Origin of the sequence: Lunatimonas sp., from assembly GCF_020832325.1 — a bacterium.
Classification (GTDB): Bacteria; Bacteroidota; Bacteroidia; order Cytophagales; family Cyclobacteriaceae; genus Lunatimonas.
In genome coordinates this window covers 1-48,155 of record NZ_JAFIEU010000033.1, presented here as the reverse complement: position 1 = coordinate 48,155, position 48,155 = coordinate 1, and the positions used below count along the sequence as shown (strand labels likewise).

Genomic DNA, 48,155 nt, shown 5'->3' with positions numbered 1-48,155 from the left:
GCAGAGTTTTGCCGCCTGCTTCCTTCAGATTCCACCTCACGATGGACACCCTTGCTATTGGCTAGTGGTTGGCGATTACAAACCCCCACAGTGGACTTTCACCACCTAGTTAGTTACCATGCACGGCACACTAAAAAAAGCCAATCCCTAACCGGGACTGGCTTCTATTGTCGGGGTGGCAAGATTCGAACTTGCGACCTCCTGCTCCCAAAGCAGGCGCGATGACCGGGCTACGCTACACCCCGAGATATTCTATTTTTTTGATGGTCTTTACCACCTTTGGCTGATTTCTACAAGGCGACCTTCCTGACATAGTCAGGACGCGATGACCGGGCTACGCTACACCCCGAGATGCTTTCCGGAATTGCTTCCGTTAAGCGATGACAAAGGTAGAAAATCATTTTTCTAAAACAAAAAAGCGCTATCGTTAATTTTTAATTTTTTTATGCCAGCAATTCCCGAACCACGTGTCCATGCACGTCCGTTAGTCGATACCTGCGTCCTTGGTGTTTGAAAATCAGCTGCTCATGATCTACACCAAATAGATGCATCAGCGTAGCGTGGAAATCATGGATATGCACTGGATCCTTGACCACGTTGTAGCCAAGTTCATCGGTTTCACCGTAGGAAAATCCAGGCTTCACTCCTGCCCCCGCCATCCACATGGTAAAACACCTAGGGTGATGGTCCCTACCGTAGTTGTCCTTCGTCAGCGTACCTTGGCTATACACGGTGCGGCCAAACTCCCCACCCCAGACTACGAGCGTATCTTCGAGCAGCCCACGCTGCTTCAGATCCTTAATCAATGCGGCCGTAGCTTGGTCGGTTTTTTGGCATTGATTCCGAATACTCCCCGGCAGATTCCCATGCTGATCCCATCCCTGATGGTACAGCTGTACAAACTTCACATCTTTTTCAATCAACCTTCTTGCCATCAAACAATTGGCCGCATAGGTACCCGGATCCCTGCTTTCCTCCCCATACAGCTCAAAGATATGGTCCGGTTCGTCTGAGAGGTCGCTAATCTCCGGCACACTGGTCTGCATGCGGAAGGCCATCTCGTACTGGGCGATTCTTGCCGCAATCTCCGGATCTCCATACAGATCCTGCTGCACCTCGTTGAGGGCCTTCAGGTGATCCATCATTTCACGCCGGTCCTTGCCCTCGTAGTTCTCCGGATTACTTAGATACAGCACAGGGTCTTTACCGGACCGGAATTGCACCCCCTGATGTTGCGAGGGCAGAAATCCATTTCCCCAAAGCCGGGCATACAAGGGCTGATCCAATACGGCATTTTTTGAAACCATCACCACAAAGGCCGGCAGGTTCTTGTTTTCGGAGCCCAAGCCATACGAAAGCCAAGCACCGATAGATGGCCTACCTGCCAATTGATGACCGGATTGCATAAAGGTAATGGCCGGGTCGTGGTTGATCTGCTCGGTGACCATGGATTTGATGAAACATAGTTCGTCTACCACCTGAGCGGTGTGCGGCATCAATTCACTCACCCATGCGCGGCATTTCCCGTATTGCTGGAAGGAAAATGCAGATTGGGTCACGGGAAAGATCGCCTGATTTGCACTCATCCCGGTGAGTCGCTGCTCGCCCCGCACAGAGGGCGGGAGATCCTCCCCGTGCATATCCGCCAACTTGGGCTTGTAGTCGTACAAATCCAATTGGGAAGGCCCACCACTCTGAAACAGGTAGATGATGCGTTTTGCCTTGGCCGCGTGGTGGGGCAGACCGGGAAGGCCTCCGTTACCCGGATCAAAGCGCCTAGGCTGTGCCAACAAGTTCTCTGCTCCAAATAGGGATCCCAAGGCTAGGGAACCCATCCCCATGGCGGTTTTGGTCAGGAAATGCCTGCGGTCCATTTTCAGTTCCAACGAATGCATATCCGGATGATGCGGAAATTTGGGCAGTTTATGGTGTTTGCACATGGGAAAGGTATCTTGCGTTATCGTTTGGTAATTGCGGCGTCAGAGTTCATTACCGCACTGGCCACCACGGCATGCGAAGCCAGCTTGGGAAGGTCCACCGTACTGGATAAGGCATAGGACCCGGTTTCCACCCATCCTTTGGCTTTTTCCGGGGATTGCTGAAACTTACGGTACTCCTGCGAAAGCAACGCGTCGAGTATTTCCAGCTCCTTGTCGGTTGCAGCCCTTCCGGTTAGTTTCCGGAACGCTCGGTTGATGGCTTCTCTGGACTCTGACTGAGTGGCCATCTCGGCCCCAAGCACCCTTGCCGCTTCCACAAAGGTAGGATCGTTTAGGAGCACCAAGGCCTGAAGGGGTGTATTGGTTTCCTGACGTACTGCGATCGATTCGCTGCGGTCGGGCACGTCGAAGATGTGGGTAGTAGGATGGGGCACAGAGCGCTTCCAAAAAGTATATAGGCTTCTCCGGTACAGATTTTCGCCATTTTCTTCCACATACGTACCCCCATTCACCCGCCACAAGCCTTCTGGCTGATAAGGCTTTACACTGGGACCACCGATTTTCTTGCTGAGCAGCCCGGATGCCATCAGTGCGTTGTCCCGAATCATCTCTCCCGGCAACCTGCCTGAAGGCCCTCGCGCCAAATAAATGTTTTGGGGGTCCCGCTCTCTCAGGTCATCGGAAGTAAAGGAACTTTGCCGGTAGGTCGATGAGAGCAATATCTTTTTCTGAAGCGCCTTTACGTCCCAGCCGGATTCCATAAAGTCCAGACTGAGCCAGTCCAACAGTTCGGGGTGGGAGGGCATTTCTCCCTGATTGCCAAAATCACCAGCAGAAGCCACTAATCCCCTTCCAAAATAGTACATCCAGAGACGATTTACCGCCACCCTGGCGGTAAGCGGGTGCCTACGGTCTGTCAGCCATTGGGCAAGTCCCAAGCGATTTTTGGGCAGGTTCTCCGGTAGCTCCAACACGCTCTCCGGAGTATTGGGAAAAACCTCCTCTCCATGCGACTGGTATTCTCCCCGTACCAACAGATAGGTAGGTCGCCTAGGTTCCATGTCCTGCATCACCATGACTTCCTGAATCGGCTCCACTTCCTGTGCATGGTGCTTTCGGGCTTGGGTGAGGATTTGGAGTTGCTTGTCAAACGGTGGAAAATGGTTGTGGATAAAATAACTTTTCAGCAGCTCCTTTTCTTGTTGCACCAACGCCTCCGGACGTTTCGCAAGCAATGCACTGAATGCCGCCTTATCCCCCAACTGTAGCGCCTCCAAATGGGTCAGCTCGCGATCAAAGACCATGAGGTCATCCACCATGGCATTTTTTAGGCCACGCCCACGCCAGACGGCACCCACCTGGATTCCCGGCTGACCGGAGCCCCTAAAAACGATGTCTTTGTACAGATTATCCTTGACCACGCTGGTCTCCAGCTTCTTGCCATTTTGGTACACCTGTAGCCCCGATGCCTTGGACGAACCGTCGTAGGTCATCACCAGATTGACCCACTGCTCCTTGGGCACCTCTGCAATAGTTTCCTTGATGATGGCATTATAGGGGGCCGTATGGGCCAAAACCAGTTCCAATCGGTTATTTTTCAGATAAAGGTGGTACCCTCGGCGGTTGTAGAGCACTGCTCCTGTACCCGTGTGAAAAATGGCCCCATTTTCTCGTTCCTTGGGTATGTTCACCCAGATGCTTACGCTAAAGGGTTCACTTTTTGTAAATACCCCGGATTTCTCCATCCGAATCCAAAAATCCCCATTGAGCTTTACCCCGTTGCCCCGTATACCTGCGGCCAATTCCGGGGTCTGATTTTTGACCTCGCTGCTTTCCATCAGGGCCTTTTCGGTCCGGTTCAATGCGTTGCTAAGCGGCAGTACGTCAAAATCCAAGTGGGCACGCAGGTTTCTGGGCAGCTCTCGTTGCGCATCCTGCTGGTATCCGGCACGGCCCATCCACTGCTCAAACGGAGACGCCGCAGTCTCCACCGTTGCTGCCAGGTTACTCTGCTCCCGTTGAATATCAGATTCCAGCATCTTTAGCACCTTGTCCTTTTCCTCATCGGTCCACAACATAGTTGGAACGGGCATCGCATCGTCCCAAGAAATCTGGCCGGCCTCATCTACTTGGTTAAAAAAGCTGCTGAGCTCAAAGTAGTTCTTCTGCGAGATGGGATCGTATTTGTGGTCGTGGCAACGGGCACACTCCAGCGTAAGTGCCATAAAGGCTTTGCCCAAGGTATTGGTACGGTCGGCCACGTATTCGACCCGAAACTCCTCGTCCACAATGCCTCCCTCCATGTTTTGGGGATGGATCCGGTTAAAGGCCGTCGCCAAAAGCTGCTCTTTGGTAGGGCTGGGAAGCAAATCCCCGGCAAGCTGCTGGGTAATAAAGGTATCATACGGCATGTTTTGGTTGAATGCCTTGATTACCCAATCCCGAAACAACGACATGTCCCGGTATCTGTCCACGGTGTAGCCATGTGTGTCTGCATAGCGCGCCACATCCAACCAATGCATGGCCATTTTTTCCCCGTAATGCGGCGAGTTTAACAGGCGGTCAATCTGCCGCTCGTAGGCCTCCGGGGAGGAATCGGCCAAAAAGGCGTCTATCTCCTCTTCGGTGGGAGGCAGCCCAGTGATATCCAAACTAATTCGCCTCAATAGCGTTTCTTTGTCGGCTTCGACACTGGGCTTCAACCCTTGAATTTCCAATGCTGCCAGGACAAACCTATCTATCTCATTAGAACCCCAGCCCTGATTTTTCGTTGCGGGAACTGCCACTGTCTCCAATGGAATGAACGACCAGTGTTTCTTATAGACCGCTCCCTGCTGAATCCAACGGATCAAAAGGGCCTTTTCCCGGTCCGTCAGGCTAAGGTGCGACTCCGGAGTGGGCATGCGAAACTCCGGGTCCTCAGACAGAATTCGCTTTACCAGTTCGCTTTTAAAGGGTCGCTTGGGCTTGATGGCCACCTTGCCGGGATTTTCGGGTAAACTCGCGAACGCAGCCTCCGCCTCGTCCAGCCGCAGACCGGCATGTCGGGTGTTTTCATCCGGGCCATGGCAGGCGAAACATTTATCCGAGAGAATGGGCTTCACGTGTACATTGTAATCCAGCGCTTCCGGCAAATCTTCCATGGCTTCCTTCACAGGTGCAGGAACCTCGGGGCCACAGGAAAACAGGCCAGCAGCCATCCCGAAAAAGAAAACAAAAGAAAGAAGTCTCATAGAGGTGACGGACAATTATTAGGGATAAAGTTAGTGTTTTACGCATTCAATTGGTACACATGCCCTAGAAAATTACGTGAATGGTCCTCATGTTCCCCGTTTCGCTTAAAACTCTGAAAACAACTGCCATACCCACTTCACCTACCCAACCTTCTCTACCAGGGGTCCAACAATCTCCCTATCTCTGCTTTCTAAAAAAAGCGAACACCCCTCCTACCCCAATCGGTTTCCAGTCATAATTTTTGTATTTTTGCCCCATGCGGCAAATATATAACCTGGGCATAGGGCTACTGGCTTTCGGCTTGCAAGTGGGAAGTTGGAAGTCTGCCAAGCTCAGGCAGATGGTGCAGGGAAGAAAGGGAGTGTTTGAACGCCTACAGGCCTTTCGGCTAACGGCCCCCGGGCCAATCGCTTGGTTTCATGTAGCCTCTTTGGGAGAATACGAGCAGGCCAAGCCGGTCATTCGGGCATTTTGTGAATCCCGGCCGGAATGGCGCGTGGTGGTCTCCTTTTTCAGTCCCTCAGGATATGAACACGTGATCAAACGGTCGCAGCCGTACGTGGATTTCATCACCTACCTACCGATAGACAGCCCTGGTAATGCCCGAAAGTTTCTCCAAATCCTTTCCCCAAACATCTCCTTTTTTGTCAAATACGACCTTTGGGCAAACCATATCCTGGCCGCTAAATCACTGGGCGTCCCCCTGTTCCTGATTGCAGCAGCGTTTCGGGAGCAACAAGTGTATTTCCACAAGACCTATGGCGGATTTTTCCGGCGCATCCTGGGCCAGTTTGACCACGTGTTTACGCAACAGCCATTAGATGAAACCCTTATCGAAAGGCTTGGTCTAGCTTCGGTTTCTGTAGCAGGAGATCCGCGGTATGACAATGTGGATGCCATACGGCAATCTCCCAAGCCTTTTCCGGAAGTCGCAAAAGGTATTTCCAAACCTGTTTTGGTGGGTGGTTCGGTGTGGCAGGAAGACATGGACCGGATCATCCCTTTTATCCGCAGGCACCCAGAATACCAATACATCCTGGCCCCTCATGACATCCACGCCAAGGCAATCGAAGCGTGGATCTCGGCCCTACCCGGAAAAACCCTGCGGTACACAAACCTAAACCCACAAAACCCGCAACCCTGGGATACCCTGATAGTGGACAACATCGGCATGCTTTCCTCTCTGTATCAATACGCTCGGATCGCCTATGTGGGAGGAGCATTCGGAAAGGGACTGCACAATATATTGGAGCCCTTAGCATTCCGCATACCGGTAATTTTTGGTTGGCTGAAACAAGGAGGGAAATTTCCCGAATGGGAGATCAGCCAAAACTACGGCTGTGGTTTTGCCATACATTCTGCCGAAGATCTTGAGTCCATCATGGCACAACTAATCGAAGGTACCGCCTATGATCGTGCCAGCTTGGGCGCCGATCGTCTGTTAAAAGATAACCTGGGCAGTGCCCGAAAAATTATGGAAATCGTCAATCAAAAGCTAACAGAAAGATGAAGGGACGCGTGATGAAATCTACCGGGTCCTGGTATACCCTTCAATCTGAGAAAGGAAGCGTCAACGCCCGGCTTAGGGGGAAGTTTAAACAAGATGACCTCAAACTCACCAACCCCATTTCCGTGGGCGATTGGGTGGACTGGGACTTCGAAGATCAGCAGGAAACGGCTGTGATCCGAGATATCCTGCCGCGGGAAAACTACATTATCCGAAAGTCCACACGGAAGCAGCAGTTTTCACATATCCTTGCGTCCAATATAGACCAAGCATTTTTGGTGGTGACGGTAAGAGACCCTCGGACCTCCTTGGGGTTCATAGACCGCTTTTTGGTCAGCACGGAAAGTTTCCGGATTCCCGCCTATATCATCGTGAACAAAGCCGATGCACTTAGTAAGGAAAAAGACTTCGAATACCTTTCCTTGCTGAAGGAAATTTACGACCCGTTGGGCTATCCGGTGCTGGAGGTCTCCGCACTGAATCAGGAAAACCTGATCGAAGTGATGGCTCCCTTTCTTCATGGAAAAACCACCCTGTTGGCCGGCCATTCCGGAGTGGGCAAATCAACCCTACTGAACAGACTGATTCCACAAGCAAACCAAGCCACCAGGTCTGTCTCCAAATTCACCTCCAAAGGCGTGCACACCACCACCTTTGCCGAGATGTTTGCCTTTGGCGACGAAGGATACCTTATTGACACCCCAGGTATCAAGGAATTTGGCATCCTAGAGATCGAAGATCAGGAGCTCTCCCATTACTTTGTGGACCTGAGACGCTACCTCGGGCAATGCCGCTACAACAACTGCAAACACGTAAACGAACCCGGATGCGCTGTAATGGAGGCCTTGGAAAAAGGTGAAATACACCCCTACCGGTACGAAAGCTACGTGAATATACTCTACGAAGAAGACAGCCACCGCTAATTCAGAAAACGGCTTACCAGAGCCAAATAATGCGCGGTTCTTTGAAACTAACGTCTTTTGGTTTAATTTTCCCTTTCAATCAATCAACGGCAACCGGATGAGTGAGCACAAAACCCTGGTACTGAACCACAAGCAAATACAGCAAAAGATCACCCGTATCGCATATGAGATTTACGAACGCAATGTCCAAGAGCAGGAGTTGGTTTTTGCCGGCCTCACCGGGATGGGCTATGTATTGGCAGAGCTCATCGCCGATAAGCTGCGCGAGATCGCCCCGATCCAAGTAGGACTGATCCAGGTAAACCTAGACAAGGCCAATCCCCGGGTAGACGAAATCACCTGCTCGGAAGCAGGTCCCTTTACGGGCAAATGCATCGTTTTGGTGGATGACGTCCTCAATACGGGCAAAACCCTTGCCTATGCGCTGTTTCCATTTCTGGAGGATAAGGTCAAGAAGATCGAAGTAGCGGTGTTGGTCAACCGAAGCCACAAGCTCTTCCCTGTCACTCCCGATTACACCGGCTACGAACTAGCCACCACGCTAAGCGAACACATTACGGTAAAGTTAGATCCCGAAAACGCTACTGTACACCTGCACTAAAAGATCCGTCCCATGTCTGTACACCAATCGGCCAACATCAAACGCATCACCACCCACATCCTCCAAGAGATGAAGCAACGGGGGGAAAAGATTTCCATGCTTACCGCGTACGATTACTCCATGGCAGGCATTGTAGATGCGGCGGGAATCGACATGATTTTGGTGGGTGATTCAGCCTCCAATGTGATGGCCGGACACGAGACCACCCTGCCCATCACCCTAGACCAGATGATCTACCATGCCGCTTCGGTGGTAAGGGCCGTCAGCAGGGCATTGGTGGTGGTGGATATACCCTTTGGCTCCTACCAAGGCAATAGTTCCGAAGCGCTACGCTCCGCCATCCGCATTATGAAAGAAGCCGGCGCTCACGCCGTAAAAGTAGAAGGTGGCGCAGAGATCAAGGAATCCGTGGTGCGGATCCTCAGCGCCGGAGTACCGGTAATGGGACACCTCGGGTTAACCCCACAGTCTATCTATAAATTTGGCACATACTCCGTCAGAGCCAAGGAAGAAACAGAAGCCCAAAAGTTACTGGACGACGCAAAGATTCTCGAAGACTGCGGCTGCTTCGCCTTGGTGTTAGAGAAAATCCCTGCCAGCCTGGCAAAAAGGGTTTCGGAGGCAGTACGGATTCCCGTAATTGGCATCGGTGCCGGACCGCACGTGGATGGGCAGGTCTTGGTGCTGCACGATATGTTGGGTATCACCCAGGAGTTTCAGCCCCGTTTTTTACGGCAATATGCGGATCTCCGCGGAGTGATGCTGGATGCGGTAGGTAAGTACATCCAAGACGTCAAGTCCCGCGACTTCCCCAACAAGGGAGAAAGTTATTGACACCGCTGCATGGAGGCTACCCATTCTTTTCACTTTCCAAAAACGCCAATAGATCCATGATATCCTGATCGGTCAGCTGATCCAAGAGCCCCTCCGGCATAAGGGACTGATCCACCAGTCCGTAGTCAAGCACTTCACTTTTGAGGACACTGATAAAACCCGCATGTTGGGTGTATAACTTGATGTCACTATCTCCCACGTCAATTTGCCGCCCTTCGTACCGCTTTCCATCTTTCGTGGTGATAAACCATCCCTGCCACTCCGGGCTTACCTCCTGAGACGGCAAGAGCAACGAACTGAGCAGCCCACGTCGGTCTTTGGACTGGCCTACATGACTTAAGTCGGGGCCCAGATCCCCACCCAGTCCTGCATAAGCGTGACAGCCCGCACAGGTTGCGGCAGCGGAATAGAAGACACGGCGGCCCCGGAATACATCCCCTTGCCCGTCCAGCAGTGCCTGCCAAGCGGCTAAATCTGATGACTCCGGCCGCTTGCCCCGGTCCTGGTACAGGGACAGCATCAACTGCTGCCTCAGCCCTTCGCTATCGCAGGAGCTTCCGTCTTCCAATACACGAACCATGGCCTGCTTGGTCGCGGGGTCGTTTGACCGAAACCGCAAAAAGCGGGCAGCTTCGATTGCTATGGCTTCCTCGCTCGACTGCAAAAGAGAGATCACGTTCTGCCACTCCGTATAAGATTGCCTGCCCAGTGCCCACAGGGCTTCCGCCCGCACCTCGGTATCCATCCCCGGATCAAATGCCAAATCAGCAAAGACATCGGCGACCACAGGATCTGTTGATCGTGCCAAGGTTCGTATCAGGTCTATCATCCGGGCAGCATCTTCCTCCTCACTAAGAAGACGAACCAATACATCCCGGTGGTCTAAAGGGTTTTCCAATAACGCCAGTGCAGCCGACTTCCATTCGGTAGGTGTATCGGCATCGGCAATTAAATCCGAAAGAAATCCCTGCGGCAAGGCACGGGGCAACTGCTTGGCATTCGGCTTGGATATTTGTTGATAGGCCTGTAAAAACGCCGGCTGTAGCATCTTGACCGTTTCCAAGTAGGTTTCAAACAAGTCCACCGAAAACCCTGGCCCCGAAAGAGCGCGGGCTATATCTGCTGATAGACCAGAAAACCCTTCCTCACCGACCCATATCAATGCCGCTGTGCGAATGTCCGGGTCAGGATCCGAAAGGAAGCTCCTCGCCAAGGTCACCCCATCTTCCGAAGGCATCCGTCGCTTTGCCAACAACGCCCCTAGGCGTTCCAAAGCGTTGGGACTGGTAAGCGCTGCCTGAAGGTGGGTTTGGAATTTGGTCATTCCCAATGCAAGTACCGCCGCATGCCGCTCAAAGGCATCCCAAGAGCGCAATGCGGCTTCGAGCACCGAAGGAGAAACATCTCCTTCCCGCAGCGCCATCCACTTAGCCTGGCTTGGATGTGCACGGGGAGCTTGGTAGGCTTCTTCCGGCACGAGCGGATGGGAATGATCGTTCGCCGAAAGCTTCCATACCCTTCCTTTGCCGTGGTTGGGGTAATAGCGCATCACCCAATCGGTGAAGTATACATTTCCCTTGCTATCCGCAGCAAAAGCAACGGGCCGAAAGTCCACCCCGCCTTCCAAGACCACCTCCACTTCACCCCTGACCGACATCCCGTGGTCAGCGAGATTAATCCGCACAACCCGGCTTTCCTCCCAGATGCTGCAAAGCAATTGGTCTTTGAAATCATCCGGGAAAGCGGTTAGATTGGTATTTAGCAAACCCGAAGGGGCCTCTCCCAAGGCTACGGCATAGGGCAAGGTACCGGGCAGCTCACCGTTCCATGAGAGGTAGGGATGAATGCCACTTCCGCCAAACAACGATTTATACCCAAAATCGGAGCCCTCTACCGCATGTACTAGCCGGTTTGGCCCACGGCTATCCGGGTCGTTATCGGCCACCATGAGCCTTCCATAGCTATCAAACTTCAGATCAAAAGGATTCCAATAACCTGTAGAGAAAATTTCCAGGTTAGACCCATCCGCATCCGCACGTACTATATTGCCGCCATCCCCATAGCCAGAAACCTTGCTACCGTCGGATCCTGCCAATACCCAATGGGCAGATCCGGTATTGCCCCTGCCCAGATACATGTGTCCCGATGCGTCAAAAGCAATGCTAAGCATGGCCGCGTGGGCATAAACCTGCTCGGGCCTCTCCAGACCGACGAGCAACCTGCGCTCCTCACTGATTCCGTCACCATCCCGGTCGTAGAGTACCCATACTTCCCGGGAAGTAATGACGTGAAGTTCTCCTGCTGGCGAGATGGCAAGATTTAATCCCTCCGTGATGCTGTCTGCAAAAACCAGCAACTCGTCCCATTGGCCGTCTCCATTGGTATCTGCAAATCGCTTGATCCGGTCGAAGGAAGGGCCAGCATAATCGTTGGGTGGCAAGTGGGTATGGGACTCCAAGACATACACCCTGTCTTCGGCATCCACGGCGATTCCGATGGGCGTCACTATATCCGGATCTTCGAGCATCCGCGAAAGCGATAGCCTCGAGTCCAATACCCGGACACCATGTATCTCCTGGATCGGTGTCACAGGCTCTTCTTGGGTGCAGGACCAAACGATGGCCGCAAAAAACAGCCATCCACAACCAACTCCTTTGGCGATGAACTTTAGGTTTCTGTCAAAATCCATAGCAACTAACGTTGGTATTTTTCGAAAAGCCCGTAGGCGCGGCTTAGATCCTGGACCAAGGTTTCTTCATTGCGGGGCGGTGCCATTTCGACCACCAAATACCCCTTATAGCCGTAACCAAGTAGCTTTTGTATTACCCCCTCGTTATCAGTCACCCCGTCACCAAAATTGACAACCTTGTGAATGCCCTTCCGCTCGGTATCCTTCAGGTCCACATGCATGATTTTGGAATGAAATCGGTCCACCACTTCCATCAGGTCAATAGATGACCCGTCGAAGTGCCCATTGTCCATGCACATGCCCACGTGGGTGGAATCCACCGCTTCAAAAATCCGCTCGTAATCTTCAATTGTTTCAATATTGTTGTTGGCGTGATTTTCAACCGTGACCAACACATCCATTTCCTCCGCAGCGGGGGCAATCTCCTTCAAAACCGCAATTACTGTATCCAATCCCCCTTCTTTGCCCCTACCTGCACCGGTAAACTTCACCCTCCTGCACCCCAATGCCTTTGCAGCCTGCATGTTCCATAGCTTATGGGCCACATCTTTGATGATATTGCCCTCTGCACCAAAGGCACTTCCCTGCACACTTATCGGCGTGAGGCCGTGTTGATAACAGCGCTGCTGTATGCTGTGAATGCCGGCTGGGGTTAGGTTTCTGCCATACCAACAGTTGAACTCCACATTTTTGAAGGGAAGCTGCGGGATGACTTCAAACGCCCTTTCAAAGTCACGGTCGCCAAAGCCATCACAGGTGATGGTGGCTATAGCAAGGGCTACCTGCTTGAACGGCTGGGCTGACGGGGTAGGAATGGATTCCTTCCGTGTCGGGTTGGCAAGGCTTAAGCCAGCCACGCCCAGGCTGGCCTTTTTGAGAAAATCTCTTCGGGGGTTGAATAGGTTCATTTTGGGATCATCATAGATTAACAGCCTCAATATAATTTAAATAGATTGGAAACCTCAAAAAAACCAATCCCCAATTGTCATTTTTAAGGAGGCATGCTACTCCTATTCCTCCAATTCCCCAAACCACACCACCGCATACCCCTGGAAAATTCCCACGCCCATGGCCCTCCAGTTGGCATCTTTAAATACTCCCAGGTTGGCTATTACAGCATGGTGGCCGGGACTTTTCTTCCACACTTCCAGCGCCACGGCAGGTTCTGCCGCCTGAGAGTGCCAATAGGCAATCTCGTACCCCGGGCTGTCATACCCTGCAATCTCACTGGGCTTATCCCACATGCACCCGGGGTTCTTGTGGTTTTCCCGGTAGCAGCACCCTTTCCAAGGCCCCTTATTGGACCATGAATGCATATTGCATCGCCCTCCTGGGGTGTGGTTTTCCATCAGGTCCCTCGCATGGGTTTGGGCTACTTGGGTCAAAGCCGAGGAAAAAGGCACTTCGGAAAGGCCTCGACTGATCCGATACTCGTTGATCAGGTCAAATAGCTGCTGCTCCGCGGGAGAAAGGGAAACGGGCTCAAAGTGAAAGCTTTGGGGCAGCCAAAGGGTTCCCAAGGTGAATAGTACGGAAAATAAGTTGATAAGCATCAATAATCAGGGGTTAGATCCGATTTATAACGCAGAATGGATGCATTTAGTCCCCGCTTAAAATCCACCTATTACTCCGTTACACCTTTGAATACGCATTTTTTTGCGTATTTTAGCCGGCAATTTATCGGATTTACGATATTTTTAATACTAATCAAAAAAACAGATGGATTTATGAGTGACAAGACCCCTAAAATACTTTATACGCTTACCGATGAGGCCCCTGCGTTGGCCACTTATTCCTTGCTTCCGATTATCAAGGCTTTTACCGATTCGGCTGGTGTGGTAGTGGAAACCAGGGATATTTCCCTTTCCGGGAGGATCATCGCCTCCTTTCCCGAGTACCTAAAGGAAGAGCAACGCATTGGTGATGCGCTCGCCGAGCTTGGGGAGATTGCAAAAACCCCCGAGGCCAATATCGTAAAATTACCGAATATCAGTGCCTCCATCCCCCAGCTAAAAGCAGCCATCAAAGAACTGCAAGCGCAGGGCTACAGCCTCCCCGACTATCCAGATGATCCCAAGACAGAGGAAGAGCAAAGCGTACGCGCCAAATACGATAAAATAAAGGGCTCTGCCGTAAACCCTGTCCTTCGTGAAGGCAATTCCGACCGAAGAGCCCCCCTAGCGGTGAAACAGTTTGCGAGAAACAACCCCCATAGCATGGGCAAGTGGAGCAAGGATTCCAAATCCCATGTGTCCAGTATGACAGGTGGTGATTTTTACGGCAGCGAACAATCCCGCACCATTTCCGCCGCTACTACAGTGCAAATTGTTCTCGAAAAAACCGACGGCTCCAAGCAGGTGTTAAAAGACGGATTAAAGTTACAGGCAGGAGAAGTGATCGATGCTTCCTCCATGAATGTAGCGGCGCTAAAGAAATTCCTACAGGAGCAAAAGGAAGAAGCCAAAAACCAAGGAGTCCTTTTCTCCCTTCACATGAAAGCGACCATGATGAAGGTGTCCGATCCCATTATCTTTGGACATGCGGTTACCGTCTTTTTTGCACCCGTTTTTGAAAAACATGCGGCAACGTTTGCCGAAATCGGCGTCGACACCAAAAACGGTTTTGGTGACCTGATCGCAGCGCTGGGCAAACTTCCGGCAGACAAACGTGCGGAAATAGAAGCGGACATTGAGTCCTGCTATGCCGACAGCCCGGATTTGGCAATGGTGAACTCCGACAAAGGAATCACCAACCTGCACGTACCCTCCGACGTCATCATCGATGCCTCCATGCCGGCCATGATCCGATCCAGTGGTCAAATGTGGAACAAAAACAACCAACTGCAAGATACCAAAGCCGTAATTCCTGACCGTTCCTATGCGGGCGTATACCAGGAAACGATCCAGTTCTGCAAGGAAAACGGCGCATTTGACCCTCGAACCATGGGATCGGTGCCAAACGTAGGACTAATGGCCCAAAAGGCCGAGGAATACGGCTCCCATGACAAGACCTTTGAGGTTTCCGCAGCAGGCACTGTAAAAGTGGTGGATGCCTCCGGAGAGGTGCTGATGGCACACGAGGTGGAAGAAGGAGATATCTGGAGGATGTGTCAGGTGAAGGATGCCCCCATTCAGGACTGGGTGAAACTGGCGGTAAACCGGGCAAAGGCTACCGGTGCCCCTGCCGTATTCTGGCTGGACAAAAACCGTGCACACGACGCCCAACTGATCACCAAGGTGGAAAAATACCTGAAAGACCACGATACCACCGGATTGGATATCCATATCCTATCTCCTGTGGAAGCCACGCGGTTTTCGTTGGTGCGCCTGAAGGAAGGTAAAGATACCATATCCGTAACCGGAAACGTACTCAGGGATTACCTGACCGACCTTTTCCCGATATTAGAGCTGGGCACCAGTGCCAAAATGCTTTCTATTGTTCCGCTAATGAACGGAGGAGGTCTGTTTGAAACCGGAGCCGGAGGATCTGCACCAAAACACGTGCAGCAATTTGTAGAAGAAGGACACCTCCGTTGGGACTCCCTAGGTGAGTTTCTGGCGATGGCTGTATCCTTGGAACACCTTGCCAACACATTCAATAACGAACGTGCAAGGGTGTTGGGCGAGACCCTCGATGCCGCTACGGCCAAGTTTCTCCAGGAAGGTAAATCCCCTTCGCGAAGGGTAAATGAACTGGATAACCGGGGTAGCCATTTCTACCTGGCCATGTACTGGGCAGAAGCTTTGGCAGCACAGGACAAAGACGTTGCACTCAAGGAAATTTTCACCCCTGTGGCAAAGGATTTTGCAGCCAAAGAGGCAAAAATCATGGAGGAGCTAAATGGCGCGCAGGGAAGCCCGGTGGATATCGGTGGTTATTACCGACCCGACGAGGAAAAAACATCCATCGCCATGCGTCCAAGTCAAACACTGAACCAAATCCTAGAGGGAATCAAAGCCTGATTTTCGAATTAGTTTCACATCTGCTTAAGGGCCGGTTTTTTCCAAAAGCCGGCCCTTTTCTGTTCAAAGAGATGCTTACATCGCCTGACCGATATGGCCGGAACAGATGGTGGTGTAGAATCAGGATAAATGAATTCGGATAAAGCCCAATTCATCCTCCACATTTAGGTACATCCAAATCCCGCCATTTTCTTTAGCGATCGCATTCCAATCAAATCTATGTTCCAATTCCCCTTGGAAATTGTAAATCCCTGTCCGTTCCCCACCTAAAAAGATTTGGCCTTTGGAGTCTATCAGTACGGTATCAATGGTATAGGAAAGGTTCCTTACATCCACAGAATCCGGACTGCTTTTGCAGGAAAAAAGTAGGGCAAGTCCTGCAAGGACGACGGTGGACAGAAGTTTGAATGCTAGGTATTGTAGCTGCATACTTTAAAGGTAGGAAATTTGTGGTTGAAGAGGAGGTGGTTTAACGAACGTTAACGTTTCAATGTAATGGCCCCCCTACCCACGCATTTATTCCTGCGTGAAAATTTCCTTTAAAAAATTAGTTTTCTTCGGAAAAATCTTCTAACTTTTTAGTCGTTAATACACTCCCTATGAAAAAACTCACTATCCTTCTTCTGCCCCTACTGGTCTTCTATGCCTGCTCCGGCTCCAACCAAGAGACCAAGGAATTTGGGGAGCTGGTCTTTTCCCTCGACACCCTGATGATCGACCCAAAAGATGAAATCCTATTCCTACAGGGAGGCTTCCGCTGGTCCGACACTTCTACCGACAAACGCTATTTCTATAACTTTAACTACACGAATAGCGTTCTGGAGGTCATCGACTTGAATAAACTGGAGCTCGAACGGGTGGTGGCGTATGAAAAGGAGGGCCCCAACGGCACCGGTGGCCGCGTTGGAAAAATCCATTACCTGGGAAAGGATTCGCTGTATTTTAGCAGTCATTTTGACCACGAGATTTTTGATCTGAAAGGACGAAAAATCCTATCCCACACGACCAAAAACGTGTCTTTTTCGGGAGGTGAATTTGGGGAAAATGAAGCCTTGCCCATGCCGGTGATGTGGTCCAAGCAGCCCCACCGTATCGTCGGTTTGGGACGAAAGTGGATAGAACCCGAAACCTCCTTTGTCAGCATCGATTTTTCCCAGCGTACGTTTGATCGGCGGCAACTGCCTGCCTTCGATATCCTAAAAGATTTCCACTACACCATGGAACAGCCGCAGGTTTGGTTTGGTCCCGAATATGCTACGTCCATCGTCGGAGAAGCGGTGATCTTTTCGATCAGCGTGGCCAGTCCGATCTATCGTTACCATATCCCAAGTGATGAGCTAGAATTGCACCGGGCCATCCCCTCCCTCACCGCTGGGGAAAAAACCGTCAAACCTCCCAAGCAGGTAAGTAACCGGGAAGAATACCGACCGGTAGACCGGATGCTCAAAGAGCAGATAAACTTCCAACATCCCTTTTGGGACGACGCGCGGGACCTGTTTTATAGATTTTCCTACCAAGAAATCTTTCCCACCAATCCGGATGAACCGGATCCCTACCGAAAAGCCAAGGTCTTCCTTACCCTGCTCGACAGAGATCTAAGCATCGTTTCGGAGCATGAAGTACCTGTGATCGACTTTGTCCCGGTTTTCCCCTTTGTCAAAGATGGAGCCATTTGGATGCCGGTCAATTTGGAAGATGAGCTGGGATTTGTGCGGTTGACCATTCAGTGAAATCAGAAAAGCCTAAATCAGGTAGCATACTACAACATGCAAGCCTTCCGCAGGAGGTGTCTACTTTTGTGTTTCCATTCGGGGCCCCACAGTCCGCGTTATCCCATGTTCAATTTCATCCTTAGCAGCGGATAGTTCTTTCCCTGATCGTCTTTTTCCGTCCGTTCATAGGCTTTAAAACCTAACTTTTCGTAAAATGCAACCGCCAGACCATTTTGCTCATTGACGTCCACTTGGGTAGCCTTCAGGGTAGTCAGTGCAAAATCAACCAATTTCCTCCCAAGTCCTTTGCCGATGTATTCTGGCGAAAAAAACAGCATTTCAATTTTCCGGTCAGCCACGCCGATAAAACCCGCTAGCTCGCCTGAAGGTAGGACCTTGAGGCAGTATACCTCAAAATCGTTGAAATCCATGGAAAGTACGAGCGCTTTGATTTCGGCAAAGTCGGCCGGCATTAAAAAATGATGGGTTGCCAATACGGATTTTTCCCAAACCTCCAGAATTTGGGTTCGGTCACTTTCTGAATAGGGTAAGATACTCACGCTCGGGTCCTGCATAAAGCTTTATATAACAATGTCTAAAGGTCGAACAATTTCTCTGCTCCTTTCAATTCCATTCTTTTTCATGCCTATCAAAAAAAAGATCTGACAAAAATATCCAAATTATTACTAGGAAGAAGTGGAGATTGATCATAAGCAGCACCAATTGAAATCCCCCGATAAACTGGGCCTTCTAAGGTGAAAACACTTCTCAATTCATTGACTCTCATTAAATAGGAGAAATTCACCTTTCTTTCAAAACTCATAAAAAACCCAACATCTAATTCCGTTTTCAATTCAGAATACAACAGCACGTAAGGGGCTACAATAAATTTTTCGCGGACAGTAAACTCATAGGACGTATTTATCACAAAAGCTCTTTGAGTTGTGATAATACCCTCTCCATCCAGTTTCTGAACGACTCCCACTGCGTTTTTAAAGGAGGCCCCCAATCTAAACGCTCTCCATTGAAATTGAGCACCAAAATCAACATCCGGTGCAAGCCGAATTGAACGTCCTGTCTCATTGTTTGGCAATTGGTATTCAGACCAGTTGATAATATCTGAATGTAAAGCAAGCCTACCCCCCAGTGTCAAACTGCTTTTAGAGCCCATATCAAAAACTCTCCCATATCCCCCATAAAATGAATTTCGATTGAAAAAAGAATAACCATCATTCATATATCCCACGGTGAAGTAGCTCTTTTGATCGTCATTCATACGTAAGTAATCTCCGTAAAAGGTCGGACTTTTGTCCCAAACACCTTCATTTTCGGGAACGATTTTCGTCCTACTATAAAGTAATATTCTTTGATTCGCTTCTCCAAAGGAAGGCAAAGAAGCTGGATTGAAATAAAGCATATCCTGATAATATGCGCTAGGACGCATGTTATACTGGGCAATAGAATAACTCGACAGGAACGTGCAAAACAGCAATATCAACAGTTTCTTCATTTGCGTATACTTTTGATTCTCTAGTACCGAAACCTTGATGGCAGTAGCCTCCACCCTACGGGCTTGTAGTTAGCCTGGTTTTCTGAGTAATTTATGCAACCTTTCACCGCAGCTGGTTAAATTCTATTGTCGTATTAATGATGAAATTGCCCAATTCCGACGTGTGACCTCCACCAGGATAGGTGTAAAACGCAACATCGCCACCTGCTTCAAGAATACCATCTCTAGCGTCTTCAGAGTTGTAATAGGGAACAATCTCATCTTCGTCTCCGTGGTGCAGGATCACCTTACCTTCAGGAAGCCAGCCTTGGTGATTGGAATTCCGCTTTAAAACTGCTTCATAGGCTGTGTCATTTCCGTTCAGAATGTTGGTTCTAAAATAGGGTTTGAACACAAGCGCTGGATCGGAGGAAGGAGTAAGAATCGAAGACATCTGATCGAAAACCGGATAGTTATAAAGCTGATCAGTAGGACGCCTAAGCTCTGAAAACTTATTTATGGAATAAACTGCCCAAGAAAAAATCGGCATGATCAATACCTCCTCTCCTCCTCTGCCCATCTTGTCATTGTGAAATCGCTCAAAATTATGGGGACCCGCCAAATGAGAGCTACCCAGAACGTGAAATTCATCTGCGTATTGCTCTTGGATGAATCGGTGCGTAGACAAACTTGCCGCACCCCCTTGGGACCAGCCGGCAAGGAAAAGTCTATTATCGTAGGATAAATCGGTTCTGGTCATGATGTATTCTTTTGCAGCCAGCAATCCGTCTATGTTTGAGATGAACATTTCTTCCATGTACATGTAGGGATGGTCGCTACCGATTGTAATGCCATAACCGATATAGTCTGGCATAAACACAACGTATCCGGCAGAGGCCCAGCCAAGCCCCATATTTCTGACATCCCTATTTGTTTCCATCTCCCCGGAGTAATTAGACGGCGATACATCCCTGGCTCCCAAAATCTCAGAAGGTAGCTCGGTACCATGGGTGTACATTAACAAATCGGCTCTACCTACCCCTTGAGGAACAATAATAAGACCGCGTGAATCAATGGGCTTGCCCATATATTGCGTTCGATAGGTAATGGAAAAAAAAGATACATCGTATTGGGCGACTAAACTTCCATCGAGTTCGTTCATCCTTTCCAAAATCTCATTTCTGCTCAGGCTTCCCCTCGGAATAATCTCTACGATCACTCCTCGATCTCTAGGCAAGAATAGCTCTTCCTTTGTACAGCTAACTGTTAAGGTACAAACCAGAAACAGACCAGCTAAAATTTTTATACTTCGATTCAACATACTATTCTTTGTCGATTCAAAATAATACAACTACCTGTAATGTAGTGATTATTAACAAATTACTCAATAAAACTTACCATTTTGTACACATAATGCATTTTAATTGAAACGAACAAAATATTATCAGCAATTTAAGTTAAATCAAATGCGAAAACCCATTTCCGGGATCCATCAGTCACCGCTTGGGCAAAAAAAAAACCGCTCCACAAAGAACGGTCTTCAAATGCTGCAACGGTGCGTTTACAGTCTTTTGATCTGTATGTTTCTAAACCAGATATCGTCGCCGTGATCTTGGAAGGAGATTGCACCCTCTTTGAACCTGGCAAAGTCAGGCATATCCTTGAACTTGCTGTTGGCAACCATCTCGTCCCAAGCCTCGGTCCACAGCGTAGTCTTCACGGTTTGTACACCGTTAAGAAAAAACTCCAGCTCCCCGTCCTTTAGCACGATCTCGGTTAGGTTCCACTCTCCTACTGGCTTGACAGGCTCCACATCGGAAGCAATCAGGTCGTAGAGGTTCGCCGTTCGGTGAGTGACGATCTGTCCATCCCGGTGTCCGTCATTGTCCAGCAACTGATATTCCGGACCAGTATGGTAAGTGGCTCCATACTCCCCGTTATCCTTCACCAGGAACATGATGCCGCTGTTACCGTTTTCGGAGATCTTCCACTCCACCTTCAGGTGAAAGTCTGAAAATGTTTCCTTGGTTACCAGGTCGCCACCGGTTAGGTCTTCCTCCCGCTTGCGTTGTCCCTGAAAATACAGCGTCCCGTCCTGAATGGTCCAAGCCTCCCCCGGGGCATCCTTTCCAAACCCCTTAAAGTTGTCCAGAGAGGTGCCGTCAAAAAGAGTAATCCATTCACTGCCTTCCGTAGCAGAAAGTTTGGGCGCATTTGCTTGACTGTCTCCGGCCTTTTCGGATCCTCCGCAGGAGGCAAAAGCAAGTCCTGCGGCTGCGAATAATAAATGATAGTGTTTCATGTTTATATAATTATTAGGGTAGGTATAAAAACGAAAAAAAGAACCCCGCCTCCGCAAACAGCAGGAAACGGGATTCTCTCTAAGCTTACAGGACCTGATTATTTTTTAAGCAACAAGACGTACTTAACCATCAGTTCAGCGTCTTCCCTTGAAAGCGCTGGGTGGGCTGGCATGGGAATTTCTCCCCAAACACCCACGTTGCCATTGATAACATGGCTCGCTAGGAGCGCCACATTAGCATCAGTGAGTTCATACTTCTCGGATACGTCCCCGTAAGAGGGCCCTACGATCTTACGATCTACCATGTGGCAGCTCGGACAGTCATTTTGCTTAACCAGCGCCAATCCGGCAGCAAAGTCCGGGTTATCCTTGTGTCGTTCCTCCGGGCTCACTTCCTGCGGGGCAGGAGCCGAGGTAGCAGGAGCGGAAGAGGTTGTCTCTGTTTTGGAGCCCGAACCACCGCAAGATGTAGCCAAAATTGCCGCTGTAACCACAGCCAAGCTTAAGGTTTTATTTAACTTCATTTTAATTGGTTGTATTTGATTTTAACTGATTCCTAATATTTTTCGGTTGAAGTTCTCATCCGCACCGGTAGAAGCAAAATCATCGAAGGTCTTTTCCGTCACGCGGATGATCTTCTCACTGATAAACTTGGCACCTTCGATCGCTCCGTTCTCAGGATGCTTCAGCGCGCATTCCCATTCCAAGACCGCCCATCCATCAAAATCATACTGGGAGAGCTTGCTGAAAATACCATTGAAATCCACCTGCCCATCACCGAGCGAACGGAACCTACCGGCACGTTCCACCCATCCAGAGTAGCCCCCATACACACCCTGACGGCCCGTTGGATTGAACTCGGCGTCCTTTACATGGAACATTTTGATTCTATCGTGGTAAATATCGATAAAATCCAGGTAATTCAAGCACTGCAAGACAAAATGGCTTGGATCGTACAGGATATTTGCCCGCTTGTGGTTATTCACTTTTTCCAAAAACTTCTCAAAGGTCACCCCATCGTGCAGGTCTTCACCTGGATGCAGTTCGTAACAAACATCCACACCGTACTTGTCAAACTCATCCAATATGGGCAACCATCTCTTTGCCAGTTCCTCAAATCCGGTATCTACCAATCCGGTAGGTCGTTGAGGCCACGGGTATACGGTGTGCCACATCAGCGCCCCGCTAAACGTGGCGTGGGTCTTCAGACCAAAGTTGTGCGAAGCTTTTGCTGCCCACCTAAGCTGCTGCGTAGCCCATTCAGACTTTCCTTTTAAGTCGCCCGCCAATTCCTTGGGTGCGAAGGCATCAAACATTTCGTTGTAGGCCGGATGAACCGCCACAAGCTGCCCCTGCAAGTGGGTAGAAAAATCGGAAATCTCTAATCCAGCCTCTTTTACCACTGCTTTGATTTCGTTGACATAATCCATGTCTTCGGCCGCGCGCTGAAGGTCTATAAGCCGTGCGTCCCAGGTGGGGATTTGTACCGCCTTGTAGCCTATGCTGGCAGCCCACGTGGTGATGTTTTTTAGGTTATTGAATGGGGCTTTGTCGTCTGCGAATTGAGCTAAAAACAACGCAGGTCCTTTAATGGTTTTCATAGCGTTTCAGTTATTTTAAAGTTCAAAGTTAGTCCATTTTTGTTCACTTTTGGCACTTTTCACTACATGTTCTACAAAGGCCATGCCTCGCAGACCATCCTCCGCGCCGGGGAAATCCAGCCATTCGGGTTTGGGTGTTTCACCGTTTCGCTTGGCATATAACGTCCTGGCGAAGTTCCTGTACAGGTTGGCAAAAGCCTCCAGGTATCCCTCCGGATGTCCGCCTGGTGTACGCAGGTTTTCCATGGCCCAAGAGGATAGGTAAGGAATATTGCCTCCTGTCCGGTAGATCTGAGCAGGGGCCTCCGGATGCCGTACGATTAGCGTATTGGCATTGTCCTGCTCCCACTCCAAACCCGCCTTCTCTCCAAACACCCTGATTTTTATATTGTTTTCAGAGCCAGTAGCTATTTGCGTGGCCATCAGGACCCCGGATGCTCCGTTGTCGTATTTGAGCAGAACCGACCCGTCGTCATCCAAGGTACGGCCTGCAACAACTATGTTCAGATCCGCGCAGATTTTTGTGGTTTTCAGACCACTCACATACTCGGCGAGGTTAAAAGCGTGGGTACCAATATCCCCCATGCAGTTGGCAATACCGCTTTGCTTGGGATCTGTGCGCCACTTAGCCTGTTTGTAGTCGGTATTTTCCAGATCTGTCCATAGCCATCCCTGCGGATACTCCACGTACACTTTGCGAATTTTACCAAGTACGCCGGATTTGATCAGGTGCCTGGCTTCCTTTACCATGGGATAGCCCGTATAGGTATGGGTAAGGCAAAAAAGCATTCCAGTCTCTTCGATGGTCTTGGCGAGCTCCTTAGCCTCCGAGTAAGTGAACGTCATGGGTTTGTCCAGCACCACGTGAAAACCGTTTTTCAAGGCCTTAACCGCTGGATCGAAATGTACGTGATTCGGAGTCACTATGGCCACAAAGTCAATGCGCTCCTCTTCGGGAAGCTGCTTTTCCTTTTCGAACATCTCATCGTAGGAACCATACACTCGGTGGGAAGGCAAAAAAAGCTCTTTGCCGGTTTGCTGGGACTTTTCAGCGCTGCTGCTAAAAGCTCCCGCCGCTAATTCTATCAAACCGTCCATAGCCGCCGAAATGCGGTGCACTGCACCGATGAAAGACCCGGGGCCTCCACCGATCATACCCATTTTAAGTTTTTTGTCGCTCATTCTTTTGATCTTTGGTTTATTGGTTTCTGAACTTTAAGAAATTATTTTACAAATCTTTTTATATTACGTCGGGGATTGGATGAAATAACGGCTAAAACCCACTGCATGTGCCATTCTAAAACGATCGAGGTAAAGGGCGCACGCAAAACTGCCACTTTCATCGAGTCCTAAATTTACATTAAAATGGTCAAATTATAAATTTATTATCCATTACTTTCCCCGTGACCCGTTTGGATGGTGCGGGCAAGTCAGCTAACCTAGACGCATTGTATGACCTCTTCTATTAGAATCAAATTATCCCTCATGATGTTTTTGGAGTTTTTCGTGTGGGGCTCTTGGTTTGTCACGTTAGGCACCTTTCTGGGCAACAACCTCAGTGCCAGCGGCACCCAACTCGCGGCTGCCTTTTCCACCCAGTCCTTTGGTGCCATCATCGCACCCTTTATCATTGGGCTGATAGCGGACCGCTACTTTAATGCAGAAAAAATCCTGGGCGTACTCCATCTATTCGGCGCAGTACTGATGTTTCTCATGTTCCGCGCAGAAAGTTTTGCGGGATTTTACCCCTTTGTTTTTCTCTACATGTTGATCTATATGCCTACCCTGGCCCTTGTTAATTCGGTCTCCTTTAACCAGATGAAAGACCCTGCCAAAGAATTTAGCACCATCCGTGTATGGGGTACCATTGGATGGATTTCCGCCGGACTCCTTATCAGCTACTTCTTCCTATGGGACAGCCCCGGAGCCATCGGAGACGGTATGCTGCGCAATACGTTCTTGATGTCTTCAATATCTTCAGTGGTATTGGGTTTGTTTTGTTTTAGCCTTCCAAACACACCCCCGCAGGCAGCGGTGGCTGGCAAGCGCTCCATTTCCGAAATCCTGGGGCTAGATGCGCTCACCTTGTTGAAAAATAGAGATTTCGCGATTTTCTTCATTTCTTCTGTACTGATCTGTATCCCACTGGCATTTTATTACCAGAATGCCAACCCCTTCCTTTCGGAAGTGGGCTTACCCAATCCCACCGGCATGATGACCATCGGTCAGGTGTCTGAGGTATTGTTCCTTCTTTTGATGCCCTTATTCTTCCGTAAGTTTGGGCTGAAGACCACGCTGATCGTGGGAATGCTCGCTTGGGTGGTGCGCTACATCTTCTTTGCGTATGGCGACGCTGGCACAGGTACCTACCTACTGATTATCGGAATCGCACTTCATGGAATTTGCTACGATTTCTTCTTTGTTTCCGGACAGATTTACACGGACTCCAAGGCGGGTCCGAGGTACAAAAGCGCTGCACAAGGTCTCATCACACTGGCCACCTACGGGATTGGGATGTTGATAGGCTTTTGGATTGCCGGGATCGTTTCAGACGCCTACGCACATGCCAACGGACATGACTGGAAGTACATTTGGCTGATCCCTTCTGCCATTGCATTGGGAGTCACCATCTTATTTATCGTATTCTTCAAAGACCGGGACTTTGAAAAGGCTTCGGCAGACCGCAAAGCCGAAAGAAACATTGAAATAAAAAACAAGTTAAGTATGAAGTAGATGCTTGAAGCAACTTAATTACTGGAAAATACCGATAATCTCTTCGCATTTTTGCGGTAAAGGTATTTTATAAATATGTTTGTTGTCTTCAACAACGAAAACCTAAAATAAAAAAAGTTATATGGCGAATCAAAGTTATGATGCGATTGTCGTTGGCTCCGGCATAAGTGGCGGCTGGGCGGCAAAAGAGCTGACTGAAAAAGGATTAAAAGTACTTCTGTTGGAAAGAGGCCCTATGGTAGAGCATGTCAAAGACTATAAGACAGCTACCCTGAGCCCTTGGGAGGTGCCTCATCGGGGGAGAAGAACCGTCGAAATGCTGGAAAACCACCCAAATCTCCGACGAGATTATGTATTGAACGAGCTGAACCTGGACTGGTGGGCACACGAAGCAGATTCCCCGTATATAGAAAAAAAGCCATTTACCTGGTTTAGGGGATACCAAGTGGGCGGAAGGTCGCTACTTTGGGGCCGTCAGAGTTACCGCTGGGCGGATGAGGATTTTGAGGCTAACCTAAAGCAAGGTATTGCAGTAGATTGGCCCATCCGGTATAAGGACTTGGCACCTTGGTACAGTTATGTGGAAAAATTTGCCGGCATCGCCGGAAACAAAGACAACCTTCCTATCCTCCCTGACGGAGACTTCATGCCTCCCTTCCCGCTAAACTGCGTGGAAGAGGATGTGGCCAAGCGCATAAAAGACAAATTCAACGGGAACCGTGCCATGGTGCATGCCCGTGTCGCTAATATCACGCAGCCGCTGCCAGGTAGGCCTGGATGTCAGTACCGAAACAAATGCTCCTTAGGGTGTCCGTTTGGTGGATACTTCAGCACGCAGTCCTCTACCCTTCCAGCAGCCGAAGCGACGGGAAACCTAACATTGCGCCCTTGGTCCATCGTAAACCGGTTGGTTTATGACAAGGATACCAAGCGGGCTACCGGTGTAGAGATCGTAGACGGAGAGACCAACGAGGTCATCGAGTTTGATGCAAAAATCATCTTCCTATGTGCTTCTGCTCTTAACTCTGCCTCTATCCTAATGCGTTCTGCGACGGATGTATGGCCGGAAGGATTGGGCAGCAGCTCGGGAGAGTTGGGTCACAATGTGATGGACCACCACTTCCGCTTGGGAGCCAATGGACTCATCGAAGGCTACGATGACAAGTACTACTATGGACGACGACCCGGCGGGTTCTATATACCCAGATACCGTAACCTAGGTGGCGAAAAACGCGACTACGTGCGTGGCTTCGGTTATCAGGGCGGAGCGAGCCGTAGCGGATGGAGCAGAAATGTAGCCGAGCTACAATTTGGCGCACCACTGAAAAACGAACTGACCGAACCGGGACCATGGTCTATCGGCATGACAGCTTTTGGGGAAATCCTCCCTTACCACGAAAACACCGTGAAGCTGAGCAAAACCGAAAAAGACAAATGGGGCATGTATGTGCTCGAGATGGACGCAGAAATCAAGGAAAATGAAAAGAAAATGCGGGTGGACATGATGAACGATGCGGCAGAAATGCTGGAAGCTGCCGGCGTGAAAAATATCACCACGTACGACAACGGATACACTTTCGGACAGGGCATCCACGAAATGGGCACGGCCCGGATGGGCAGAGATCCCAAGACCTCTGTGCTAAACGGAAACAATCAGGTATGGGACGCTAAAAACGTCTTCGTCACAGACGGTGCAGCGATGACTTCAGCGGCAGCACAGAACCCCTCGCTTACCTACATGGCGATGACAGCGAGGGCTGCAAATTTTGCTGTAGAAGAACTCAAGAAAAGAAATTTGTAATCATTTAACGAAACGTACATGAGCAAGATAAATAGAAGAGACGCGCTCAAAAGCGTGGTGCTGATGATGGGAGGAACCATGGTCGGGGCCAACGTGATCTTGACCGGTTGTGCTCCTGAGGATAAAATCGAAGGCCTGGATTTTTCCAGCGCAGACCTCGCTTATATGGATGAAATCGGTGAAGCCATCATCCCCACTACGGACACGCCGGGGGCAAAAGCCGCCGGGATAGGGACTTTTATGGCCATGATGGTCAAAGACACCTACGACAAAGAACAGCAAGAGACGTTTATCAACGGCCTGAACAGTCTAAAGAGGGATTTCAAAGCAGATGTGGGCAAGGACTTTATGAAGGCAACTGTGGACGAACGTACCGCTTATCTCAATGAGCTCAACCGAAAAGCCATCGAGGAATTCAACAGCGGCAACAAGACCCCAGCCTACATCGGTATGCTGAAAGACCTCACGGTATTGGGTTATTTCACCTCTGAAATCGGTGCTACTCAAGCCTTGCGCTATGTGGAAACACCGGGTAAATACGACCCCTGCATGGACTACAAAAAAGGTGACCGAGCATGGGCAACCTAATTAGGATACCACTTGGATGACCCGAAAGCGGGATGAAATATGGCATTTCATCCCGCTTTTTCAACTACTGTTTACCGTTCATGGAGATGTTTTTGGATTTTTACGAGGAGTTTTGTATCATTAAAAAACAAACAAACCGCTAATAAGCCAATGAAATTACTCCTAACGCTCCTTCTATCAGTCACTTCTCTTTGGACCACGGTCACCCCCCCATCCGCTGATATCTTTTTGCGGACAGAGAAAGAGCCCGTTACCAATTTTGAGGACTTCGCTGTAAATAAAGAAATCCCAGATGAAATCAGGGACATCACCTTGGAGGCACTCTCCTTCTTCCCTGACTTGATGGATGTCAAAATTGATTTTCAGTTTAAACCCAATATCAACGGTTCGGTCATGCAGGCACAGCCGAAGGTATTTTCCGTGATTTTCAACAACAAGGATACCCGCGCATATAGGGTAAAAGTGAGCCGACACCTCGTTTTTGAAGATGGTTTTTTACCCATCGAGGAACTCCCAAGAGATGTACTATTGGGCTGGATAGGCCACGAACTGGGCCATATCATGGATTACCTGGACAGAAGTTCTACCAACCTGCTCCATTTCGGAGCCAAATACTTTTGCTCACCCAAATTTGTAACTCAAGCAGAAATCAACGCAGACACCTATGCCGTAGCAGCAGGGCTAGGCAATCAGATCATTACTCACAAACAGTATGTACTAAACCACGACATGCTGTCTGAGGAATATAAGGAAAAAATCAGAAGGCTCTACTTGTCTCCCTCCCAAATCATGACGATGATTGACGAAGACGACTACGAGCAGGTCAACTAGACAAATGTTTCTAGCCGAAAACCAAACCTTCCCCATGATTTTTGGGTATTAAACTAAGGGTTAGCTGAAAGGCTACGTTACCCTGAAATGACCCTTATCATGCCAAATATTCTGCCTTTTTTCCCGTTAAAATTAGTGGCTTTTCCCGGAGAAAAGCTAAACCTCCACATCTTTGAGCCCCGTTACAAACAGTTAATCGGTGACTGTCTCTTGCATGGCACCACCTTTGGGGTATGTGTTTACCTGGAAAAACTCACGATGTACGGCACGGAAGTCGGCATACTCGATATCTCAAAGACCTACGAAGACGGACGGATGGACATCAAAACGCTGGGCATAAAACCTTTTCGGATTCTCAGTTTCAACAATCCTCTAGCGGATAAACTATATGCAGGGGGAGAAGTTGAATTTTTAGCCGACGACCCTACAGGAGATGCCGAACAATCCCTACGCGATGAATTTACCGAACTGATGGGAGATATGCTGCGCATGCTTGGCTTAGAGGTGGACATAAGCAAGGAAGAACTGAGTGCGTACACCTTTTCCCATAAGATTGGGCTTAGCTTAGAAGAAGAGTTTAAGCTGCTGCTGATGAACAGCGAGGCCGCTCGTCTACGATTCCTAGTGCAGCACTTAAAAAAAGCCCTACCAATCTTGATTAAGATGGAAGATGCCAAACGTAAAATTCAAATGAACGGGCATTTCAAATACCTAGATCCCTTAAATTTTTGATAGGTTGTCCTTTCGTATGTAGGCTTTTCGATTGTTCCAGTTTACTTCGTACCAAATATCCACAGAAGAGGCAATTTTCACCCGATGCCCCACATCCACTTTACGAACTAAATTACCCGCAGCCGTGGGACTGTCCATAATCAACGTAGGACTACCGGTCACGATGGCCGTTTCAGGTGCATTTAGGAAATTGTTGCTAATAAGGCCCAAACTTAGACAAACAATCGCAGGCGCATAAAAAACTTTTCGCTTCTTGGGGTATGCGATTGCAAAGATGAGCATCAACAACGCAAAAAAGGTGAAAAACGCTGTGAGCTCCATCTTTACATCCAACAAGAACTTCATGAACTTTTCCTGATCGGACACTTCGTACCCGTATAGCGTCGTTTGACTGGTCAGCGATTTGATCTTGGTGATGACTTTTGGGTTTGGGTTGTAGTCGTAGTACTTGGAGAGATACGTGGTTGACTTGGCAAAATCCCCCATACCTTCCGAGATAAAGGCCATTTTCAGGAGCATTGCCGGAGAGTAACTGCCCTCCTCCTTTAGCAGGTGCTCGTAAATCACCAAAGCTTCCTTGTACTGTCTTCCAGCAAACAGCGAATCTGCTTTGCCAAGCGAAACCTCAGAAGCTTGACTTACAAAGGCATACAACAGACACAGAAAAAACACACCAATTTTTGCAATAATCCCTCGTTGTATATTTGGCATTTTAAAACAGTTCTATTAAATTTGCAGTCCAATTACGGGGGCAAAGAAATGAAAAGATCTCTAACCCGTGGCAAATATAGTAAATGATTCCGTAGCTCAGCTGGTAGAGCATAACACTTTTAATGTTAGGGTCCTGGGTTCGAGCCCCAGCGGGATCACATAAATAGAGAAGAACTGTTCAATCGAGCAGTTCTTTTTTGTTATACCATAACTGCCCAAAGGGCGAGAAGTTTATCCCGATGAACGTAGCTAAGCGAAACCTCCTGTTGAATTAGTCCAGTCGAAGAGACCAAAGGTCCGTTTTACGTCTAAAAAACAACGTACCACCCCGGTCTTGCACTAAGAGGCCAGCATTGTCTACCAACTTAGTGTAGGTCATAGAAACAGGATCTACCTTAAACAGCTCGCTCACATCCGTTCCATACACGTTACCGTCCTTATGCAACACCAAGAATGCACTTCGCCATACATGGCTGCCAAAGGGAGGATAGTCATAGAGCTGTTGCACCGATACGACCTCTCGGGCTTTCGGATCAAAGATAAACAAATGCCCATCTCCCATTCCCCAGATCGTTCCGTCCGGCATGCCTAGAAATCCCGTCAATGCTGCTGCTCCAGGCACGGGTGTTAGTTCAAAAAGCTTTTCACCGGATTCGGGATCCCAACCAAGCAACTTGGCCTCAGGAGTTTGGGGAGCTATCCCCAGACCTCCCGAAATGGTAGTACCCACGAGCACATAGTCTCCGGTATAAACCAGTCCGGAAATCGCCTGTTTTTCCACAGGTGAATCAAACAAATGCATCGTTTCTGTCCTCAGATCAAAACGAACCAGCGAACCACCCAGCTTCCCATATTCCGGTATGGTGCCAAACACGACCTGTTTCCTATCGGGTAGCACTGCATGGGCGAACGCCCTGCTCTGATTTTCAATTTGTCCAATAAAGGTCGGGGTTCCTTCCACCAGGTTCCAAGGATCCTTGGTGTGGTATTTATAAAATCGTCCCTTGGGATAGATCCCAAAAAAGATCCAATCATCCAGCACAGACATGCCCTCCGTTTGTTCCATTCCCGGCAAAAAGGTTGACTTTCGGGTTGCTGGATCAAACGCTGCATTACCTCCTGCCAGGTATCCTCCTGACCAGATCTTTCCGTCAGGCCCCAATTGCAGGGAATGGATAGGTATGGGCTGCCTTGGAACCTCCAGCTTTTGCCTGTCCAAGACCTTCTCTATGGGGTCGTAGGTAATCAGGTCTGCGTCCGAAGTCAGCAGGTAAATCAGGCCATCTGCACTATAGTAAAAAGCTTTTGCCGTTCCAATGTCCTCCGCCACCACTTCCGCGTGTTCAAAACTTCCATTGGGATCAAAGCGCTTCAGGTTCCCATTTTCCGTAAGAAATACCGATTCCCCTTCTGGTGATCCAGCAAGAGCCCACATATCGATATCTGCTATTTCCTGTTCAAAAAGGCCAGTTTTTAAATTGTATACCAAGGTGATACTACCGTTGTTTAATAGAACAAAAAGCCGGTCATTGCCATCCGAACCAGGAACGATCTCAAGTCCATAGACAAACTCAAATCCAGCATACTTCTCCGGCAAAAGTGTCCGTTTCTGCCCCGTTTGGGGGTCTATCTCAAACAAATGGGCCTTTGAGCCTACACCTGCGTACACCATTCCCGTTTTGGGGTAAAAAGCCAGGCTGCGGACGTAGTTCTCATTTTCCACTAACGGGCCCCTTGCCACATCGGAGAAACCGTCATCAGGGTGGTATCTAAACACCCTACAGCCTGGATACGTAGCCCCAAATACCTCTCCATTCTTACCGGCAGTGAGATTCCACAGGTAGGTCTCCCCCTCCAAGGCGATGCCCAGATCTGTAACCTCATGTGAACCGGGAACATGCGCAAAGAGGCTTCCATTTGCCCCTGGAGCATACAGGGTACCGTCAGTAGCCTGTGCCAAATCCCAAGCTCCGTCTGCTTCCGGAAGTGGCTGATCCAACACCAGCTGCCCTGTCTGCACATCGTAGCCCAACAGGTGGGCAGGCTCACCCCTTACGACAGTATAGACCAACAGCCTCTTATCCGATGCCTCGGCGAACACACTCCCCTGAATCATCGAGGCAAACAACTGTGGCCCGTGATTAGTAAATCGGGTGGTGTCAAGTTGGGCCATCAGATTGCTCCAACAGGAAAGAACAACTAGCAATGCGGTCAGTCCCTTTTGAAAGGTAACATACAGGTGGGGAAGAACTTTATCCATCATACTGATTGGCGGTATCAAACATCGCTCTGAAGACAATTGTATAAGCGTTCAACCTCTATGAACGGGAAACTCAAGAATCGGTGGCACTCGAAACTGAAAAAAATTTCGTCGGGCTCCAATTTCCAAAGCATGCACCAAGCAGTACTCTTTATCAAATGCAATACCCGTGCATGGCTTCTTTACGTAACTTTACCGATACTACTCAACTGTAAGAGGACAACAAGCCATGAACGAGTCCATCAGCCCAACAAATCGTATCTCCTGCTGTGAGCCCGAAAAGCCTATGCAGAAACCTGGGAAACCCGTTTACCTGAAATGGGAAGATTGGAAGCGGCCACTTTTCAGTCTGGTCTTGCTATTGGGAGCTATCCCTTTGGAAATTGCGGCTGGGGAATATTTTTTTTACGGATGGATTCGCCTGATCTGGTATGTTCTGGCCTATCTGCCCGTCGCATTCCCCGTGTTAAGCAGAGCTTGGGATTTGATTTGGAAAGGAGAAGTCTTTACCGAGTTTTTCCTGATGGGCATAGCTACATTAGGTGCTTTTGCCATAGGCGAGTATCCGGAAGCCGTAGCCGTGATGCTTTTTTACGCAGTGGGAGAGCTTTTTCAGGAAGCTGCTGTGAAGAAAGCCAAAGGCAATATCCAAGCATTATTGGACATGCGGCCCGACCAAGTAGCCGTTTGGAGGGAAGGAAAACTCCATGCTGTAGCTCCCGAACAGGTCAACCCCGGTGAGGTAGTCCGGTACAAAGCCGGAGAACGAGTTGCCCTGGATGGTCTCCTTCAAGGCGAAGGGGGACTGTTTAACACCGCTGCCCTGACAGGTGAAAGCCTTCCGCGAGCGATAAGACCGGAAGAGGAAGTATTGGCAGGCATGGTGATCCTGGATCGGGTGGTGGATATACGTGTCACCAAACCCTTTCAGGAAAGCGCCATCGCCCGTATTCTGAAACTGGTGCAGGGAGCATCGGCGCGCAAGGCCAAGACCGAACAGTTTATCCGAAAATTCGCCAAGGTATACACCCCCATGGTGACCTATTTGGCATTGGCCCTAGTGGTGGTTCCTTGGTTTTTCGTACCAGAGTATGACTTTTCTACCTGGCTATACCGCGCTTTGGTATTTCTGGTCATATCCTGCCCCTGTGCCTTGGTAATCTCCATCCCCTTAGGCTACTTTGGCGGAATAGGAGCGGCTTCCAAAAACGGTATCTTGTTCAAAGGCTCTAATTTCCTCGATTTAATGGCAAAGGTCAATACCGTGGTGATGGATAAAACGGGTACCCTGACCAAGGGTATCTTTGAGGTGGTGAAAACGGTTACTACCGGAGGATCTGACGACGAAAGCTGGAAATCGATGGCTGCAACACTGGAGCAAAGTTCCCTGCACCCGGTCGCTAGGTCGATCGTAGCCCATGTATCATCCGGTCCGATGGAAAACCTACCTGAAGTCACCGAGCAACTGGAGCTAGCCGGCATGGGCATCAGTGGAAAAGTAGGCCATCAAACGGTACTGGTAGGTAATCACCCGTGGATGCAGCAGCACCACGTAGGGGGAGTAAATGATACGGTAGATCCTGGGACCTCTACCATCCACGTAGCAATCAACGGCATACACCAAGGGTATTTTTTGATTGCAGACACACTGAAAGCGGATGCAAAAACAGCCATTACCGATATGAAAAGGTGGGGCGTTCAGGAGTTTTTTATATTGTCCGGAGATCGGCAGGAAGTCACCGATTCGGTAGCAAAAGAGCTGGGTATCCCCCAAGCATTTGGTGGACTGTTACCGGAACAAAAAGCAGACAAGCTCACTTCGATCCAATCCGAACCCGGTAGAATCGTGGCTTTTGTGGGGGATGGGATCAACGACGCACCCGTACTGGCGCTTGCAGACATTGGGATTGCCATGGGTGGTCTGGGAAGTGACGCAGCCATCGAAACAGCGGATGTGGTCATACAGACCGATCAACCCTCCAAGATCGCCAAGGCGATCCAAATCAGCAGGTTCACCCGAAAAGTTGTTTGGCAAAACATCCTTTTGGCCTTTGGCGTGAAGCTGACCGTACTGATACTGGGGGCCTCCGGTATGGCAAGTATGTGGGAAGCGGTATTTGCCGATGTGGGCGTCGCCTTATTGGCCATTCTAAATGCCGTTCGCATCCAATATCGCTAACTGCAGACTGCTTAGGGCTTTACCATCAACCAAAGCTCCGCCACCTGCGATCCGCGTTCCCCTTCGCCACAGGTCCAGCTAAAGGTAATCTCCCCATCCTGGTAGGCGCTTTTCGGTAGGTCAAATTCAAAGATAGGCTGGTGCCCCGTTTGGATGAAATCATGGACCTCCAGCCCCCCGTCCACTTCCAGTCGCATTTTTGACCGAAACCTTCCGGTGTAAGCTACACGGAGCGTATAATCCAAATCGGGGTTGAGCTGATCGTATCGTATCTTAAGTGGTGTATCATACAGCGTATTTACCTGCATCATCCAGGCTTGGGGCGCAGCAGTACCTTCAAAACCCACGGCTTTCACCTCATGCACCCACTCCACGCCGATCAGGCCCACACCAAAGCTGATCCTAGGGCGGTAAAGACTGCCCGGATCTTCTTCCCACGATTTGTCAAACACGACCCGCTTCCAGCTCTTCGGATGGCCAAAGTTATCGTAAAAACCACCCGGCCCCGGATTGGTTCTATTTACCACAGCATGCAGGGCACTTTGCCAATCGGCACCTTCCCCCATATCCCGAATAGCCCGCAAATTATCCATCAACCAGGGAGCATCGTTTAGAACCGCATCGAGGTTGTCGATGAAATTCCCTCTGCCCGATGCGGCTCCGTGCGGATCGATGGTCAGTTGAGCACCAATGCTCTCGTAGAGAGCGTCCGCGAGTTCCAAACACCGGGCCCGCCACGGGGCAGCCGGCTCCTCGGTCAAACTTTGCTCCAATACAGCTAACGCCTGCGAAAGCCCAGCCAGCTCACCTTCCTCCAATGCCTGGCGCATAAAGTCCCTGGCCTTGTGTTCCGCAGCCGTTTGCAGGGCCAGCTTACGTTGCACATAGGCATCGTAATAGGCCCTGATCAATCCCATTTGGAACCTGAAATTTTGCCTCATCGCTGCATCTGCCCGCTGTTCCATCTCCTGCCATACTTGTAGGCTCACCGGTACCTGCATATTGGTCAGCAGGGGGCCACGCATATTCTCTTCCTGTAATAGCAGCCCCTGAGAAATCCCCTCCACCCATTCCGGGCCAAAAAAGAAGCGTGCATAATCCCGAAGGGTCTCGATCACCGGTCTATCCGGGTCCCAGTCCTGATCGGTCCATACAAATTTATTTACGTCGTCGTTGGTTCCCTCGGAATAGCTCAAGCTTCCGTCAGCGTACGCTGCCAGTGCATTGTGAATGGATTTTTGATCCCCTGGTCTGGGATTGATGCATTCCCTGCCAAGCGTCATGGACAGTGCCAGGTCCCACTCGGGTATGGGATATTGGGAACTAAGACTATGGGTGATGTCTGGGTACCGGCGGATGGGAATTCCGGCCTTTACCCGCTGCCGTAACTCGGGGAGGGGAATTTTCACCCAAGGTCCAAACACCACACCTCCCAGCCACTCGTATTCCTGATTGACATGAAAAAAGAATCGGTCAAACCACGCCTGGGTCGGACGAAATACCTGAGGAGAAACCCAAACCTTTGCATTTGGATGGTATTCCCGCAGTACTTTGGCAGACTCCTCCAGCCACCAAAAGAGTTCGTCCGGCTCCAATTCTCCGGGGTCTCCACCCGGCACGAACAGGTGATCGAGGCGTGGCACGGAGGAAAACACCTCGTGCCGTTCCCGTAATTCCACCTCTATGGAATCGGGATGGGCATAGTCCTCACCCATATTGGGATACCACATCCAAACGTCCATATCCAATTGATCGGCAATGCGGGATTGATGCCCGATCATCTCGATCGCAGGAAGTTGCATGTGTCGGCTGCTGAAGTCATCGTCTGTCCTAGGAGGCACTATCTCAATGCTGTTGGCTCCAAACAACGCCAACTCCCGAATGTATTGCTCAAACATGGTCACCGAAAAGGCATCGTAGGAATTGGTTTTGGGTCGGTAGCCGAGCTGATGGCCGCGGATGGGATAGGTAGGAGAAGAAGCCAAAGCAACTGATTCGGGGACGTCCAATACACCCTCTCCCCAATTCATTTTTCGTAAAAGCCAACCGATACCGTAAAGTACTCCCCGCTCATCCGCTCCTACGATGTACACGATACGCTTTTTCGTATCTATCTGGAGGCTATAGCCTTCCGAAGCCAAAACCGGTGTCGCATCGATCAGGGGTCGGTAGGAAGCGGGTAGTTGATCTCCCTGGCCCTGTATACCCAAAACGATGGCGGACCGACCAGGTGCAGCAGCCCGATCCTGAAGGCCCAACCCTTTTCCCGTACGCTTTTGCACCTCCTCCCGTAGTACCTCAGCAAAAAAGGTCAGCCGGGAACTGCTTTGTCGAGGAACAATCACGACCGCATCCGTCAAATCCACGGCGGCAACTACAGAAAAGGAACTAAGTTGGATCAGAAAAACTACTAGCAATCGGGAGAATACGCTCATGTCAACGGAAATTAATTGGCTAACGTAATACGCATTTTGCCCCAAAAGGACCATTTACAGGCGCAATTCGTACCAGCAAAGGACAAAACACTCAGCAGATGCCTAAAACCATCGATTCGATGCCTGCCGCTCACGCTACGTAGCTTTCAGAAAATAGGCACCATGTACTTCGTCAGCTTGCATTGAGGAAGTTTGGATAAGTTTGGACCGTCTAGGGCATTTGCCTTTCGGTTACGCAACAAAATAAATACATTGCAGCAAATACACATCAAACCAACCTACTTATGAACGAAGGATTCAGATTCACGTGCCTTTTTTTGATTTTTACGGTCTTTTTTGGAGTGCAGACTTTCAGAACGCAGGCCCAAAGTACCCATGTTTTCACGGAAGGCCTGGCCATACAGAATCAACACCGCTATGGGCGGGAAGTGATCTTCACGGATCAGGTGGCCTTCCAACTGGCCAACGGAGCCTTTGAGAACCCCACAGAAAATGGAAAGGTATCCTCAGATTCCGAAGACACTTGGCAAGTCGTCCGCACCGATGATAGCGGTCGTTTTCGGGGCAGGCTTCGGGCAGGCTACCTTTACCTGACCTACGAATCAACCAAAAAACAAACGGCGCTCCTGCGAATGAGTGGCGCGAGCATGTGTTACGTCAACGGAGTCCCCAGAGGGGGTGATATCTACGGAGATGGCTGGCTTTACCTTCCCGTACCCTTAGAAAAAGGCAAAAACGAAATCTTGGCCCGTTTTACCGGACTATGGTCGGGCATTTCGGCGGAGCTAATTTTGGATGCCAGTCCCGTTCTGTTAAAAACAGCGGATGCCACGCTTCCCGACATCGTGTTGGGGCAGCCGGGCAACGATCGGCTTATCGGAGCCGTGGTGGTGGTGAATGCCACTTCAAAAACCATCACCGATGGAAAGATGGAGGTGATCCTAAACGGAACTGTAGCCACGTCTAGCCTTCCCAGTATTCCCCCGATGAGCATCCGAAAAGTGGGGTTTGACATCAACGCGGCAAGCGTCTCCGCCAAAGGAGAATATAATGCCACCCTAAACCTTCACCTTGGCAACAAAAAAGCCGACAGCCAACAAATCACCTTGTTCGGAAGAGAAGCTACCGAACACTACAAACAAACCTTTATCAGCGAAATTGACGGCAGCGTGCAGTACTACGGTGTAGCCCCCCAAGTAGGGGGCAGCAAAGCAGGTTCCGCCCTGTTTCTTTCGGTGCATGGAGCAGGCGTAGAAGGCATCGGACAGGCAAGGGCCTACAAACCCAAGACCTGGGGCACCTTGGTGGCCCCTACCAACCGACGTCCCAGAGGGTTTAACTGGGAAGACTGGGGCCGTATCGACGCCATGGAGGTGCTGGCAATTGCCGAAGAAAAATTCCGGCCAAATCCTTCAAAAATCTACCTCACCGGGCACTCCATGGGCGGGCATGGCACCTGGTACCTGGGTGCTACCTTTGCAGGCAAATGGGCCGCCATCGCCCCGTGTGCAGGCTACCCCACCCTTATGGGCTATGGATCTGCCGATGGCAAAATCCCCGAAGAAACCGACCACCCTACCGAAAAGCTACTGCTGAGGGCCAGTAATCCCAGCAATGTAATCCAGTTGGCGAAAAACTACACCGCAGCAGGAGTTTACATCCACCACGGTGACAGCGACCGGGTCGTATCCGTCGATTATGCCAGACAGATGAGGCAGATACTTGGGGAGTTTCACCCCGATTTCAGCTACTACGAATACCCGGGTGGCAGCCATTGGTTTGGGGATGAAAGCGTGGACTGGAAGCCGCTGTTTGACTATTTCGAATGGCACGAGACGCCGCACGATACCGTGGTTCACCGGGTAGAATTTTCAACCGCAAACACGGCCGTCTCTTCCCAAAGCCGCTGGGTGCATATCCTCCAGCAGACAGAACCTTTGAATTACTCACGGGTAAACTTGCTCCGAAATGTAAAATCGCGATCCATCAGCGGCAGCACTGAAAACATCCAACACCTCGGTTTAGAGACCTCCTCCTTTGCTACGGGGGCAGAAATAACCCTTTCCTTAGATAACCAGCCCGAGATAACTTGGAAAAACGACGGTTCCGGTATGCTCTACCTGAAAAATTCAGAAGGTAAATGGGAGATCAGCGAAGTCCCCAATCTTTCAGACAAAGGCACTGTGCGCAACGGTACCTTTAAGGAGCCTTTTAATAATCGGATGGTATATGTCTACGGTACTTCCGGCAACAAGGCAGAAAACGAGTGGGCCTATAACAAAGCGCGCTTTGATGCAGAGATGTGGTATTACCGGGGGAATGGAGCCGTAGATATCGTTTCGGATAGGGAGTTTGACTTGGTAAAACACGGTGACCGGGGAATAATCATCTATGGTAATGCCGATACCAACCGAGCTTGGAGGACCCTGCTGACAGCGAGTCCCATCCAAGTCTCCCGCAACCGGATACAGCTTGGCAGTGACGTGATGGATGGTGCCGATCTAGGAGCCTACTTTATGGTACCCCGAGCAGATAATCCAAGCTTGGGCGTAGCCGTCATAAGCGGGACCGGGCTTGCCGGCCTTCATGCGGCCAATGCCAACCAGTATTTTGCAGGTGGAAGCGGCTTCCCGGATTATGTGATTTTTACGGCGGATCTACCGATAAACGGGGTTGATGCGATAAAGGCTACCGGGTTCTACCAAAATGACTGGAGTTTGCCTGCCGTGAAATAAACCTATCATGTAAAGGGATTGCATAGGGCGCCCCGAAGGGAATCGCTCTATGCAATCTTTTCATTTTTATTGTATCACAGACTCGTTCATATCAATTCTACAATTGCTTTTAAGATGCTACTGACTTGTTGAGTGTCCATTTTGGAAAGGATTGACAACGCAATGTAGGTAGGGTAAAAAAAGGTGTAGTGGATACTACACGAGTCGGAGAATCACGAAGCGTTGGGCAGTCTTCTATTTATCGAATAACATGAAAATACGCTGGTATTCGAGGGGCGTTAGCCCTGATATCTTAGTAGAAAGTCAATGACGTGTAAAAAGAGAGGGGCGTAGCCCTGAAATCACTTTACTGCGGAAATAGAAAAACAAATCGCATAAGCTTTGGCACCGAATATTCGTAGCAACCACGTTGTTGTTTGGAGGAATATTCCCTATTTCAGACTAGAGCTTCTTTATAGACATACCAGACGGTTTTGGAAACCGAACAATTTGAGTATCTTGCATATACCTTGCTTTTTATATTTATTATAACCCAGTGCTAGATTTGGTTTCAGGCTACCCATATACCCCATTGGCAGTGCGGTCTAGGTCGGGTATTTTAAACTATTGGGGGTATGTCGTCGGAATTCTTTTTTTCATCCTTCTCGGGAGCTGTAAGCAAGAAACCAAATCCGACACTGGCTTGGAAATGATATCGGTGGACCTTTCCCAGTTACGAACTGGGAAGTTGTCGGAATTCTTCAAGCCCGAAATTGAATATATCTGGCTGAAGGATGATACGGAGGATGCGCATCTTTATGCGGGATTACATCAAATACATTTCTATCAAAATAGGATTTATACGCTGGATATTTTTGGATGTACCTGTATCCACATTTTCGACAGGTCAGGTAACTATTTGTCAAAGATCAAATCCTATGGGGAAGGTCCCGGCCAATACTTGGACTTTGATGCTGCCGCCTTTGTAGACGGGGAGCTGGTTTTGCTGGGTATACATCCCCGTAAAATAATGTGGTTCAGTTTGGAAGGTGAATATCTACGTGAGGTTTCTTTTCGTGAACAGCTTGGTCCGGGTGTTTTCTCAGAACGTGACCAACGCTATTACTTGTATACCCCTACCCGAGAACCAGGAGCATACTTTGTGAAAAGCTTCGACAAATCACTCAAGGATACCCTAAACTATTTCCCCTACGATCCGGAGAAGCTGTATGGACATTTCTCTGGAAGGGATTTTTTTCAGAAAAGTCATGAAAACCTCTATTATGGAATGGCCTATTCGGATACGATCTATCAGATCGACGAAGGGGTTTTTGTTCCAAAGCTCGTGTTTGACTTTGGGAAATATGCGCAAGATTTGGAGGAGGTAAAGAGTCTAGAGGGTACTGAGAAAGCACTGGATTTTATCAATAATTGGGCTAAGTTGTATTTCCGAGGCCAATACCTCATTTCCGAAAAGCAGCTTTACACCATGCTCGTATATGAAAAAACCGGAATAAACGTATTCTTTGATCGGGAACATCAGCAAACCCACGTAATAAAGGACCGAATTGTTGACGATATAGACGGAGTATTCGATCCCCATTATATTATATATACTTTCGAGCCGGGAAAAGTAGGTATAAAAGTTCCGGGCAGGGATTTATATAAAACACTGTTGGAGAAAAAAGAACGTATGAGCCAAAGCGATTATGAAAACTGGATCAACACCAATGGTAGAAATTTTGCGGAAATAGCGACTGAAGCACGGGAATCAGAAAACCCCGTGCTGATTGTGTATACTATGAAGCATTAATTTCGCTGTATTCCATTGGAGGGTAACGGATAGAATTCTTTCATCGCAATCAAATCATACAAGTCGGCTTCTACTGGCGTCAAAATTTTCTAGCTGTGCTTTACGACTTGTTCTATAACCACGTAGTTTTCGATTTGAATGATGTTTACTTAGATTCCTTTCAGCGTTTTGGGGCTCCTTGAAGTGTGGAATACCCGGGAAATTATGACTTTATCCTTAGTGGTTCGGTATATGATTTTGTAACTCCAAACTAATAGGAATCTATATTCGAACTTTTTATGGGTTAAAAGAGGCTCGATTGTACCCATTTGTGGTTGGCTTTCTAGCAGCCCAGTAGTCAGAAGGATTTGTCCACGAACAGTGTCGGCGTAAAACAAATTATGGCTCGTTCAAATTGCCCGGAAGCCTTTTTTAGTCCAGATTATTTGAGCCATTCTTTAGATCGTTCTTCTACCTCTTTTTGAGTTAATATTTCTCCCTTCTCGACCTGTTCTTCAGACTCATCAATATCAGCCAATAAAGACAGTTGTTCATATAGGTCTTCCAAGGTCGAATCCTCAGTCAGCCTGTCGGCTATTTGATTTAGATACGCTTTTAGTTTTACCGCTTTCATACTCGAATATAACAACTCTTTTTAACACTGGCCCAATACCTAACCAAAGTATATCGATTCCCCTTAATTTTTTATTCTCTTTGCTGAGTTGGGCAGGAATGGCATTCCAAACCATCCGTATCCTAGGTACATTACACTTTTTCAAAGGAAAATATGCGGATAAGCACATTTATTCAAAGGAAAAAATGTCCTACTTGACATTTTATTAAAACGAAAACCATGGTGCTTTTCCGATAGTGCATACCTAGTGGCTAGGAAAATGCCAAAAAGATCAAATTAGCGTCTAAATAGCTATTGATCAACAGCCCCCACAAATTCCCTGAAATTCTACTTGGAAACCACCTCCACGGCGGCGTTATAGGTGTTTACAAAAATAGATGGAATGTTCACCTTGGCTTTAGGATTCCATTTGAATTCAAAAGGATGGTTTCACCCTCAAACAGCTTTTCCGTTATCTGACTTTTCAGGCTTCTCCCAATCAGAAAAGTTATGTATTCACCAAATATGCAGCTTTTTGGTGAATTCATTCACTAAAAGTACGGCATTTTGGTGAATGGGAGTGTTCCGAGCTTATCGAATTAACAGACCTCTTTCCTCATTTTCAAAACTTCCTCGACCCCTGCTGTTCGGTATTTGCAATGCCGAACCCAGATAAATAGGGTTTGCAGCCCTACTGCCGAATAAACCGGTTTTTAAAGTCATCAATCAGAATTTCTCAACACTCCAAAAATAATTGTGATCATTTTCCCGGATCTTAATTTTAAAATCATAAATCATAAATCTGAATTAAAGACTCGAATGAAGATTGGTCTCCTGTTCCATTATTTCTCCCTTTTAGTAACCTGGCAAAATTCCAGCAAAGAATAATTCCTCACCCCTCTTTCAGCGGATAACCTTCTTTAACACGGGAAAAAACAACCCATTGGCGGCTTTACAGGTTTCCTCGAAACTACAAGTCCCCATGATATTGAAAATGTCTATCAATTATCTGCATGTGGATGGAGGGTTACTGTCTGCCGCAGAAGCCAGGGTTGAAAAACAGAATTCATAAGAATCGAAAGACCTTAAATCTTTGGCTGAAATTTCCCTGATGGTTGCCAATTCAATTTGTATCTAGATATTTTTGGAAATTTTTCTATTTTTTTAGGAAATTTTTCCTTAACTTTCTAATCTTACTAATGTCAGTCTTATGAAAAGCAAAGTAATTCAAAAAATAGACTTAAATAAAGACCCTATCAGTAACTATAACTTGGTACTCCAAGCCCAAAAGGGGGTCGACGCTGAAACGGCCTTCGAAATTTCAGCCTCACTGCTAATGCCGGAGGAAGATCTTTCTTTTATTCTTCACTTGTCCACCAAGACTTTGAAGAATTATCAAAAGGCCGAGAAATCCCTTAACCCAATAGTTAGTGAACAGGTATTAAAGCTAAATGAGCTCCGAAAAAAAGGAGAACAGGTTTTTGGTTCTGTTGAGGCCTTCAATAATTGGCTAAAGAAGCCCGCTATCGGATTGGATCATGCTATACCCTATGAATTTTTGCAAACCAGTGGAGGTATAGATTTAGTAATAGAAGAATTGGATACGATTGCTTACGGTGATTTTTCATAGAATGCTGGTTTTTCGTATTTGTTTGGAAAAATATGCGCATAACCTTATCGCCTCCGGCAAATCCAATAGGTGGAATCTATCTGGGAATTTTGTGATTTACACGTCATCCAACAGGGCTCTGGCTTGTCTTGAAAATGTGGTCCACAGAAGCAGTGAGGGGCTCAACAGTCTTTTTAAGGTGATGGTAATTCAAATTGATGATGAAGTCCAAATCAAAGAAATCCCAGTTGAGTCTTTACCCGACAATTGGCACAAAAAAGCATCCTACCCTTCGTGCCAAAAAATTGGGGATGACTGGTATAGAGAAGGAAAAACAGCTGTCTTGGGAGTACCGTCATCCATTATACCGATGGAAAAAGTTTACATTATTAATACCCGTCATCCGGATTTTTTAAACAATAAAATCCGATTGATGTCCACTGAGGAATTTGTTTTTAGTCCAAAGATCAAATCAGAGGACCCGGATACTATGGATTAAAGATTCCCGCTGTTCGGTATTTGCCATGCCGAACCCAGTTAAATAGGGTTTGCAACCCTACTGCCGTAATCCCAATTGGTTAAACCATCAATCATAATCCCTCTCCTCTTGAAAACTATATTTAATTAGACTCCCAAATTAAATCTCTCAACCAACGCTTAAAATCATAAATCTATACTAAGCCGCAAAAAGCCCAGTTCATCTTCCATATTCTCAAAAATCCAGATGGCTCCGTCCTTGACAAAATAAGTACCTGGAACCTTATTTAATTCAGGTATCCTGGATTCCCCCAACATCTCCAGGTTTTTGTCAAACACTGTCAGAAAAATAGTACTGCTGTTGCTGGACCTGGAATAGTGACCATTTTCCTCAACTATTTCCATATCTGTCTGGTAGGAAAAACGGTAATAGCGTTCATTGATTTTATCCCAAAAAAGCCTCTCGAATTCAATCTCCGCTAATGAAGTTGCATAGATGCGGTAAAGGGCCTCATCACTTTCTACCTGTTTGGGATAGTAAGGCGTTTTTTGGTTGGGCGTTAATCGACTTTCATAGGTTTTCAACAGCAAACTATCTTTCTCAGGAAGGTATACGTACAATTCATTGAATACATTATTACTGATTACAATGCTTTCTCCTTCCGTTTGAAGTAATACTTGGGAACCTAGGAAACCAATAATTTCACCCCCACTGAATTGTGTCACACGGTAATCATCCAGCTTATCAAATGCTGGAAGGTCAAATTCCGCGAGTTTAGATTCATCCATATCCACCTTCATCAATTGCAGGAACTTTGCACTCCAATCCGTTAAAAAACCTAAATATTGGTTACTATCACCAGTAATTATTGATTTAATGCGAAAACGATTCCCTCCATCCAAAATACCTGACTGGTCCAGTACCTGCTGAATGCTTACTTCGGTTAATTTCTCCCCTTCCAAATTAAAGATTGCTGCATGCTTCAACGAGCCGGCTACCAGGATACTGTCTCCCCCCAATAGAAAAAAAGGTGTAAAAAAAGGGCCAGTACCCTGAGGCCCCTCCTTTTCAAAAGCAATTTTTTTAACCAATTTCAATTCATCCAGGTCTATTTTTTCAAGCGCATGGTCTTTGGGGTTGTAGTTGTATAGAAACCTTTCGTCTGCGGACAATTCAGCGTTCCCCAAATTCGCCCGGAGGTAAAGGATTTCATCTCCCGGGTCGACCAAAACGGTGTCCAAAGTGAAATACAGTTGACGTTGTTGCCCGAGGTTTCCTTTTTCAGGACTCCCGCAGGCGGCGATCAAAAAAATGATAAAAAAACAAAATTTGGTCATGATCAGGGGTTTAGAAAGTAATTTAAAGACTTAAAATTAAATTTCCATATAGATAGGAATTTTTAATTCCCCACTGACCCTGCTGTTCGGCATTTGCCATGCCGAACCCAGATAAACAGGGTTTGCAACCCTACTGCCTAAACCCCGTTGGTAAAACCATCAATCATAATCCCTCAACATGCTAAAAAACAACTGTGCTAAGATTCCCAGGTTAAATCTAGCAACCAACGTTTAGGATCTTAAATCCTAAACCGTAAACTAAATTTTAGAATTTAACCTTATATTTATGATAAAAAAAAGCTTCCCACATGGAAATCAAGTTTCAGACCAAAGAAGAAAGTAATCGGGAGCAGCGGGAAGCATTTCTTCGGCTGCTACCTAAAGAGCGTTTTTATAGGTTTTTAGATCTTTGTGAAAGCCTGAAGAAATTTCCTGTCAAAACAACCCATAAAGCCCCTACTGACAACTTTGTAATTGAAATCAAAACCCATGACAAAAATCTGGAAAGAGAACATTGATGCCTTTTTAATTGAAGCATCAAAGGAAGGGGTAAAGATGCTTTTGGTAGGGGGCGGTGCGGTCAATTTTCACGGTTATCAAAGACACTCCGCAGATGTGGATTTTTGGATTGGAAAAAGCTTTGATGAAGCCTTTGCTGAAAGTGAAAAAGTGGAAATAAGAGAACATGGAGTGTTTAAATGGAATGTACTCAACTTACGTGACCTGCTTGAAAGTAAAAGAAGAGCAGCCAGACCTAAAGATTTGCTGGATATCTTGGAACTGAAATCAATTCATGGGATGAAATGATTTAATGCATAGAAGAAATTTTTAGCTTAACCGCATTATATACCCGCTGTTCGGCATTTGCAATGCAGAACCCAGATAAATAGGGTTTGCAACCCTACTGCCGAAATCCCAATTGGTTAAACCATCAATCATAATCCCTCCATTATTTCTCCTTTCTAAAATTGACGAATTTCTACGTGAAGCTTAGAATGTACAACCAACTTGCCAAATCAAAAAATTTTATTACTTTTATGCTACATCCTCAAAACCTACACCATGCGCATTTCTTTTTTTCTTGCGTTAGCAATTTCTATATTGTTTTCTTGCGGCAAAGACTCCGATCGAAGTACCACAGGATCCTCCCAACTGACCTTTACCGTCGATACCGTCTGGGTAGATCCTGGGGACGAGATCATTTTCCTTCGGGACAACCTCTTTCTCTCCGACCTATCCCCTGACGGAAGCTACCTCATCAACTTTGACCGCGCAAACCTAGTGGCCGAACGCATCAACCTGAACGATCTCAGGTTGGAAAAGAAAATCCAGTTTGAGAAAGATGGGCCAAATGCCCTCCCCATCTATTTCGGAGGCTTCAACATCATGCCCAATGAGCAGCTGCTGGTGTGGAACTACCGGTATTACAAGCTTTTCGACCAAAACACCCAGATGGTAAAGGATTTGGGCCTCGAAAAAATTGCCGCTGAGTTCCTGTCTGGTTCCGACTGCTATCCGATCGGACTATTTGAAGATCAAAAAAACGAGAACCGATTAATAGGAGTGTTTATAAAATGGGCAGAAAGAAGTTATTTCATCCTGGATTTTGACCTAACCGCCCAAACCTTTACGAAAACGGAGCTTCCGGAACTGAACCCGCTCCAAAGGTTCTCGGTGGAGATCCTGCATGACGGCAACTTTGCGGGTGCCTACGGCGTCGCAGTCCGGGCATTGACCACGGGAAAGCAACTGCTCGTCACAAACAATTCACTCAACGAAGTGCTCGTATACGACTTGGAGGCCGATAGCACCTTTACCAAGGCTTGGGACAGTGACCTGTTGGGTAAAGGCAAAAGTTACCTTCCCCCGAAAGAGGTCGAAAACTCCTCCGGTCAGATAGAAGATATCATCCGAAAAATCAAAGAAGACATCGTTTTTGAAAGCTTTTTTTGGGATGAGGACCAGAATCGCTTTTACCGCTTCGCCTCCAGCGAGCACTTTTCGGATGAAAAAGACGAATACGGAAGGTACGTGCCAACAGGTGCAGACGTTTACCTCAGTATTTTCGACGAAAGCCTCAACCTACTCGCCGAAGCGCTGATTCCCCAACTGAATGCTACCCCAAAGAAGCACTTCCTAAAAGACGGCAAAATCTGGATCTTCGAAAACATCGCCGACGAACTGGCCTTTATCCGGCTAATGGTTGAGTAAGAGGACCCGGTAGGTGTAGGGGGTGTAGGATGCGTTGTTGTTGAATCTTGGAAATTGTTGGATTGGAGAGATTGTCGAATCGTCGAACTGTTGAACAGTGGAGGATTCGTCCTCAATACCGAAGGGAAGGCATGACCCCGGCGGGGTCAAATATCAGTAGCCCCGGGTGCCAACCCGGGGTAAGTGATGATGCGGTTAACATTTAGCCCACTAGCGAAAAGCCCCTGCAAAAAAGCCCTGATTGATGCAATGATCTATCAGGGCTTTTTGCTAGTGGCTGTTGACTGACATCCTCCGGGTGAAGCGGCGGCTAGGTGGAATTGTAGGCTGGTCGATG

38 protein-coding genes and 2 tRNA genes are annotated in these 48,155 nt (G+C 48.4%); 20 read left to right on the top strand and 20 right to left on the bottom strand.

Features of this window, described 5'->3' with window-relative positions; all coding sequences use genetic code 11:
• Nucleotides 1-170: 170 nt before the first annotated feature.
• The 3 genes from JJU34_RS12585 to JJU34_RS12575 all read right to left on the bottom strand — a co-directional run bounded on the left by JJU34_RS12585 (nt 171) and on the right by JJU34_RS12575 (nt 5,173).
• A tRNA-Pro gene (locus tag JJU34_RS12585) sits at nt 171-245 on the bottom strand.
• Nucleotides 246-443: 198 nt separating this feature from the next.
• Nucleotides 444-1,940 (bottom strand): DUF1501 domain-containing protein, encoded by a 1,497-nt coding sequence (locus JJU34_RS12580; RefSeq protein ID WP_228692728.1) that lies wholly within the window; start codon nt 1,938-1,940, stop codon nt 444-446.
• Nucleotides 1,941-1,957: 17 nt separating this feature from the next.
• Entirely contained in the window at nt 1,958-5,173 is a 3,216-nt protein-coding gene (locus JJU34_RS12575) for a DUF1553 domain-containing protein (RefSeq protein WP_228692727.1), read from the bottom strand.
• A gap of 257 nt (nt 5,174-5,430) precedes the next feature.
• Between JJU34_RS12575 and JJU34_RS12570 the strand changes: the two genes are divergently transcribed.
• From JJU34_RS12570 to panB, 4 genes are all read left to right on the top strand, one after another.
• Nucleotides 5,431-6,684: a glycosyltransferase N-terminal domain-containing protein gene (locus JJU34_RS12570; protein WP_228692726.1), complete on the top strand. Its 1,254-nt coding sequence runs from the start codon at nt 5,431-5,433 to the stop codon at nt 6,682-6,684.
• A complete protein-coding gene (rsgA, locus tag JJU34_RS12565; RefSeq protein ID WP_228692725.1) occupies nt 6,681-7,604 on the top strand; it encodes a ribosome small subunit-dependent GTPase A in 924 nt (307 codons plus the stop codon). Before JJU34_RS12570 ends, rsgA begins: the two co-directional genes overlap by 4 nt.
• Nucleotides 7,605-7,701: 97 nt before the next feature.
• Nucleotides 7,702-8,205: a phosphoribosyltransferase family protein gene (locus JJU34_RS12560; protein WP_228692724.1), complete on the top strand. Its 504-nt coding sequence runs from the start codon at nt 7,702-7,704 to the stop codon at nt 8,203-8,205.
• A 12-nt stretch (nt 8,206-8,217) separates the two neighbouring features.
• Entirely contained in the window at nt 8,218-9,039 is an 822-nt protein-coding gene (gene panB, locus JJU34_RS12555) for a 3-methyl-2-oxobutanoate hydroxymethyltransferase (protein WP_228692723.1), read from the top strand.
• Between the two features lie 16 nt (nt 9,040-9,055).
• On the opposite strand, the gene JJU34_RS12550 is transcribed toward panB, so the two are convergent.
• From JJU34_RS12550 to JJU34_RS12540, 3 genes are all read right to left on the bottom strand, one after another.
• Nucleotides 9,056-11,728: a PVC-type heme-binding CxxCH protein gene (locus tag JJU34_RS12550; RefSeq protein WP_228692722.1), complete on the bottom strand. Its 2,673-nt coding sequence runs from the start codon at nt 11,726-11,728 to the stop codon at nt 9,056-9,058.
• Nucleotides 11,729-11,733: 5 nt separating this feature from the next.
• Nucleotides 11,734-12,636 (bottom strand): sugar phosphate isomerase/epimerase family protein, encoded by a 903-nt coding sequence (locus JJU34_RS12545; protein WP_228692721.1) that lies wholly within the window; start codon nt 12,634-12,636, stop codon nt 11,734-11,736.
• 102 nt (nt 12,637-12,738) lie between these two features.
• On the bottom strand, nt 12,739-13,281 hold the full coding sequence (locus JJU34_RS12540; RefSeq protein ID WP_228692720.1) for a CAP domain-containing protein: 543 nt from the start codon (nt 13,279-13,281) through the stop codon (nt 12,739-12,741).
• Between the two features lie 174 nt (nt 13,282-13,455).
• Between JJU34_RS12540 and JJU34_RS12535 the strand changes: the two genes are divergently transcribed.
• Nucleotides 13,456-15,690, top strand: a complete 2,235-nt coding sequence (locus tag JJU34_RS12535) for an NADP-dependent isocitrate dehydrogenase (protein ID WP_228692719.1) — start codon at nt 13,456-13,458, stop codon at nt 15,688-15,690.
• A gap of 120 nt (nt 15,691-15,810) precedes the next feature.
• Here the strand turns inward: JJU34_RS12535 and JJU34_RS12530 are convergent, their stop codons facing one another.
• Nucleotides 15,811-16,119, bottom strand: a complete 309-nt coding sequence (locus JJU34_RS12530; protein WP_228692718.1) for a hypothetical protein — start codon at nt 16,117-16,119, stop codon at nt 15,811-15,813.
• Nucleotides 16,120-16,289: 170 nt separating this feature from the next.
• On the opposite strand from JJU34_RS12530, the gene JJU34_RS12525 reads away from it, so the two are divergent.
• On the top strand, nt 16,290-17,420 hold the full coding sequence (locus tag JJU34_RS12525; RefSeq protein ID WP_228692717.1) for a DUF4221 family protein: 1,131 nt from the start codon (nt 16,290-16,292) through the stop codon (nt 17,418-17,420).
• A gap of 98 nt (nt 17,421-17,518) precedes the next feature.
• On the opposite strand, the gene JJU34_RS12520 is transcribed toward JJU34_RS12525, so the two are convergent.
• The 7 genes from JJU34_RS12520 to JJU34_RS12490 all read right to left on the bottom strand — a co-directional run bounded on the left by JJU34_RS12520 (nt 17,519) and on the right by JJU34_RS12490 (nt 23,976).
• The gene (locus JJU34_RS12520; RefSeq protein ID WP_228692716.1) at nt 17,519-17,977 is read right to left on the bottom strand and encodes a GNAT family N-acetyltransferase; all 459 of its coding nucleotides are present in this window, start codon (nt 17,975-17,977) and stop codon (nt 17,519-17,521) included.
• Nucleotides 17,978-18,051: 74 nt separating this feature from the next.
• Complete coding sequence (locus JJU34_RS12515; RefSeq protein ID WP_228692715.1) at nt 18,052-18,912, bottom strand: type IX secretion system membrane protein PorP/SprF; 861 nt, start codon at nt 18,910-18,912, stop codon at nt 18,052-18,054.
• 103 nt (nt 18,913-19,015) lie between these two features.
• A complete protein-coding gene (locus tag JJU34_RS12510) occupies nt 19,016-20,128 on the bottom strand; it encodes a lipase family protein (protein ID WP_228692714.1) in 1,113 nt (370 codons plus the stop codon).
• A 324-nt stretch (nt 20,129-20,452) separates the two neighbouring features.
• Nucleotides 20,453-21,193 (bottom strand): DUF1080 domain-containing protein, encoded by a 741-nt coding sequence (locus JJU34_RS12505; RefSeq protein ID WP_228692713.1) that lies wholly within the window; start codon nt 21,191-21,193, stop codon nt 20,453-20,455.
• 98 nt (nt 21,194-21,291) lie between these two features.
• Complete coding sequence (locus JJU34_RS12500) at nt 21,292-21,717, bottom strand: c-type cytochrome (protein ID WP_228692712.1); 426 nt, start codon at nt 21,715-21,717, stop codon at nt 21,292-21,294.
• Nucleotides 21,718-21,738: 21 nt separating this feature from the next.
• Entirely contained in the window at nt 21,739-22,794 is a 1,056-nt protein-coding gene (locus JJU34_RS12495; RefSeq protein ID WP_228692711.1) for a sugar phosphate isomerase/epimerase, read from the bottom strand.
• A gap of 15 nt (nt 22,795-22,809) precedes the next feature.
• A complete protein-coding gene (locus JJU34_RS12490) occupies nt 22,810-23,976 on the bottom strand; it encodes a Gfo/Idh/MocA family oxidoreductase (protein ID WP_228692710.1) in 1,167 nt (388 codons plus the stop codon).
• A 270-nt stretch (nt 23,977-24,246) separates the two neighbouring features.
• Between JJU34_RS12490 and JJU34_RS12485 the strand changes: the two genes are divergently transcribed.
• From JJU34_RS12485 to JJU34_RS12465, 5 genes are all read left to right on the top strand, one after another.
• Entirely contained in the window at nt 24,247-25,527 is a 1,281-nt protein-coding gene (locus JJU34_RS12485; protein ID WP_228692709.1) for a nucleoside permease, read from the top strand.
• A 121-nt stretch (nt 25,528-25,648) separates the two neighbouring features.
• Complete coding sequence (locus JJU34_RS12480; protein ID WP_228692708.1) at nt 25,649-27,328, top strand: GMC family oxidoreductase; 1,680 nt, start codon at nt 25,649-25,651, stop codon at nt 27,326-27,328.
• Between the two features lie 18 nt (nt 27,329-27,346).
• Nucleotides 27,347-27,916: a gluconate 2-dehydrogenase subunit 3 family protein gene (locus JJU34_RS12475; protein ID WP_228692707.1), complete on the top strand. Its 570-nt coding sequence runs from the start codon at nt 27,347-27,349 to the stop codon at nt 27,914-27,916.
• A 150-nt stretch (nt 27,917-28,066) separates the two neighbouring features.
• Nucleotides 28,067-28,747, top strand: a complete 681-nt coding sequence (locus JJU34_RS12470) for a hypothetical protein (RefSeq protein ID WP_228692706.1) — start codon at nt 28,067-28,069, stop codon at nt 28,745-28,747.
• 99 nt (nt 28,748-28,846) lie between these two features.
• Complete coding sequence (locus tag JJU34_RS12465; protein WP_228692705.1) at nt 28,847-29,479, top strand: LON peptidase substrate-binding domain-containing protein; 633 nt, start codon at nt 28,847-28,849, stop codon at nt 29,477-29,479.
• On the opposite strand, the gene JJU34_RS12460 is transcribed toward JJU34_RS12465, so the two are convergent.
• Nucleotides 29,468-30,190, bottom strand: a complete 723-nt coding sequence (locus JJU34_RS12460; protein WP_228692704.1) for an SH3 domain-containing protein — start codon at nt 30,188-30,190, stop codon at nt 29,468-29,470. The two genes, JJU34_RS12465 and JJU34_RS12460, sit on opposite strands and share 12 nt — an antisense overlap.
• A gap of 85 nt (nt 30,191-30,275) precedes the next feature.
• Between JJU34_RS12460 and JJU34_RS12455 the strand changes: the two genes are divergently transcribed.
• Nucleotides 30,276-30,348: transfer RNA gene (locus tag JJU34_RS12455), tRNA-Lys, on the top strand.
• A 113-nt stretch (nt 30,349-30,461) separates the two neighbouring features.
• On the opposite strand, the gene JJU34_RS12450 is transcribed toward JJU34_RS12455, so the two are convergent.
• Nucleotides 30,462-32,453 (bottom strand): SMP-30/gluconolactonase/LRE family protein, encoded by a 1,992-nt coding sequence (locus JJU34_RS12450; protein WP_228692703.1) that lies wholly within the window; start codon nt 32,451-32,453, stop codon nt 30,462-30,464.
• A gap of 226 nt (nt 32,454-32,679) precedes the next feature.
• Between JJU34_RS12450 and JJU34_RS12445 the strand changes: the two genes are divergently transcribed.
• A complete protein-coding gene (locus JJU34_RS12445) occupies nt 32,680-34,629 on the top strand; it encodes a heavy metal translocating P-type ATPase (protein ID WP_228692702.1) in 1,950 nt (649 codons plus the stop codon).
• A gap of 11 nt (nt 34,630-34,640) precedes the next feature.
• On the opposite strand, the gene JJU34_RS12440 is transcribed toward JJU34_RS12445, so the two are convergent.
• Nucleotides 34,641-37,064 (bottom strand): alpha-glucuronidase family glycosyl hydrolase, encoded by a 2,424-nt coding sequence (locus JJU34_RS12440; protein WP_228692701.1) that lies wholly within the window; start codon nt 37,062-37,064, stop codon nt 34,641-34,643.
• 284 nt (nt 37,065-37,348) lie between these two features.
• Here JJU34_RS12440 and JJU34_RS12435 point away from each other — a divergent pair, with 284 nt between their 5' ends.
• Together JJU34_RS12435 and JJU34_RS12430 are read left to right on the top strand one after the other, a co-directional pair.
• A complete protein-coding gene (locus tag JJU34_RS12435) occupies nt 37,349-39,799 on the top strand; it encodes an alpha/beta hydrolase-fold protein (protein ID WP_228692700.1) in 2,451 nt (816 codons plus the stop codon).
• Between the two features lie 688 nt (nt 39,800-40,487).
• Nucleotides 40,488-41,591 carry a 6-bladed beta-propeller gene (locus tag JJU34_RS12430; protein ID WP_228692730.1) on the top strand — a complete coding sequence of 368 codons (1,104 nt, stop codon included), beginning with the start codon at nt 40,488-40,490 and terminating at the stop codon, nt 41,589-41,591.
• Between the two features lie 149 nt (nt 41,592-41,740).
• On the opposite strand, the gene JJU34_RS21835 is transcribed toward JJU34_RS12430, so the two are convergent.
• Nucleotides 41,741-41,968: a type II toxin-antitoxin system RelE/ParE family toxin gene (locus JJU34_RS21835; RefSeq protein ID WP_366512702.1), complete on the bottom strand. Its 228-nt coding sequence runs from the start codon at nt 41,966-41,968 to the stop codon at nt 41,741-41,743.
• Nucleotides 41,969-42,012: 44 nt separating this feature from the next.
• Nucleotides 42,013-42,204 (bottom strand): hypothetical protein, encoded by a 192-nt coding sequence (locus JJU34_RS12425; protein WP_228692699.1) that lies wholly within the window; start codon nt 42,202-42,204, stop codon nt 42,013-42,015.
• Between the two features lie 1,189 nt (nt 42,205-43,393).
• On the opposite strand from JJU34_RS12425, the gene JJU34_RS12420 reads away from it, so the two are divergent.
• Nucleotides 43,394-43,813, top strand: a complete 420-nt coding sequence (locus JJU34_RS12420) for an antitoxin Xre/MbcA/ParS toxin-binding domain-containing protein (protein WP_228692698.1) — start codon at nt 43,394-43,396, stop codon at nt 43,811-43,813.
• Between the two features lies 1 nt (nt 43,814).
• The gene (locus JJU34_RS12415; RefSeq protein ID WP_228692729.1) at nt 43,815-44,291 is read left to right on the top strand and encodes an RES family NAD+ phosphorylase; all 477 of its coding nucleotides are present in this window, start codon (nt 43,815-43,817) and stop codon (nt 44,289-44,291) included.
• 164 nt (nt 44,292-44,455) lie between these two features.
• On the opposite strand, the gene JJU34_RS12410 is transcribed toward JJU34_RS12415, so the two are convergent.
• Entirely contained in the window at nt 44,456-45,607 is a 1,152-nt protein-coding gene (locus tag JJU34_RS12410; protein ID WP_228692697.1) for a DUF4221 family protein, read from the bottom strand.
• A 308-nt stretch (nt 45,608-45,915) separates the two neighbouring features.
• Here JJU34_RS12410 and JJU34_RS12405 point away from each other — a divergent pair, with 308 nt between their 5' ends.
• The 3 genes from JJU34_RS12405 (at nt 45,916) to JJU34_RS12395 (ending at nt 47,818) form a co-directional block, all read left to right on the top strand.
• The gene (locus JJU34_RS12405) at nt 45,916-46,125 is read left to right on the top strand and encodes a hypothetical protein (protein WP_228692696.1); all 210 of its coding nucleotides are present in this window, start codon (nt 45,916-45,918) and stop codon (nt 46,123-46,125) included.
• Nucleotides 46,097-46,414, top strand: a complete 318-nt coding sequence (locus tag JJU34_RS12400; protein ID WP_228692695.1) for a hypothetical protein — start codon at nt 46,097-46,099, stop codon at nt 46,412-46,414. The genes JJU34_RS12405 and JJU34_RS12400 overlap by 29 nt, the downstream gene beginning before the upstream one ends.
• A gap of 255 nt (nt 46,415-46,669) precedes the next feature.
• A complete protein-coding gene (locus JJU34_RS12395; RefSeq protein WP_228692694.1) occupies nt 46,670-47,818 on the top strand; it encodes a DUF4221 family protein in 1,149 nt (382 codons plus the stop codon).
• Nucleotides 47,819-48,155: the final 337 nt, after the last annotated feature.

Bases quoted from the DNA above. Each gene is read 5' to 3' on its own strand.
- JJU34_RS12515 (WP_228692715.1), bottom strand. From the start codon at position 18,912: ATGAAGAAACTGTTGATATTGCTGTTTTGCACGTTCCTGTCGAGTTAT.
- JJU34_RS12465 (WP_228692705.1), top strand. From the start codon at position 28,847: ATGCCAAATATTCTGCCTTTTTTCCCGTTAAAATTAGTGGCTTTTCCC.
- JJU34_RS12560 (WP_228692724.1), top strand. From the start codon at position 7,702: ATGAGTGAGCACAAAACCCTGGTACTGAACCACAAGCAAATACAGCAA.
- JJU34_RS12550 (WP_228692722.1), bottom strand. From the start codon at position 11,728: ATGGATTTTGACAGAAACCTAAAGTTCATCGCCAAAGGAGTTGGTTGT.
- JJU34_RS12570 (WP_228692726.1), top strand. From the start codon at position 5,431: ATGCGGCAAATATATAACCTGGGCATAGGGCTACTGGCTTTCGGCTTG.
- JJU34_RS12500 (WP_228692712.1), bottom strand. From the start codon at position 21,717: ATGAAGTTAAATAAAACCTTAAGCTTGGCTGTGGTTACAGCGGCAATT.
- JJU34_RS12475 (WP_228692707.1), top strand. From the start codon at position 27,347: ATGAGCAAGATAAATAGAAGAGACGCGCTCAAAAGCGTGGTGCTGATG.
- JJU34_RS12460 (WP_228692704.1), bottom strand. From the start codon at position 30,190: ATGCCAAATATACAACGAGGGATTATTGCAAAAATTGGTGTGTTTTTT.
- JJU34_RS12505 (WP_228692713.1), bottom strand. From the start codon at position 21,193: ATGAAACACTATCATTTATTATTCGCAGCCGCAGGACTTGCTTTTGCC.
- JJU34_RS12580 (WP_228692728.1), bottom strand. From the start codon at position 1,940: ATGTGCAAACACCATAAACTGCCCAAATTTCCGCATCATCCGGATATG.
- JJU34_RS12520 (WP_228692716.1), bottom strand. From the start codon at position 17,977: ATGCAGGACCCGAGCGTGAGTATCTTACCCTATTCAGAAAGTGACCGA.
- JJU34_RS12410 (WP_228692697.1), bottom strand. From the start codon at position 45,607: ATGACCAAATTTTGTTTTTTTATCATTTTTTTGATCGCCGCCTGCGGG.
- JJU34_RS12480 (WP_228692708.1), top strand. From the start codon at position 25,649: ATGGCGAATCAAAGTTATGATGCGATTGTCGTTGGCTCCGGCATAAGT.
- JJU34_RS12430 (WP_228692730.1), top strand. From the start codon at position 40,488: ATGATATCGGTGGACCTTTCCCAGTTACGAACTGGGAAGTTGTCGGAA.
- JJU34_RS12575 (WP_228692727.1), bottom strand. From the start codon at position 5,173: ATGAGACTTCTTTCTTTTGTTTTCTTTTTCGGGATGGCTGCTGGCCTG.
- JJU34_RS12395 (WP_228692694.1), top strand. From the start codon at position 46,670: ATGCGCATTTCTTTTTTTCTTGCGTTAGCAATTTCTATATTGTTTTCT.
- rsgA (WP_228692725.1), top strand. From the start codon at position 6,681: ATGAAGGGACGCGTGATGAAATCTACCGGGTCCTGGTATACCCTTCAA.
- JJU34_RS12540 (WP_228692720.1), bottom strand. From the start codon at position 13,281: ATGCTTATCAACTTATTTTCCGTACTATTCACCTTGGGAACCCTTTGG.
- JJU34_RS12405 (WP_228692696.1), top strand. From the start codon at position 45,916: ATGGAAATCAAGTTTCAGACCAAAGAAGAAAGTAATCGGGAGCAGCGG.
- JJU34_RS12545 (WP_228692721.1), bottom strand. From the start codon at position 12,636: ATGAACCTATTCAACCCCCGAAGAGATTTTCTCAAAAAGGCCAGCCTG.
- JJU34_RS12400 (WP_228692695.1), top strand. From the start codon at position 46,097: ATGACAAAAATCTGGAAAGAGAACATTGATGCCTTTTTAATTGAAGCA.
- JJU34_RS12450 (WP_228692703.1), bottom strand. From the start codon at position 32,453: ATGATGGATAAAGTTCTTCCCCACCTGTATGTTACCTTTCAAAAGGGA.
- JJU34_RS12440 (WP_228692701.1), bottom strand. From the start codon at position 37,064: ATGAGCGTATTCTCCCGATTGCTAGTAGTTTTTCTGATCCAACTTAGT.
- JJU34_RS12530 (WP_228692718.1), bottom strand. From the start codon at position 16,119: ATGCAGCTACAATACCTAGCATTCAAACTTCTGTCCACCGTCGTCCTT.
- JJU34_RS12445 (WP_228692702.1), top strand. From the start codon at position 32,680: ATGAACGAGTCCATCAGCCCAACAAATCGTATCTCCTGCTGTGAGCCC.
- JJU34_RS12425 (WP_228692699.1), bottom strand. From the start codon at position 42,204: ATGAAAGCGGTAAAACTAAAAGCGTATCTAAATCAAATAGCCGACAGG.
- JJU34_RS12435 (WP_228692700.1), top strand. From the start codon at position 37,349: ATGAACGAAGGATTCAGATTCACGTGCCTTTTTTTGATTTTTACGGTC.
- JJU34_RS12470 (WP_228692706.1), top strand. From the start codon at position 28,067: ATGAAATTACTCCTAACGCTCCTTCTATCAGTCACTTCTCTTTGGACC.
- JJU34_RS12485 (WP_228692709.1), top strand. From the start codon at position 24,247: ATGACCTCTTCTATTAGAATCAAATTATCCCTCATGATGTTTTTGGAG.
- panB (WP_228692723.1), top strand. From the start codon at position 8,218: ATGTCTGTACACCAATCGGCCAACATCAAACGCATCACCACCCACATC.
- JJU34_RS12420 (WP_228692698.1), top strand. From the start codon at position 43,394: ATGAAAAGCAAAGTAATTCAAAAAATAGACTTAAATAAAGACCCTATC.
- JJU34_RS12535 (WP_228692719.1), top strand. From the start codon at position 13,456: ATGAGTGACAAGACCCCTAAAATACTTTATACGCTTACCGATGAGGCC.
- JJU34_RS12525 (WP_228692717.1), top strand. From the start codon at position 16,290: ATGAAAAAACTCACTATCCTTCTTCTGCCCCTACTGGTCTTCTATGCC.
- JJU34_RS12415 (WP_228692729.1), top strand. From the start codon at position 43,815: ATGCTGGTTTTTCGTATTTGTTTGGAAAAATATGCGCATAACCTTATC.
- JJU34_RS12490 (WP_228692710.1), bottom strand. From the start codon at position 23,976: ATGAGCGACAAAAAACTTAAAATGGGTATGATCGGTGGAGGCCCCGGG.
- JJU34_RS12495 (WP_228692711.1), bottom strand. From the start codon at position 22,794: ATGAAAACCATTAAAGGACCTGCGTTGTTTTTAGCTCAATTCGCAGAC.